We start from the raw sequence: 57,671 nt of genomic DNA, 5'->3' as shown, positions 1-57,671 counted from the left end.
CAGAATCGCTATTCTTTTCAATGGTTCTTCCAATCGTAAACCCTTCTTTTTGTAGCAAAGAAATGGCTTGTGATTCGGTTTTACCACTAACATCTGGCACTTCAAATTCTGTTGGGTTTTTTCCGAGCAACCAAAGCGTTAAAATGATTCCTGCAAATAGCAAAATGACGCCAAAAACAATCCAAAAAATTTTCTTTTTCTTGCTCATTTTTTTCTTCGGCTTTTTCCCATCCGCGTCGCCTTCTTTGATTGCCTCTTCTTCTGCAAGCGGCGTTTGTGTGACGGTATCATCTAAGTTGCGCATCGCGTTTTTCGTCGCAATAATGGGAATCGTTTTTGTATCCCCGTCGTCCGTGTTCGGAATAAATTTAGGCTCGTTCAGGCGGTCTTCATTTAAACAAGTTTCTAAATCTTCTTCCATTTCTTCAGCAGACTGGTAGCGGGCAGCAGGATCTTTTGCCGTTGCTTTAATAATAATATTTTCCAAGCTTTGCGGGATAGCAGGATTCGTCTCTCGAACAGACGGAATGCTTCCCTGTAAATGTTTAATCGCAATGGATACAGCGGATTCCCCGTCATAAGGAACTTGTCCGCTTAGAAGCTCATAAAGCACAATTCCGAGCGAATAAATATCTGATTTTTGAGTCGCCATGCCGCCGCGCGCTTGCTCGGGAGATAAATAGTGCACAGAGCCGACAAGCGAATTGGTTTGCGTAATTGAGGTTTCCGAAAGCGCCATCGCAATTCCGAAATCCGTAATTTTCACAACTCCATCATGGTCGATTAAAATATTTTGCGGTTTAATATCACGGTGAATGATATGATATTTATGCGCTGCCGAAATAGCTGAAACAATTTGCTTCATAATTTCAACGGCTTCATCAAATGGAATCGGGTGTTTTTCTTGAATGTATTGTTTTAAATCCATGCCTTCCACGTATTCCATAACAATGTAGTGCAAATCATTTTCTTCACCGACATCATAGATGCCAACAATATTGGGGTGCACTAAACTTGTTGCTGACTGCGCCTCACGCTGGAAGCGACGAATCAAATTGCTTTCATCAGCTAAATCAATTCGCAAGATTTTCACTGCCACATCGCGGTCTAAAATCATATCGTGTGCTAAAAATACATTAGCCATTCCGCCGCCGCCAATTGGGCTTAAAATTTTATATCGTCCGCTTAGTCGTTTTCCAATCATCATGATGAGTCGCCCCCTTTTCTTACGTTATCCCGTTTAAGTAGTAACACGGTAATATTATCTTCTCCGCCGTTTGCGTTTGCTTTCGTAATAAGCGAATCAGCTTTTTCAGCAAGTGTTCTTTTGCTGGTTAAAACTTGTCGCATTTCTGCCTCCGAAATCATGTTGCTTAGCCCATCTGAACAGAGTAGCAAAATATCTTCTGTTTGAAATGGTGTAATAAACGTATCCGTGTCAACAAAACCTTCCACGCCTAATGCGCGAAGTAAAATATTTTTGCGTGGATGATTTTCCGCGTCTTCTTTCGAAATTTCACCTTTGCGAAGAAGCTCGTTCACAAGTGAATGGTCTTCCGTAATTTGCACAAATTTCTCGCCTTGAAGCAAGTAACCGCGGCTGTCACCAACATTGGCAATGATGGCTTGACTTCGCGTGAAAATCGCAGCGACTAGCGTCGTGCCCATTCCTTTTAGCTCAGGTTCCTTTTCTGCTTCTGCGGTAATGACGCGATTGATTTTTTGAATCACAATGCGAAACCAGTCTTCCACATCATTCGCGTGTAAAAATTCTTCTGTTTCCTGCCAAGCTTCACTAAGAAGTTTAACGGCCATTTCTGAGGCAACATCACCGGCGCGATGACCGCCCATTCCATCTGCAACTATGACAATTGGATTCCCAGTTTTATTTTCAAAAACACCACCGTTATCTTCATTATGGTGTCTGATTCTTCCTCTGTCCGTTCTAAATTCAACTTGCATAGTTTCTCTCTCCAATCTTAAGGGCGCCGTTTGAAACTCGCAACATAAAATCCGTCGCTTCCAAAATCCGTCGGTAAAATTTGTAAGTCATTGCCCGTCTTTAAATGTTCTAACGATTTCGGGACAGTAACCGATTTCGCCTCAAACTCTGGATGCTTCTCCAGAAATTTCTGCACAACTTCGGCATTTTCTTCCCTGTCAATCGTACAAGTACTATACACTAATATACCATTTTCTTTAACAAGTTGGCTAACTTCATCTAAAATTGCGAGCTGAATTTCGCTAAGTCGCGCAATATCATCAGGCTTTTTACTGTATTTAATATCTGGTTTTCGTTTTAGCACGCCAAACCCAGAACAAGGTGCGTCCACTAAAACGCGGTCAAAACTTTTTGTTTCGAATTCGCTTGTTGCACTTCTCGCATCTAAAGCGAGCGTTCGCACGTTTAATAAATTCAACCGACTAGCCGCACTCGCTACGAGTTTCGTTTTATGAGCGTGGATATCAAGCGCCATCACACTGCCAGTCCCGTTCATCTTCTCCGCAATATGCGTGGTTTTTCCCCCAGGAGCCGAACACGCATCTAAAACGTCCAAGTCGTCCGTAAGCTCGAGCGCATAAGCCACAATCATCGAACTTTCGTCTTGAATGGTACATTTTCCGGTTTTAAAAGCGTTCGTATTTGCGATGCTTCCTTTTTCAATCTCCAGGGCCTCTGGTATAATATCCGACACTTTTGCAGAAATTCCTTGGTCCGCAAACTCTTTTACGAGTGACTTCGGATTGGTTTCAGTTACATTCACACGTACCGTTTGATTTGGCGGAACTAAAAAGGCCTCTCCAAGTTCAAGTGCGCGCTCGTACCCAAATTGTTTGATAAAACGTGCTGCAAGCCATTCTGGTAGGCTAACTTGAACGCTAAGTCGCGTCACGTCGTCTGAAATCGCATCAATGGCTGGTACGCCTCGGCGAATGATGTTGCGCAAAACGCCGTTCACAAATTTCGTTACGCCATCATGACCGCGCTTCCGCGCAATTTCACCAGCTTCGTGTAAAATCGCATGTTCGGGAATTTTATCCAAAAATTGCATTTGGTAAACTGACAGTCGTAACAAATTTTGCACCCAATCTTCTGGCGTCTTTTTCAAAAACGGCTCAAGGAAAAAATCAAGCGTAATTTTCCGTTGAATTGTCCCGTAAACTAGTTCTGTCAAAAGCCCTCTATCCGCTACATTTAAATCTTGTTTTTTTAAAGCATCATTAATAAGTAAATGGCTATAAGAACCTTGATTTTCTACTTTTTCAATTAGTTCAAGCGCAATTTCACGAACTTCTTTTTTCATTTAATCACCAAACCTAACTTCCTTTGAAATATTTCGGAGCGTTCCTTGAATAAACGCATTCGCGTCCATTTTCGGCTTCCCAAAAGGTTGAACAATTTCTGGCACGACAAGATTGCCATCACCGCACACAATGCCAAATGTTGATTTTGTGAGCAGCACAAAACTTCCCGGCGAAAGATCAGTTTGCTCGCTAGATAGATGCGCCCGCCAAATTTTAAACGGCTTCCCTTCAAACGTCGTGTACGCAACTGGAAACGGCGAAAGCCCGCGAATATGGTTCCACACAACCCGCGCTTCTTTAGAAAAATCGAGTTTTTCCTGTTCGCGTGACACATTGCGTGCAAACGTAACCTTTTCCGGATTTTGCGGCACCGCGTTTATCTTCCCTGCCAAAAAGTCTGGCAACGTATCCATTAAAAGTGCCGCGCCAAGCACTGCTAATTTTTCAAACATCGTGCCCGTATCATCTTCGTCCGTAATTGGCATACTGCGCTGCGCAATCATATCGCCGGCGTCTAGTTTTTCCACCATGTACATAATCGTCACGCCCGTTTCCGCCTTCCCGTCCATGACCGCATAATGAATCGGCGCGCCGCCGCGGTACTCTGGAAGCAGTGAAGCATGCACATTAATCGCGCCCTTTTTAGGTAGCGCAAGCAAATTGTTCGGCAAAATCTGCCCATAAGCCGCTGTCACGAGCAAATCCACATCAAGCGCGAGTAAGGCGTCTAATTCTTCTGATGCACGCAATTTTTCAGGCTGGTAAACAGGAATGCCGAGTTCGTTTGCCGCAACCTTAACCGGTGGTGCCGTTAAAACGCGTTTTCGTCCGAGCACTCGGTCTGGCTGAGTTACGACGGCAACCACGTCATATTCTTCAGCTAAATTTTTCAAAACGGGCACCGCAAAATCTGGCGTCCCCATAAAAATAATTTTTTCCATTTTTTCACTCCTTACATCAGAACATACGGCTCCACATCAATTGAAATCGCAAGTCCTTTCGCTTGTTCTTTTTGGTAGTGTTCAAGTAGCATCTTAAGCTCCTCTTTCAAAGCTGGTTCTTGTTTATATTTAATCATGCACTGGTAGCGATACTTATTTTTAATCCGACTGATGGTACTTGGAACTGGCCCTAAAATAATCGAATCCCGCCCAAGCTTAGAGCGCAAGTAGCTCGCCATGTCTTGAATCGTTTTTATCACTTTCCGCTCGTCTTCGTGACTCACGTTAATAAGCGTCAGGAAGTAGAACGGCGGGTATTCTCCGCGGCGGCGCATCAACATTTCGTGACCGTAAAAGCCGTGGTAGTCATGCGTTTTCGCGTACTGAATGCTGTAATGCTCAGGGCTATAACTTTGCACAACCACTTCTCCGGGTAAAACATGCCGCCCAGCGCGTCCACTCACTTGCGTGAGCAACTGAAATGTTCTTTCGGCTGATCTAAAATCGGGTAAGAACAGCATCGTGTCAGCATTTAAAACGCCGACAAGGGTAATGTTCGGAAAATCAAGCCCTTTGGCAATCATTTGCGTGCCAAGCAGAATATCAGCTTCGCCGTTTTGAAAGCGCGAGAGAAGCTTTTCGTGTGCCCCTTTTTTGCGCGTCGTATCCACGTCCATTCGAATGACGCGCGCCTCGGGAATTAATTTCGCAAGGCTTTCCTCCACTTTTTGCGTGCCCGTCCCGAAGTAACGAATGTGCTCGCTCTCGCATGATGGGCATTTCATTGGGACGCGCTCTTCGTGGCCGCAGTAGTGGCATTTCATTTTATGTGTCGCTTGATGGTAGGTAAGTGAAATATCACAATTGGGGCACTCCACCACATATCCACAGTCGCGACACATGACGAATGAGGCATATCCCCTTTTATTCAAAAGCAGGACGGTTTGCTCTTTTCGTTCGATTCGTTCTTTGATTTTTTCGAGCAGTGTGCGTGAAAATTCTGTGCGGTTTTCGCTACGTAGTTCTTCGCGCATGTCTACTACGTGCACTTCTGGCATTTCTTGTTTGTTGATTCGCGTTGGCAGCTCTAGCAAGCTGTAGACGTTTTTTGTTGTGCGCGCATAGGATTCGAGCGACGGCGTGGCGCTACCGAGTACAACTGGGCAGCCGTGACGTTTAGCCCGCCAAATGGCAACATCGCGCGCGTGATAACGCGGATTATCTTCCTGTTTATATGTTGCCTCGTGCTCCTCATCAATAATAATGAGCCCCAAATTTTCAAAGGGTGCAAACACGGCCGAACGCGCGCCAACAACGACTTTCGCTTCTTTCCGCTCAATTTTTCGCCATTCATCATATTTTTCACCGTGCGAAAGGGCGCTGTGCAAAACCGCCACCGCGTCGCCAAATCGACTTTTAAACCGCTCGACCATTTGCGGCGTCAAGGAAATTTCTGGAACGAGCACAATGGCTTCTTTTCCTTTTTGTAAAACTTCCGCAATGGATTGCAAATAAATTTCCGTCTTCCCGCTTCCTGTTACGCCGTGCAACAAAAAAGTTTCTGGGCGTGCTTCATTTGCCGAAAGCAGAATCCGGTCGCAAGCCGTCTGTTGTTCCTCAGAAAGCGAGAGCGGCGTTGTCCGTTCAAACTCGCGACTCTCATAAGGGTCCCGGCTCACAATTTTGTCTGCAAGACTAAGCGCGCCCTGTTCAACTAGCTTACTAATAGCCTGTTGGCTCACACCAAGCTCTTCCTTCAGCTGCTTGACGGGCACAAATTCCGCATCGCTAGTTTCAAAAAACGCGAGCAATTTGGCCTGCGCTTTCGCATTTTTCGGCAAATCAGAACGCGCATCATGCAACTGACTTAGCGACAATTCACATTTAACAACACGCATTTTTTTATTCGTCGCTTTATTTTTCACAGCATGCGCGAGTTCAATTTGGCCACTGCGCAAATATTTCTGTACGCTTTTTAAAATGCCACGCGCCTCTAGTTCTTTAAACGGCAGCGTTTCATATCCTTCAAAAAGCCGCTCTAATTCGTCGTCTTCCGTATCAAGTCGTACCACGTATTTCTCGTATTTAGCCCGAAGAGCAGCCGGCAACATCGCCTGATACACCGAAACGCGGAACGCGAGCGTTTCTTTCGCGAGCCAGTCGCCCAGTTCAAGCAGCTCCTCATTTAAAACTGGCAGCACGTCCATCACCGAGTCAATCGTTTTAAGTTTCGTAACATTTGCCGCCTCGCCTAGCTCAACAACAAAGCCTTGCACCTTCCGATTTCCAAATGGCACAGAAACCCGCGTCCCGACCATCACAAGGTCAACCAAATTTTCCGGCACCACATAATCAAACGGCCTGTCGACTTGCATCGCTGGAACATCTACAATCACTTTCGCAATTTGAATCATTCGTTCGGCTCCAATCGGTCCGCAATTCGCTTCACAATTTCTTTCGCCACTTCACTTTTGTCTAAAAGGGGGTAACTTTCTTCGCCGCCATTTGCCCCGTAAATCGTCACAATATTCGTATCGGTGCCAAACCCCGCACCCGCGTCTGTTATATCATTCGCCACAATAAAGTCAGCGTTTTTAGATTTTAATTTCTTAAGCGCATTTTCGCGCACATTTTCAGTCTCCGCCGCAAACCCAATAACCACTTGCGCGTCTGATTTCGTTTCACCAACGTCAGCCAAAATATCCTTCGTCCGCTTCATCTCAACCGTAAAGTCGCCCGGTTGCTTTTTAATTTTCTGCTCGCTCACCCGCTGCGGTGTATAGTCCGCAACTGCAGCCGTCATCACAAATGCATCTTGTTTCGCCTGATTTTCCTTCACCGCCGCATACATCTCCTCAGCCGATTCCACGTATAAAACGTTCACGCCAGGTGGGACTAAACGCTCACGTGCACTCGTTACAAGTGTTACATTCGCTCCGGCGCGTTTTGCCACCTCTGCGACAGCAAAGCCCATCTTCCCTGTTGAATGGTTCGTAAAGTAGCGGACGGGATCTAGTTTTTCGCGTGTCGCACCGGCTGTTACGAGCACGTTTTTCCCTAAAAGTATCGTTTCATCTTCTAAAAAAAACTCACGAATGCGCAGAACGATTTTTTCAGGCTCCTCAAGCCGCCCGCGGCCAACATAGCCACAAGCAAGGTACCCTTCTTCTGGCTCGATAAAGCGCACGCCGTCTGCATAAAGCTGGTTAATGTTTCGCACGACCGCCTTGTGCTGAATCATATGCACATTCATCGCTGGTGCCACCCAAACCGGAGCTTCTGTCGCAAGAAGCGTTGTCGTCACCATATCATCTGCTTGCCCGTTCGCCATTTTTGCAATAATATTCGCGGTTGCAGGTGCGACAATCACAAGGTCAGCCCAGTCCGCAAGATCAATATGCGCCACCACTTTCGAATTTTTTTCATCAAAAGTGTTTGTATAAACATCATTTCTGGATAAAACTTGAAAAGAAAGCGGAGGGACAAATTCCATCGCATGCTCCGTCATCATCACTTTCACATTCGCGCCTGCCTGCGTCAATTTACTTGTAAGGGCAACCGCCTTATAAACCGCAATGCCGCCTGATACCGCTAGTAAAATATTTTTTCCATTCACTTTGATTCACCTCAAGTCCACATAATCCTTTTTATTATAACATGTTTTGGCAAGGAAGATTACGCTTGCGTTTTTGAAAATAAAAGAGCGCCCCGCAATTACTTTTGGGCACTCTTTTGTCACGGGTGAATAGCTCATCTGGATACGATTATTTTTCATGTATGTAAAGATACACTTATATATTACACATAAAAAAGCCCAAGTTTCTAGTCTCTTTTAATAGTTTCTCGTACAAAAAAAGCGAATGACTTCTCATTCGCTTTTCGTTTTATTCAGCGTCTTTCGCAATTACTAGTTTGCCAGCGTGAACTTCTTCCAGTGCTTTTCCAACATATTTATGAGATTCGTAAGTGGGTAACGAGCCTGGGTCGTTTTCTGCTTGCATCGCTCTAGCACGAGCAGCCGCAACAGTTACTAAAGAGTATTTTGAATCAATTTTTAAAAGTAAATTATCAATCGATGGGTATAACATCATAATTAAATCTCCTCCAACATATTTTGATAGCGGTGAATCACACGCTCCGTTTTTAAATGTTCTGTTTCGACAATGCCTTTAATTTTGCGGACAGCGTCAAGGACGACGTCATTTACGACCGCATAATCATAGGAAGCCATCATTTCAATTTCTTCTTTAGCGGTTTTCATTCGCGCTTCGACGACTTCGAGTGTTTCTGTGCCGCGACCGATTAGGCGGTTTTTGAGTTCGCCGAGATCTGGCGGTGTTAGGAAAATGAAAACACCTTCTGGCATTCGTTTTTTCACTTGCATCGCGCCTTGAATCTCAATTTCTAAAAAAATATCGATGCCGTTAGCAAGCTTTTCCTCGACATAATCGAGCGGCGTTCCGTAGTAGTTGCCGACATATTCGGCGTATTCGAGCATTTTGCCGTCAGCGATAGCTTGCTCAAACTCCTCGCGGCTTCTGAAATAGTAGTCAACCGCCTCTTGTTCGCCTTCGCGCGGCTTTCTCGTTGTCATCGAAATCGAGTATTCGAATTTCGTTTCCGGGTCCCGAAAGACCGCTTCCCTTACCGTTCCTTTACCAACCCCACTCGGTCCTGAAAGAACAATTAAAAGGCCTCTTTCCGTCATTCCCTTACCTCATTTCTAAAGTCATTCCACATTTTGGACTTGTTCACGAATTTTTTCAAGCGTCGTTTTCATTTCCACGACATTCTCAGTAATCGTTATCGACATCGCTTTCGACCCAATCGTATTCACTTCCCGGTTCATCTCTTGAATTAGGAAATCCAGCTTTCGCCCCACTGCGCCTTCTTGCGTAAGTATACTATAAAACTGTTTCAAATGGCTATCCAGCCGTTCGGTTTCTTCGTTAATGTCGGCTTTTTCTAGGAATAAACCGAGTTCCGTGAGCATCATGCGCTCGTCAAATTCGGCTTCCGCGAGTTTTGCTAGCCGTTCCTGAAGACGCGCTTTATATGCGGCTTCCATCTCTGGAATCGCCTGACGCACCGCAAGCATGCACGACTCGAATACCTCTAAGTGCGATTTAAAATAGAGCGCTATTTCAGCGCCTTCTAAACTGCGCATCTCATCAAGCCTTTTTGTTGCCCCGTGAACTGTTTCTAAAACAAGGGCTTCAAGCGCCGAGTCAGCCTCGCTACTTTCACGAACTTCAAGAAAAACAGGATCCGCTAAAAAGTCACGCATCGTCAAGCTTTCCGAGAACTCATAACGCGCTTCCGCTTGTTTCAAGAACCGGTAATACTCGTCGGCCAGTTCAAAGTCCACCGCCAAGTGATGCTTCGCAATTTGTGCCCCTTCAAACGAAATAAAGCACTCCACTCGCCCGCGCTTTAAAACCCCCGAAAGCGTCTTTTTAAGCTTTGTTTCGAGATAAGCGAATTGCCTAGGCATGCGAAAAACTGCCTCAAAATATCGATGATTGACGGCCTTTAATTCAACCGTCACCTTACAATCATCATTTTCTTTCGTTTTTCGACCGAAACCTGTCATGCTTTTCACCATAAGATTCGCCACCTCTTATACTAGTTTCATCTAATTATTATAGCAAAGCTCGTGCTACTTGCATAGTTAAACTTAAAATTGTGATACAATAGTACGTAACAAACAAGTAAAGGAAGAATAAAAATGGCATTTGATGCAATGTTTTTAAAAGCTATGACCGAAGAAATTAAAGAAGGCGCGGAAAGTGGACGCATTATGAAGATTCATCAGCCGTTTCCGCACGAACTTTTGCTTTATATCCGAAAAAACCGCGAAAATAAACGCCTGCTCATTTCAGCGCACCCAAGTTATGCGCGTGTGCAGTGGACGACAGATGTGCCCGAAAATCCACCGAATCCGCCGATGTTTTGTATGCTTTTGCGCAAACATTTGGAAGGCGCCATCATCGAGGAAGTTAGGCAGGAGCCGAATGAGCGGATTCTCGTGCTGGGGTTCCGCGGAAAAGACGATATTGGAGAAAATCGTTTTTTAGATTTGTATATTGAAATTATGGGACGTCACAGCAATTTAACGCTTGTGGATCGTCAAAAAGGAACGATTATTGATTGCATAAAACATATTAGTCCTGCGCAAAATAGTTACCGGACACTACTTCCGGGCGCCGAGTATATTTTACCGCCTAAGGCAAACAAAATCGACCCGTTCACGATTTCTGCGGCTGATTTGGAGACATTCATTTCGCCAGAGGAAGATTCGGCCAAAGCTCTCGTGAAACATTTCGCGGGTTTCAGCCCACTTCTCGCTCTGGAAATTGTCCACCGGGCGGGTGACGCTAGCCCAAATTCGCTACAGTCTGCCTTCTTTTCTGTTTTGCAGGAAATTCCAACCTTTTTAGGCCAAAAAGCTGTGCCGCATACTTTCGTGCGTAACGAGAAGGAAGATTATTATTTTATGCCGCTAGCGCTTGAGGCTCATGCGAAGCGTTTTGATTCTTTGAGTGAATTGCTCGATGCGTTTTATAGCGGGAAAGCGCGGCGTGACCGCGTCCATCAAATGGGGCATGATTTGGAGCGTCTTTTGGCGAATGAACGGGCGCGCAACGTTTTAAAGATTGAAAAACTGGAAAATACGCTTGTTGAAACGGAAAAGGCTGATGAGTTCCGCATTCAAGGCGAACTGCTTACGGCGAGTTTATACAAAATGGAAAAAGGTATGGCAAACGTGACGGTGCAAAATTTTTATGATGAGGCCTTGCCAGACGTGACAATCCCGCTTGATACGCGCCTAACGCCTTCACAAAACGCCCAGCGCTATTTTACGCGCTACCAGAAACTGCGTAATGCTGTGGCGTACGTCGAGGAACAAATCGCACTGACGCAGGAAGAAATCGCCTACTTGGATAATGTTCTTGCACAACTGGAAACGGCCGGCCCGAGCGACGTAGAAGAAATCCGGCAAGAACTCGCCGAACAAGGCTACCTTCGTTACAAGAAACCAAAAAACAGCCGTCAAAAAAACGCTGCGCCCAAACTCGAAAAATACACCTCAACAAGTGGCCTACCGATTTTAGTCGGAAAAAACAACAAACAAAACGAATATTTGACGAATAAACTCGCAAAAAACAACGAACTGTGGTTCCACGTCAAGGATTTGCCTGGTTCGCATGTTGTGATCCAAGACCCGAATCCCGATGAAACAGCCATCGAAGAGGCCGCCATGATTGCCGCTTATTTCTCAAAAGCACGTCTATCAAGCACCGTCCCTGTTGACGCAACGCTCGTCAAGCACGTGAAAAAACCAAACGGCGCCAAACCCGGCTACGTCATTTACGATAATCAAACGACCTATTTCGTAACGCCTGACGAAGAAAAAGTCCAAGCATTAAAAAATAAATGAGCCATTGCCCCGGTATGATGTGTATCGGGGTTTTCTGTCGATGTTCGGTAACGTAAAATTGCTGGGGGAACGACAGAAAGTTGGGAATCATTGGGAGAGTAGGAGAACGAGGAGATAATGGAACAATCAATTCGTTTTTCCATCCCATTTTCCACCCAAAAATCTAGGGTCGACAGAAAACCACTTTTGAGCTATGATGAGAGTAGAGCTCGCGAGGGTACCAGTTTTAATCTATGTATTGTGAAATGTAAATACTGTGAAACATGAGATAAACGGTGAGTTTAGCTTTGTTTTAATCTATGTATTGTGAAATGTAAATGCTATTTTGTCTTTTGCCGAAAACCAAGAACTTTGGGTTTTAATCTATGTATTGTGAAATGTAAATATTTTCGAAGCTTGGAAGATATTAAATCGGAGTAGTTTTAATCTATGTATTGTGAAATGTAAATTGCAATCTTTTACTACTTCCTCAATAACGCTTAAAGGTTTTAATCTATGTATTGTGAAATGTAAATAAAGGACTGGTTTCTTGCAAAATCCCATAGACATAGTTTTAATCTATGTATTGTGAAATGTAAATCTGATGAAGCGGGTAATTGGCTTGACTGGTACGCCAGGTTTTAATCTATGCATTGTGAAATGTAAATCCATCTGTAATCTCTAGGATTTGCTTGTGCGAACTGTTTTAATCTACATATTATGAAATGTAGATTCTGTTGTGATCTTACTTTCAAACTCATTCGCCGCTGTTTCAATTTATGTATCATAAATTCTAATCCCATTAAAATCCCCCGCCAAAATAAAAACTCTGGTGGGGGATTTTTTATGTTTGGTTTAAACAAACGATCGGAGCTCCTTGTTTTTTGCGAATTTGTAGCTGGCAATGCTGAAAAATAGGAGTGTGTAGCCGAGTAAAATGATGATGTTTAAACTTAAATCGGCAAGTGTTCCGTTTTGTTGGAGTTTTGAGACGGCGTCCATCACCCAGTATTGCGGCATGAAAGCGGCGATTTTTTGCATGATTTCTGGCATGATAGCAATCGGGATTAGTGCGCCAGAAAGTAGCGTTGAAATCGTGAAAATCGTCGTTTGCATCGCTGAAATACTCCTTCTGCTTCCTGCGACAAAGCCGAATGCGAGTGACAGCACGACCGCCATCAGTGAGAACACCGCAAGGATTGCAAATAAATCGACGTATGCAACACCCGGATTAATCCGGAAGGCAAAACGCATTGCAAAGAGACAAATCAGCACCTCAACAAGCACAATCACATAGGCGAAAAGCGCATTGCCAAGCAAATACTTTTTGCTGGAGAGCGGCGTGGACATTAAGCGGTAAAACGTCCCTTCCTCCTTTTCTTTTAAAATGAGCTCCCCGAGACTGCCAGCTGCATAAAGCAGCATCATGCATAGAAAGCCAAGAATTTGGGCCGACATCATCTTTTCAATGCCCGATTGATCCTTTAGGTCGGTGTTTTCAATCGGTAATTTTGAAGCGTCATACGTTTTGACCGTCTGCTCAAAATTTGCTTGCCCGCCTAGTTTCTCCAACTTCAAAAGTTTATTAATCTCATTTGAAAGTAGCATTTTGGTCGTGTTTATCGTATTTCCGCCTTGAATCGACTCAATTTTAAAGTCGCTCGCCGTTTGGTTCGCTAAACTATCATTAGCACCTTTTTGAATTAAAATGAGCGCATCCAGCTGGCCGCCAATTAGTTCGGCTTTGCCTTTTTCATAGGAAACCTCTTTCATGCCGGCGTTATCTTCTTTTAAAAATGTCACCAATTGATTCGTATACATACCCGAGTCCTGATTCACTACACCCAGTTTTAAAACTGTCGTGTCATTCATCTGTGTGCCGTAGGAAAAAAAGTAAATTAAAATACTCAAAATTGGAAGACCTATAATCATAATCATACGGACTTTTGATTTCTTTAATACGTCCCAATTATGTTTGAAAATCCAACCCATTTGCGCCATCTTAATACACTTCCTTTCGCTTTTGCGTTATAGCAATGAGGCCAATAAAGAGAATGGCAAAGCCGACATTAATTACAATCGGCATGATAGCCGCGGAAAGTTGTCCGTTGTAAAGAATATCGCGAATACTAATGTTCGCCCAACCAATTGGGGAGAGCTTTTGAATTGTCGGACTTATCATAGGGAAGTAAGCCCCGCCTAGGAAAGCAAAAATTTGGACAATAATGCTCGAAACGGCAGCCCCTGCTGCATTACCGTTAGATAGAACGTCAATCGCCATTCCAAATGATACGGAGAACAAGGCGAGGCTGAAATAAACGGCCGCAATAATTAGGAACGCGTTTCCCCAGTTTACGTCAAAGAACAATTGGGAAACCGTCATAAGCAAAACTAAAGAAATCGCTTGAACGACCAGTTCACCAATGAAATTCCCCGTAATCGCCACTTCTTTTCTAAGCGGCGCAATGAGCAAGCGAATATCCGTATGTTTCAATTTCTCAATTCGAAACGCGTTCACACCAGACATCATGCCGAACATCATCGTCATGCCGATGAGCGCAATCGCATAGTACTGGAAAGACGACACATTATCGCTCGTTTTCAGTTTTTGGACCGAAATCGCGTCTTTAGGTACGTCGTTTAAAGCCATGACGCCATTCATTTGCGTAGGATTCACTTTTGCCGTCGTCACAGCGAGTTGATATTGCGACGCGAAAGCATTGATATAGCCGTCCAGTCGCGCTTTTTCAACCGTCCCGGGGCTGTTTGTCACAACGCGCAAATCATTTTCCTTCACCTGAATGAACGCTGTCGCATCACCGTTTTTCACCTTCGCCTCACCAGCTTTAACCCCATCGACTTGTTTAAAAGTAACGCTCTTCGTACTTGCTTCATTCGCAAAAGTTGCAAAGGCTGTATTCATGTTGGCGTCTGCCTGAAGGGCGTAGACGATGTTCATCTTGCCTAAATCGCTGTCGTCAGTAAACGCGTTTTGAAGGACGCTGCCGAGTACGAAAATAAGCGCGATTGGAAAAATGAGCATGAAAATGAAGAAGCTTTTATCGCGCAGTGAAAGTTTCACTTGCTTTTTGATGATGTGAAATAACATTTTGACAGCCCCCTTCTAATCACGCAATTTTCGCCCAGTTAAGTTTAAAAATACAGTTTCCAAGTTGAGCGTTTCTTGATTAATTTCCAAAATATCGATTTTATGTTGCAGTAAAATGGCCAAAATCGAGTTTAGCGTGTTCACTTCGCTACTTGATGTGATGTGAAGCGAATTTGTTCCGTTCCACGTCACCGCCTGAACGCCCGAAACCCCTTCGATGTCTTTTGTCGTAACACTTGCGTCTTGATCCACGATAATTTCCATTTCTTTGACGTCCGTCACCAAACTAATGAGCTGTTCTTCCGTGCCTTCTGCAATGACTTTCCCGTGGTCAATAATCGCAATATAGTCGCAGATTTCCTCGACCTCTTCCATATAATGACTCGTATAAATAATGGTTGCCCCATTTTCATTCAGCTTTTTAATCGAGCGTAAAATATAATTACGAGACTGCGGGTCAATACCAACTGTCGGTTCGTCCATAATGATAAGTTCCGGACGATGCGCAATAGCACAGGCAATGTTCAAACGACGTTTCATACCACCTGAGAATGCTTCTGGACGTCCTTTCGCTTTATCCGTTAAGCCAACAAAACTAAGCGCCTCATTTGCCGCTTTGTCAAGTTCCGCGCCGCGCAAACCGTATAGCCCAGCAAAAAATTTAACGTTTTCAAGCGCCGAAAGTTCATTATAAAGCGAAATTTCTTGCGGCACGAGGCCAATCTTACTTTTAATCCTCAAGCCGTCTTGCCCTTGCTGCTCTCCGAAAATCGTAACATTACCGCTCGTTTTTTTAATTAAGCCACATAAAATGCTAATCGCCGTACTTTTCCCAGCACCGTTAGGACCGAGCAAACCAAAAATTTGCCCCTTCTCAATCGAAAGCGTGAGCCGGTCAACCGCAATCGTTTTATCAAATTTTTTCGTTACTTCATTTATTTCAACGATTTTCATAATGTACCTCCTCGTTTTCTCTATTATAAAAAAGAAGCGAGGACTTTGCCTAGTGCAATTCCTCACTTCTTCGCATGAGATTTTCACGAAATTGGGATTAAAGTAATGATAGAGAAGCCGTCCTCACCTTGAAAAATCACGTTACCGCCTAGTTTCGCCGTTCTTTCTTCCATACCCAGTAAACCTAAATGTTTAGAAATAACTTCTGCGCCGACCCCGTTATCACGTATTTCAAAACGAGCAACTTTATTCAATACAACAAGATTCGCTTCAATGCGCGTCGCGTCGCTGTACTTTAACGAATTTGTTAATGCCTCCGTCAAGTTTTGTAAAAATACATACCACATCGGTTGGGTAATTTTAGCCAATGAACCTTTCGCATAAAAAAGCGTTTGACATTTATACTTACTTTCAAATTGGGATAGCTCATTTTTAAGCCGCGTAACCCCTAAACTTTCCTGCGCAGGCTTTGTTTCCTTCAAAGTCTTCCGAATTTCCTCGATGCCCGCTTGGCTAATTTGAATCGCATTGTTCAAAAGGAGCGCCGCCTGGTCAACATCTTTGTAAAGAATCGCCTTGCAAGCCTCAAGCTGAATGAGTCCGCCAGAAAGCGAATGCCCCAGCTCATCATGAATACGGTGCGAAAGCGCGTTTCGCTCCTCTAATTTGGCAAGGCTCGTCTCTTTCATAATTCGCGTTTCAAGTTGATCCATTTTCCCCCGCACATTTTCCAGTTGAATCCTAAGCGCTTCATTCGTCTCCTCTTTCCGTAGCAACATGTAGGACTGCTTATTTAAAATCATATAAAAAATGAATGCAAAAGCCGCAATCCATAAATAAAGCGCACTCATCTGGAAATCACGCAAAAAAAAGAGCGGCAACATCGCGATAACCGCGTATAATGCGTAGACCGAAAAACTCCATTTTTCCCCCTGTAAAAAAAGCGAAAAAACAGCAAACGGGAATAAATAGAGCAAATATGGCATGATGAGAAAGCCAAAAACCAAAATACTGCCGCAAAGCAGCACAATGAGAAAAATTCGCGCACGCCGCAGAGTAAAACTTAGTAAAGTCAGCGATAAATACAATAATATCGCCAGCAAATAACAAGCGTTTAAAAAAGCCGACAACTCTTGTATAAACACAAATAATAGCAAGAAAAGCGAAAAAACCACATCAATTTGGATTTTATAGGCATTCATTCCGCATCCCCATTTCCGCTACCCGTGAAATACAAAATCGCAATCTGCGTCCGGTGTGAAAGCCCCAGTTTCCCAAGCAAAGCCGAAATATTGTTCGCAACCGTCCCCTCTGAAATAAAAAGGAGTTTCGCAATTTCCCGATTCGACAGCCCTTTCGCTACCGCTTTCACAATATCCTTCTCACGTTCAGACAGCCCCATCGCATCAAGATCCGCATACGCCGTCTGCTTCGCCTGATTCACCGCGCGCAACTTATCCCAAATTTCCGCCTGAATAATACTCTGCTCCTGCATCACACTACAGATAGCATTCACAATTTTTTTCGGATCATTATTTTTAAGCAAATAGCCCTTCGCCCCGTTTTGAATCGCCTCCAAAATAAACGCGTCATCATCAAAAGTCGTTAAAATAATCACCTTCGTGTCCGTCTCCTGCGCAATTTTTTTCGTCGCAAGAACACCGTCCATAACGGGCATCCGAATATCCACAAGCGCCACATCAACCGCATGCTCCAAGCAAAATCGGTACGCCTCTTCCCCGTTCTGGACCGTGCCCACAACCTCCAAATTTTCCTCCGTATTCAAAATAATCTCTAAACCGCCCGTAATAAACGAATTATCGTCCGCTAAAAGGACACGAATCATATGCAAAACCCCTTATTTTTCAGATAAAAACTTCGTTAAAACAGAAATCGCAAACGGAATCGCATCTTCTTGTGGATTTAATTTAGCGTGGTGCAAACCGTACGGTGAGTCCACCCCGAGCCAAAACATACAACCCGGAATTTCCTCCAAGAAATACCCGAAGTCTTCGCCCGTCATTGCAGCCGGCGCCTCAATAAACGCCCCTTCAAACTCGCGATTTAAAAAGGCAATAAACTGTTCCGTTTCCTCCGCATGATTGTAAACTTGGCAGTAATCCGATCCCGGTGTAAACGTAATTTCGCACTGAAAAGCTTCTTCCATGCCGCGTGCAAGTTGTCTTAAACGCGTCCAAATCACGTCCATCGTTTCCTTCTTCGCCGTCCGAATCGTCCCGTCTAGGTGCGCCACCTCCGCAATAATGTTTTGCGCATCGCCGCCTGAAATTTTCCCAACCGTTATAACAGCCGCGTCCATCGGGTCGATATTCCGACTGACAATCGTCTGCATTTGCGTCACAAAATGACTCGCACAAACGACCATATCATTCGCAAGATGCGGGTACGCCGCATGCCCAGCGCGCCCTTTAAACGAAATAAAAAGTTCCGATGTGTTCGCAAAAAGAAGACCAACTTTTGTCGCAATTTGCCCCACTTTATACTCTGGCGCAATATGTAAGGCGTAAATTTCGTCAGGCCAAAATGCTTTAAATTCTTCGCTTTCTAAAATGGGCAAAGCCCCGCCAGGACCTTCCTCCGCAGGTTGAAAAATAAAAACAAGATTTTGTTCAGGCTGACTCGTCGCAAAGTGCGTCAAACACCCTAGCGCAATGCTCATATGAACATCGTGGCCGCATGCATGCATCGCTCCAGCGTGCGTAGACGCAAACGGCAGACCCGTTTTTTCAGCTAGCGGCAACGCATCCATGTCCGTCCGGTACCCAATTGTTTTCGCACCAACTCGCCCCGTGACGCGAACAAAAATCCCCGTGCGCCAAGTTTGTACCTCAAGGAACTCTTGATTCAGTCCCGCAATATAATCGAGCAAGTATTTCTGCGTTTTATGCTCCTCAAAACCAATTTCCGGAATCTGGTGTAAATCCCGTCTAATCTCAATAAAACGATTCACGAAAAACCCTCCTTTTCTAAAAGAAAGAGACGTGCCAAATGAACACGCCCCTCTTTTCATTTGATTTAAAGTTGTCGCAAGCCTTGCATAATTTCGGTTTTCGATGCCGTTTTCGCATCAAGTTCTTTTAAGACACGTGCTGGAATGCCGGCTACAACTGTTCCCGGTGCAACGTCCTTCGTCACAATCGCGCCAGCCGCAACGACTGCGCCTTTACCAATTCGTACGCCTTCAAGGACAACGACATTTGCCCCGATGACAACATCGTCCTCCACGATAACTGGTGTCGCAGAAGGTGGTTCAACAACACCCGCAAGTACTGATCCCGCCCCGATGTGACAGTTTTTGCCCACTGTTGCGCGTCCGCCAAGCACGACGTTCATATCAATCATCGTACCGTCTCCAATGACAGAGCCAATATTAATGCTAGCCCCCATCATGATAACCGCATTATCTCCAATTGTCACTTGGTCGCGAATGACTGCGCCTGGTTCAATACGCGCATTAATATTTTTTAAATCAAGCATTGGAATAGCTGAATTGCGGCGATCGTTTTCCACTACATAATCCGCAATATGCGCCTCGTTTTTAGCAAGAAGAGGCTCAATGTCAGCCCATTCACCAAAAATTGTTCCCGCATTACCCGTAATAAACGTTTTAACTTCATCGGGGAAAGCAATTTTGTCTAAATCACCTTTCAAATAAACTTTGACCGGTGTTGATTTTTTACTGTTTTGAATAAAAGAAATAATTTGATGTGCATCCATTTGTTCCATATTTAAACGCCCCTTTTTTATTTTTTAGTTTGCCATAGCTAGCGGCTTGTTTCAAGAAATTGATTTGTCACTTCTAGGAAAGCAGCAACTTGCGGTAATTCAAGCGACTGTTCATACGTCAGCAAATTGGTATCCCGCCCGAGTTCTGTCCCGTCCTTTTCAGTTAACGGAATACGATTTACGACCGCATCGATTTCTTGACTCATTGTCACCTCAGGTAAAATCGCAAAACCAATTCCGTTTATCGCCATTTGCCTCGATGTTTCAATTTGATCCATCAACATGACTTGTTTCGGCAACTTCGAAAAGTTTCGCTGCCAGTAATCCTGAATCACTTGATAATAGTTAGAATCGCTCCGGAATTGAATAAATGGCCGATTCGTTTCAAAAACATCTTCAATTCGTTCAATCTCCTGATCCACTAAAATAAGCCGGTCCGTAAATAAATGCCGCTTCACACTTTTCCACGGCGTACTGCCACGCACAATCCCTAAATGTACTGAACCAGAAGCAAGCAATTCATGGACATCGCTACTCCAACCCGTTTGCAGTGAAATCGTCACATCGGGATATTTCTCTGTGAACATTTTTAACACCCGCGGCAGCCACATCTGCGCCACAACACTTGCACAAGCAATTCGAAGCGTACCGCGCACGACACCTTCCATCGCCTCTAGCCGCTCCTGAATTTCATGCTCTCTAGCAATGACACTCGCCGCATGTTTGACAATCGCTTCCCCTTCTGGCGTTAAAAGCAAGCCTTTTTGTGTGCGGATAAAAATCTTCGTATTCCATCTGCTTTCAATCGTCTGTAAACGTTGCGATAAAGCCGGTTGACTCAAAAAAAGTTTTTCCGCACTACGACGCATATTCAGTTCATCAGCTAGACAAACAAGCAATTCATATTCTGTGACAATCATTTTTCGTCCTCCAACGGTGCATGAATAAAGCGATTCACCTGTTTTAAAATAATTCTTCGCGTAATAATCCCTTGAAACTCATTTTCCTCATTGACCACACATAAAAATGGATTATCTACAAGCAAACTTACGACACGTTCCGGATTAATTGCCCCTTTAATAACAGGAAATTCCGTTTGCATCGCATCTTCAACTTTTAACGTTTCAAGCTTTTCATATTCAATTCGCTCAAGGCCTAAAATCGAATCTGTAATACGTGCAGCACTAATCAGTCCGTGCAGTTTAAATTCGAAATCAAGCACTGGAATAGCTGAATAGCCACATTTCGTAAGCACTAAAAGCGCATGCTCCAAATTATTCCCTACCTGTACATGGGCAACCTTCTCAGCAGAAATCATACTTTCTTCGAGCTTATCTTTGAAAAAATAACCTAATCTATTTGAAATCACGTGGAACCCTCTTCTCAATTAAATTCACGTTTTATCTCTCTAAAGTAAGTGTCTCATCACTCTTATTCTAGCATAGAAAAACAAGAATTTCCTCTATTGTTGCGCAAAAAAAATAACTAGAACAGATTCCCCGTTCTAGCTACACCTTACAAATTAATTTTCTTGTAACGCTTCAAAAATCTCAATTGCTGTCATATCAATATCATCAAATTGATATTTACTGTTTAATTCATAAATTTCGACTTCAAACGAATTAGACGCTCGAAAGTATTTCACTTCACAGATTACCTTACCGTCTTTTTCAAAACGACGTGCTTGCGTTTCAGAAGCTTCATCCTCCTGCATCGCGTTTAAACGTTGAATAATTCCTAATAACTGAGACATCGCTTATTCTCCTCTCAAAAATCCACCTATACGAAACAAACTCGCAAGACCACTAAATTAATACTATCAAATTTTAGCGCATATAGCACCTATTAAGCAAGTCATCTGTAAAAATTCAGAAAAAGCAATTTTCTTTGAATAAAATTTGCCACAACGAGCTTTTTAGTTTTTATGCGCGCTACAGCGTTTTAATCAAAATAAAAACCTAGTGCGAAAAGCAACCAGGTTTATAAATCGTTGTTTTGATTTTCCGTAATATCCAGCTTCGTTTTAACAGCGCGCATGATTGTCTTGTGGCGATTAAAGCCCTTCACACAAATCGTTTCGCCATTTAAAGTCGCGTAAACTTCCCCCCACGAACCAGTCGGGTTAAAACCGTAAGCATGTATTTTCAAAAGGCCATCTTTTGTTGGAAAAAAGAACGCCTCGTATTTACCAGCTTTTGTCATGTGCGCTTCCCCTCTCAAACCACTTCCAATTGAAAATGATTATCATTATTAAAACTATTTTACGGTAAAAAAGCAAAATATGCAATAACAAAATGTAAATATTATCAGATTTTTTCAACTTTTGATTTGTGTTATCAAATTGTTTCGTTATAATTAAATTATTATACTCAATTGAAATTTTCTGATTACATGCAAAAAGGGGGTTTTCATTTGAACCAGACGAAACAAATTGCCGAAGCCATTTTTATCGTTAACCGTCATAGTAAAGTCGCCACCAACCCGGCTTACTTGTACAAGCTAAAACAAGCCGCCATCACCAAATTGCTCTCAGATGGCCATGCCGAAAAAGTCGGCTTGCAATATTCAAAAAATCCAAAAAACTGCCGCCAACACTCGCTTGTGCTGGTCAAATGTGGCGATTTCCTTTTCCATATCCCGCCCACAAAAAACGATTTAAAAGAGCTGCATCACCTCGGCGAGCAGGTTCGTTTACAATATAAGACCAAAACATCGTTGTCATTAAAGCGCGCCAAATATTGCCTCGAAGCCTATACAAATATAAAGCCAGACACAGCAACTCAACCTACTATTTTTGAAAACAGTAGCCCCTATTTCCGCTAAAATATGATATGATGAAGCAGAAAAAGAAAGAAAGGGTGAAGCTTATGCCTAAAAATATACGCCCCGAACTGGCTGCCATTCAAATTAGCGGAATTCGCCGTTTTAACAATGAAATTGCGAATATTGAAGGCATTATGAAATTAACACTTGGCGAACCAGATTTCGATACTCCAGAACATGTCAAACAAGCCGCAATAAACGCTATTCAAGATAACTTTACAAACTACACAAACAATGCCGGCATGCCTGAACTTGTTTCCGCCGCCGCTGATTATTTTAACAAAAAATACGCGCTAGGTTTCACAAAAGAAGAAATCATCGTCACAATTGGCGCAACCGAAGCCATTGCTGTGGCACTCGAAACGATTTTAGAACCAGGCGATGAAGTCATTTTGCCTGATCCCATCTACCCTGGCTATGAACCGCTCATCAAATTGATGGACGCCGTTCCGGTCAAAGTCGACACGACGGAGTCAGCGTTCAAATTAACCCCGTCGCAATTAAAACGAGTCCTTTCTGACAAAACAAAAGCACTTATCTTGCCCTACCCGTCGAATCCAACTGGCGTAACGCTAACGGAAAGCGAGCTGAGAGAGCTTGCAAACGTCCTAGAAGGCACGGGAATTTACGTCGTCGCCGATGAAATTTACAGCGAGCTAACTTACGAGAAACCGCATACGTCCATGCGCCCGATGCTACCAGAGCAAACGATTGTCATCAACGGACTATCGAAATCGCACGCGATGATTGGCTTTCGCATCGGCTTCCTCATGGCACCCAAACCACTGCTTACAGAAATGCTGAAAATCCACCAGTACACCGTAACTTGCGCTTCTTCGATTAGTCAAAAAGCTGCGCTTCAAGCGGTGACAAAAGGTGAAAACGATGCTTTGCTGATGCGCTCAGAATACAAAGTCCGCGCCAAGTTCGTGCAGGATCGCCTTGTGAAAATGGGCTTTCAGGTCATCCCCCCAGACGGCGCATTTTATTTTTTCGTCAAGCTACCCGATTTCGTCACTGAAAACGCGTATGATTTCGCTTTGAAACTAGCTAAAGAAGCCAAAGTAGCAGTCGTGCCCGGCAATGCCTTTTCCGAAAAAGGCGACCGCTACTTCCGTTTATCTTATGCCGCTTCACTTAATAAACTCGCGCTTGCAACGGAAAATATGGCTAAATTTATGGAAAAAAATTATTCTATTTAAAATCGAGATTGTTACATAAAAACAAGCATAAATTCAGTAAAAACCATGTCTCCAGATGATATTATTACTGAATTTATGCTTATATTTTGTTACCTAATAAAACGATTATTTAAAGGCGATGACAATCTTATTAATAAAAACGCAAACTAATAAAAATTTTGCATCAATAAGCAATATTTATTGAATTGTATTTTAAAAGTGGTTATAATTTGCTTGTATTCTTAATATTTGGAAAGAATACACATTTTTTGAGGGGGGAAGGCATATTACTTAGGTAAAATAGTCACAAAAATATACTATATAGACCCTTTCTTTAGTTATCCCCTTGGAAACAAGGAATCAAAAGGAGGAAGAAAGATGAAGAAAAAAGTACAATTTGTGACCGCATTAGCTACAGCAGGAGTGTTCGTTTTAGCACCCGTATCTACTAATTTTGAGAACGCTGTCCCAACAATTCAGACAGGGGACCAAAAAGCTAGTGCTGCAACTATTGATTTACTTAAAGATGCCCATTTACAACCAACTTATCAAAACGGGAAACTACAATTAACACTTACAGGACAACAGCTGGCGAATATTGGCTTAATTTCCGAGTACTACACATACTTTACTTTGCCTACCGAACTTACGTCATTACTAGATTCACCTGAAGTTCGCGCAAATACTACACTTTCATACTCTATACCAATTCTTTCTATAGGACCAATCGGATTGCCACCTCATCAAGGAACGGTCACCGGCGATCAATTAATCATTGATAAAGAACATCAGTCTATTGGGGCAAAAATCAATCATGGTCTAGCCTCAGTTGGAATTGCGGCAACAAATAACTTCACGCTAACTATCGATTTAGCAAGTTTAGGTATTTCTCAATTGCCTTCATCTCCAGATAGTCAATTGGAATTTGCTGCACTAAGTAGCGACACCCTTTTAAACTTGAACCTACTTGGAAATCAAAATGCGGCACAAGCCTCATTAGAAACTACACTTCCTGATCAAGTAAAACCGACTATTAGTGCCACAGATAAAACGATATCCGTCGGAGATAATTTTGATCCAAAAGCAGGTGTAACAGCTTCCGATGACCGAGATGGAGATATTACCAATAAAATCGAAGTCGTTTCAAACAATGTTGATACAACTAAAGCAGGTACGTATGACGTCACATATAGCGTAACAGATTCTTCAGGTAACACTGAAACCAAAACGATTATCGTTACCGTGCAGGACGATTGGGAAAATTTCCAAATTGGGAAAATAACATCAGTCAATCCTATTAATACAGCATCTACTAGCATTTCTGGTTATACCACTTATGATGACACTTCTCAAATTCCTAGTGGGACAAAAATTTATGCTAATGCCGTCTTCGATACTCAAAATGGCTATACAAACACAATTATTACTGAAATTGAATATAAAAATGGTTACTTCAAGATTCCCGTACCAGACAATGTTAAATGGCAAGAAGGAGACACTGTTCCCGTTTATCTTACAGCGGTGAATGCTAACCGCACTAAGAAAAGCGAACCATTTCTTGCTCCTGTTTTAGCAGAGCCATTTTAAAAACGTATACTGAATAAAAAGACATCCCGTAATGAACCTGAAATAGGTTTTACGGGATGTTTTTTAATTATAATATTTAATTAGCGCCTGCGTTCCCGCTTCGCTAAGACCACGTTCAGCGAGTGTTTGATACATTTGTTCAGCTAAAGTTAAACCAGGTAAGTCAATCCCCATTTTTTTTGCTTCATCAATTGCGATTCGCATATCTTTGATAAAATGTTTAATGAAAAAGCCCGGTGAGAAATCATCTTTTAGAACGCGTGGGATTAAATTGCTGAGCGACCAACTGCCTGCCGCCCCACCGGCGATGGATTTCAAGACGCGTTCAGGATCAAGTCCTGCCTTTTCTGCATAAAAAATCGCCTCTGTGACGCCTATCATATTCGAGGCAATCGCAATTTGATTCACCATTTTCGTATGCTGGCCAGAACCAGCACCGCCTTGTAAAATGATGCTTTCACCAAGCGCCTCAAAAATCGGTTTGGCGCGCTGGAACGCCGACTCGTCCCCGCCGACCATAATACTAAGCGTACCGTTTTTCGCGCCAATATCCCCACCTGAAACAGGGGCATCTAAAACTGCAATGCCTGCCTCTATACCTTCCGCAGCAATTTGTGCAGCTAGTTCTGGTGAGGAGGTCGTCATATCAATCGCGAGTGTGTCAGGTTGCATCGTTTCTAAAAAGCCACCCTCGGATAGGTACAACTCTTCGACGTCGCTCGGATAGCCAACCATAGTAATTAAAACGTCCACCGTAGCCGCTAATTCAGCTGGGTTGTCATGCCAAGTCGCCCCTTCATTTAGAAGCTCCTCTGCTTTGGATTTTGTTCGCGTATAAATATGTAAGTCAAAACCCGCTTTCAGCAAATTTCGAACCATGCTTTTTCCCATCACACCAATACCAATAAAACCAATTTTTTTCATCGAAACTCCTCCTCTATAAAAATGAAATAAGAAATAGCACTAGGAACATAAGCAAAATCAAGCCGACAATCATTAAATTTAATTTTTTATGCATCATCACAACCGCAATAAATTCGCGCATTAAAGCGCTTGGCATGTAATAGAAGGCCGTCTTTGAACCAATTCCTTGGCTCTTTAAACCCGCTTTCTTCGCATAAAGACCTGCTCGAAACAAGTGAAAATTGTTCGTCGTGAAAATGCTGTTATACTTCGGCAAAATCGCGTCCATTTTCGCCTTCGAAAAGCGCATATTTTGCAGCGTATTCACTGATTTGTCCTCCATCATGATGTAGTCCTCGGGAATCCCTTTTTCAAGCAAATAAAGCCGCATCGCGTTCGCCTCAGACGTCAGTTCGTCCTCACCTTGCCCACCAGATACGATCATCGTCGCTTGTTTCCCCTTTTTTTCAAGCTGTTTTTTGTAAAAAGAAATCGCTTTGTCTAGCCTGCTCGCAAGTAATGGTGGGACCTTATCACCAATTAAGCCGCTTCCGAGCACAATGATAAAATCTTGGTTGTAGCGCGGGAAATTGTATTGATAGACGAAACAAGAAATTAAAAACGTCACGAAGAAAAACGTGAAATACGTTAAAATCGTAATAATCGCTGCGTAAAGGACCGCAAGTTGCGGAATCGAAATTACTGACCCTTGTGCGATGCCCCAAATAAACAAAGCTAACAACCCTAGACCAGCGAACATCGGCAACAAGTTAGCAAGCCGCTTCCCTTCTTTTTTCATCATCGTACGCCCATTCATTATAAGCCCGAAAATAAGACCGAAGAAAAAGAACGGAATAAGCAAAAAGAGAATAATCGCAACCCCCGTCACTATAACCCGAACGAGATCAACTCGGTCTGAAACCGTCAAAACGACATAAAGAATTGACAACAACAAGAAAAACAAACCAATTGTCAAAAATATCCCGTTACTAATTCTACGCCTATCCCACACGTAAAGCACAGCAAAAACCATTAAAAAAACGGCCGCAAAGAAAGCAAAAAACATCGTTTCATCCCCTTTTTATTGTTCCCATTCATTATAACTTTTCATGCTTTATTTCGCTACACTCAGCTTCTTTTTTGTGAAGCCCAGCTAGCTTTTCCAAAAAACCTTCGTTATACTGAGGATAAACGCTATAAAAAGGAGGAACAACATGAATCTTGAGTCGGTTATGAACGAGCTCGCGGCGCTAGGGAGTGAGCAGACGAAGAAGACTTTGCTACGTCATGATGTGAACGAGCCATTGTTCGGTGTGAAAATTGGAGATATGAAAAAACAACTTGTGAAAAAAGTAAAAGCTGCGAATTTGGCACACGCCCTTTTCGAAACCGGAAATTATGATGCACAGTATTTAGCGGGCTTAACGTGTGACCCAAAGCAACTTACAAAAGAAGATTTGCTTCACTGGGCAGAAATTGCCAATTCGAAAAGCATTCGTGAAGCAATTGTCGCAAGCCTTGCAGCAGAAACTCCGTACGCTACTGCCCTCGCCAATTATTGGCTTCACGAGGCACCAAAAGAACTTGAAAGCACTGGCTGGAGCTGCTACGCAAATTACCTTTCCATCGCGAAAGACGAAGAAATCAATAAAACCGAAGTGCTTCATTTGTTAGAAAAAGTCGAAAAAACAATCCACGACGCAAGAAACAACGTCAAATACACCATGAACAATTTTGTTATCTGCACCGGAACCTATTACCCACCCCTTCTTTCGCAAGCGGAATCTGTTGCCAAGAACATCGGCACAGTCTATGTGGATATGGGCAACACCGCGTGTAAAGTCCCCGTGGCATCTACGTACATTCAAAAAGTCATCGAAATGGACCGCATTGGCAAAAAACGCAAACGCGCCATTTGCTGAGCATAAAAAAAAGAGTGCTTTTAGGCACTCAAGTAAGGTTAATTCCAACTAAAAACAAAAAGACCCTAGCCAAGATAAGATGGCTAGGTCAAAAGGTTGAACAGCTCGTTTTGTAATTAAAGGAATACTTATGATGAGGCATACAGTGTTTTCCTCATCACAAGTAATATCTTACCAGACTTCACCGCCATTTTCTGTAGACATTTTTTGAACAATCGCGCAAAAATAATCCCCTTTTTTGTTCATTTTGAAGAAAGCTAGTGCGGATTATTACAAAAACAGCGGGTTTTACCCATTTTATCCCCGCAAACAAATTGCATATGCAATCACTATACAAACACATATAAAAGCAAAAATCATTTCCGCAGATGCACTGCGCTTCTAATGATTTTTGCTTTTTTAGAATGTGTAGTTTTGTAGTTAAAAAAACTAGTTTCCCAATGCTAAATTGCAGCCATATTTCATAATATGTAGACTAGAATACCACAAAAATGCAGAAACTGTAGTTTTTATGCACGGATTAAAACTTTATGTATGGAACACCCTAAAAATACGCCTCCTGTATTTCCATCTCACAATGCATAGATTAAAACACTGCCGAATTGGGCCAGATACGTTCTGATGTGGATTTACATTTCATAATACATAGATTAAAACCTGTCTGGAGTTCAATTTGAAATCAAAGATACAGCATTTACATTTCATAATACATAGATTAAAACGCTGTTGATACTAGATGTGAAGTAAACACTTCAAAATTTACATTTCATAATACATAGATTAAAACAAATAGAAGCTTTAAAAGAAATTGTAGAAGAAGCGCATTTACATTTCATAATACATAGATTAAAACACAACAGGGACAAGCTTATGCCGACAAACAAATCAATTTACATTTCATAATACATAGATTAAAACTGAAACATGGCAAGTTATAAAATATTAAAAAGATTTAATTTACATTTCATAATACATAGATTAAAACAGGTACCCTCGCGAGCCCTACTCCCATCTTACCTCAAAAAGGCTTTTCTGTCGACCTCTGATTTTCGGGAGTTATTTTTCAAGTTTTCCTTAGTTTCACAAACAAAAAAACTTGTTATCCATTCTGCCAGAACGGATAACAAGTTTTTGTCGACCCCCAGGTGTTTTTACGCTATCTAGCATCGACAGATTAGAAAAAATTAGATGTCTTACTATCTTCAAGACCTAAAAACTCTTTTTCTAGCCACTTTTGATTGCGACTATTAAAAATAATGACAGAGTCCATCTCTTTTCGAATATGTTGATTAAGTTCAAGCTTTAGTTGCATGAGAAGTGCTGGTGTAACCTCCCCTTCAAAAACGGACTTTTGAATGTGTGTTAAATATTTTTTACAAGTTTTAAAAATCTTACGCGCAACTTTCGCACTGCCCTCGCCATTTGGAATATCATAGATTAAGATAATATACATAAAATCACCACCACATCTTAAAACCTTGATAAGGCTCATCTTCCATTAAAGTTTTAACAATTTTATAACATTCCAGACGAATTAAGCGACGGTAGGAAACATTTCGCTTTAAATCTCGATGACGAAGTGTTTCTTTTAGCCTTTCATCATACGCTTGTAGCACTTTCTTTTGACCACTCGGTTTCATATAATAGAAATTGGCTTTTTCCTCAAAGTCGCCCTCCGTAATCGTATTTTTATTCAACAAAGAAAAAATTAATCGATCACCTATTATATGTTCCAGAGTAAAACCGTAGTAATTAAAAATATGTACGGGAATCTTTTTCTCTGCTAAATAATTTAAACACTTCGTATTCGTCGTAACCTCACCAAACAAATAAATATCCCGTGTCAGCTCAATCTTCTAATTCGCATTATGCCACCTTAGAAAAACTGAGTTTCTTTCTCCCTTTCTTTTCGTGTCACGCCAATTTCTTTATCATACAAGCACTCCATAATATTAAGCCGTTTATATTCTGACAGTTTAAAGGTTTCACTCTCCGATTTATCATACCAATACGCTGGAACATCTACTTGCAAATCCTTTATTTCTTCCCATAATTTCTGCCTTTCAAGTTTGCCAAAAGCATTTTGATATTTTTCCATAAGCATATTATTTTCCTCAAAAATCTTTCTCGGAATAACCGACACCGATTGAATATTGCGGAATAACTCTCTTGCCTTTTGCTTATCTAGTTCATACGCGCACATATCCTTCAAGTATTTAATATTATTTTCAAGCTCTTCATTATACATCGTCCCAGCTAACTTCTCATACGAATAAACCTCATCAATCAGCCGCATCTTCTCGCACTCCAACAATTTCCCATCAAGCCCAGAAATCGCTTCTTTAGAAAACTTAAAAATGTCCTTATCAACAACATAACCAACACCACTACACCATTTCTCACCACCATCATACACAAAAATATTGTTTTCAGCCGGATTTTCGCGTTTTCTATAACAACGTCCCATTCTTTGAAACAAACCATTTATGTCAGAAAGCTCCGTAAACAACAAATCGAAGTCAATATCTAGCGAGGCTTCCACAACTTGTGTCGCGACCCAAACACCCGTAAAATCCGCTTCTAGATCTCCGTCACTTAAAATAGCTTCCTCTTTTTGACGGCGATCTCCGCGAATAAATTGGCTATGGAACAAATGGGTATTAATGCCAGCATTTCGTATGGCAGTAAATATTTCTTTCGCTTTTTGCACCGTATTGCAAATGACTAAAACTCGTTTTCCAAAAGAGTGCTCTAAAATATCTTGAATATCTATTTCGCGGTGCAACACACGTATTGAATGGCGAAATACGTCAGTAATAAACGGTTTTTCTGGCATAGTAAACTCAAGATTCTCCTGTTTCATGTAATGCGTAACAATTCCAGGCAAAGTCGCTGTTAAAATCGCAAATTTGCCGCCAAAATCTTGAATATACTTAAGCCCAATGACAACATAAGCAAGCAAATCAGGTGAATACATCTGAACTTCATCTAAAATCACTTTACTATAAGATAAAGTTGCAAGTTTATGCTCAAAACCCGGATAGCGATAAACAATATCAAATATCTGATCTAATGTGCAAATAGTAAGCGGTAGCGACAATTGTTTCGTCCGCGTCATATATTCATCAATATCATGTTCTTCTTCATCTAACAAATAGCGCGAAAAAATATCCGAATGCAATAAACCAACTTTTTCAGTCGTATTCTCGGTCGAAATTTCCGTTTTCACCCGTTCATAAATACCATTTATCGCCGTTTTTAGCGGTAAAGTGAAAAAGCCTTTCGCATCGCCTATCCATAAAAGCCCTGCTTCCGTCTTACCCATTCCAGTCTGCGCCACCACAACGACATTCTCATTTTGATGCGCATACATAAATTTTTGCAGCGGATTCCACTCTAAAATCCCTTTTTCATCTTTCCAAGCCGCCAAATCCCGCTCCAAAAACCTATTTTCCCACTCAACTGGCACGTCAGCACTAGCCGCATAATCAATCCGATTCAGCAAACCTTTTAAGAGGACGTATTTTTTAAAGTTATCATAATCATTTTCAAAGGTTAGTTCCCCCACAGCGAAAAATTCTGTTTCAAGTTCATCTGCGGGTTCAATTGGTTGCTCCCATTTCGTATAATCAAAATTTGCCGCAGCTTCTTTCAGCATTTTAAACCCTGCTTCAATATCTTTTGTTTTCCCGTGAAATTTTCGTTCATGATGATAAGCAATCGCTTGAAAGACAACTTTAATATCATTTTTGCTATACCCAAGCTCTTCCAGACGCTCTAAGTCAATAAAAGCTAAACTTAAATAACCGTGAGGAATCTCATTTTCTAATTTCTTTTTACCTGAAAATAATTTAGCTTGAAATAAGTCATTCATCTTACCAAAATCATGCAATAAACAAACGTATCGTAACAAATACCAATCAATTTTGATATCTGGATAATTAGCTTTTAAGATATCATAATTGCGTAGTAATTCATCTGTATGCTCTTGAATCGTTTCTTTTGGATTTGATTTCGCATAAAACGTCCTCATATTTTCCCTCCAAATTTTAAAAGCGGAGAATCTCAAAATCCCCCGCTCCTCTTTTTTATACAAAAAACACTAAATATCCGTCCGAATCCACCCAGAAATCACGTTTTCGCATACCACGAAATTCCGACATATAAAATACATCTTTTTTATTCCACCTGCGAAATATTTTAGGCCTTTTAGCTGTACCAAAATTTTCTAACACATAGTCTTTTGTTAAACGATAACGCGTTCCGACCTGTTCCAAACCGTACCATTCTGTCCGCTTCACATCGGTTTCACTTTCAACCGGAACGTACGCTCCATAATTTTTTGGCAACCCGACCTGTTTCGAAAGTGTTTTCACATCAACCTCAACTTCTTTCACCTCCAAAATCGTCGCAATATCCTCGCGTCGACCAAGTGACGGATACTCTTTCGGCCGGTTAAACGCATCTAAAATCACTTCAAAATCTTCTTCATTTTTAGGTAAAATATGAAGTAATAGTTCGACATCAACTAATAGCTCCGCTGTCGCAATTCCCCGACCAACGCCTAGTCCATTAACATCAATTTGATGCCGCCCTTTCTCAAAGTTCATCCCTGATTTAAATTCATAACGCGTATATAAATCGTTTACCTTCGAAAAATATTTTCCTTGCACACTAATGTCCATCTCATGATATGATTCAAAACCAGCCAGCGAGTGTACCATCCCAATTACTGTTGAAAAAGGCGGTAACGGGTAAGTTTCCTTCAACTGAAAACTCGTTGGCTTTTTATAATTCACAAAATCCTGCCAAAGCTTCACCCTAATTGCTTTCATAATACGCACTTACTTTCGATTTTAAAGCTTCAAAAAAGTGTGGTATCGCTGATGCTTGCCAGTTTTCGCGAATTTCCGTTTCGTTATCAAAAATCCCCTTTGCAACACCCGAAAGCGTTTCTTGACGCATTTCACCCGGTAAAAAATCATCCGAAACCGCAATCTTATTTTCCTTCACAACGACTTCATTTTGGAAAATTGGGTTTTTAATATCATAAACGCCGCCAATAATAAATAGCGGTTTCAAGTCCTCACGACGGCCTCGAATATCGCGATATAAAAATTGAATCGTATCAAGCAATTTATTTACCCTACGCGCCTTTTCCACATTATCAATTTGAATATTCCCGTCAATCCCAATTTGATCCAAATCCATCGTAATTGTGTACCGATAAAATGAGCGATGAATTTCCGATTGCGCAATATTCATATGCGTTCCAATTTTATCCGCTTGACCTTTATTTGTTAAAAAGTCTAAATCACCTTTGTACGTTTCCATTGAAATTGCGTTAGAAAGTCTTACTTTCGCGTTACGCTTCTGTCCGCCTGTTCCCTTTTCCGTTTTCATATATCCAAAAAAGTCGATTTCTGGATATTTATCAATTTGTGCATTAGCATCGAACTGAATTACTTTTTTGTCCCCGCTACCTTCTGCCTGAACTGGTGCCGTTTTCTCGCCTAGCTGCTCAATCATATTATAGCGTAACGCTTGACGCGAAATATATGTATATAAGTCAGCATTATCACGCGAGATTTTCTTAAGTGCCGATACGTTCCCAATTGATTCCCCATAATTTGCGCTTTCTGCTTGAAAAATGACCGTTGCTGTTAATCCTTTAATTTTCATTTTCTTCCTCCTTATTATTCTCTTTATTATCACCAACCAGTCCTATCAAATACGCGTAACCTATTATCTTAAAGTTTTCATCACTTTCAAAAATTCGTAAGAAAATTTTCGGAATTTGCTTATCCAACTCAGAATAACCTCTAAGCATGATATCCATAAACAAGCCTCGATCCACTGTTTTAACAGCATTAAGTAATTGATGTGCCATACCTGGTAATTTCTGCTCTCTTTTTCTACTTTTTAATTCTTCCTTAAAATAATAAGCACCAGCCCGAACTTTTTCTAATTCTTCTGGCATTATTTTTTGAGACATTTTCCCCACTCCTTCCGTAAAATAGCTGTTAATTTTAAGCATATTCATAATGTGTTGGGGGTAGTAATGTAACTGCCCATAATTCGCAACTTTATAATAAACAAGCTTATGGATAAGTAAAAACAAGTTTTGATTATCTTGTAAGTTTTTAACAACTTCCTTAAACAGATATACCCTCACATTCCCTTCTTTAAAATGCATTCCAATTAAACTATGCAATTCTTTCTCAAAGCGATTCATCAATTCAAGAGCTCGCTTAGATAACAAATTAAAGCGATAAACTCCATCTTCATAATACACAACTTGAATATTGACTAGCTCATAACGGTGTTTTTCATATTTCTTCTCTTGTGCCAGCGAAACTAGAGCACGATAAACAGATTTATTTCTAGCTTCTAGCCGCATATTTAAGTCATTTTTCATCACTTTATTAGTCCTTACCATCTCTTTAATGTCCTTACCAATATTAATAAAAATACCCTCACGTTGAATAAACGTAAAACCAGCAGGCATACACGTATAAACAAGTCTACAAACTGGACACATAGCTAAATCATTATTTTCATTCCAAATATGCGATGGTTTTCTATAAACATCAAAGCCGGTATTTGTTAAAAAAGAGTAGTCTAACTTCAAATCTTTTATTTTTGAATTACAAATGGCGCAGTGATACTTATATTTCGATTTATCTGCCTTCAAATAAGCTTTTGCTGGTTCTACAAAATGATTTTCAAAGTCGATGTAGAAATCCTTTTCTTTCGTATTCCGATTTAAAAAAGAAACGCCTTCCCAATTATTTTTAATCACCGAAAAAACTACATTTTTCCCTGCCAAATATTTCCGACCTTTTTCTGAAGCCCCATAATCAATGAGCTTTCTCAGAATTACGAAGTTTTCTCTTACTTGTGGCAGAATATCTGCCTTAACCTCACTAAAAATGTCTTCCTTTTTCAAATTAATCGGTTTTAAAGCTTTTAGTTCTACTTCTGGGTCAAAGTCTGCGTCAATTAGAGAAAAAACTGCTTTATAGCTGGCACTTGAAAAATAGTGTTTTACTACATTCCTCATATAAAGATTTAAATTTTCTAAATCCTTTTCTGAAAAATTATCAAATTGATTTTCTTCAAACTCAACTATTTTTCTTTTATATGACACAATCCTATACCAAGGTAAAACTTTTTCATATGTATCAATCAAATAATCAAAATATTTTCCGGTGAAATCTTTCAGTGCATCCTCATTAAGTGAGACCCGGTTACTATCAGTGTAAGCCACACTTTCTACACCTACAATATTAATAAATCCAGAAAGTGCTGAATTAAAAGCCCAATCTGATGTTTCAAATTCCAACATTCGTCCCCATCTCCATTTTTTTGAGCCGAGATAAACTCGGCTCATTGATAATCCTCATTTTTTATGATACTATAGGTGTGAGTTATTGACTAAAGTAAGCAACATTCCTAAACAAATTATGTCTGTTGGAATTACTTGTTTAAGAGGGGAAAGTATTGCCGTACTCTCCCCTTTTTTTGTGTCTAATACTTTATAGACACAGTACAGAAAGAAAATAACAATTATCACCTTCATAAAATCACATCCTTACTAAGTATTTTATCCATATGTAAAAACGTTTGCGATTTTGCAATCAATTTATATATGTTGCATAAATAATACCACATAAATCTCTTCTTTTCAAGAAAGACTGTATACTTTTTGTCAAAATAACAAAAAGCATACAGTATCTTCATTTTGATTAGATTAACTATCTATATAGGTATAAATACATAGTAGTTTACATTACAGATTGCTTACATTAACAATTTAAATTATCTCATAAAAAACATTTTTAGTCACGTGTTTTCTATCATTCCAAACCCCATTCCTTTTAACGATCCAATTCCAGATTTCTGTAATTCTTGTAGTAAATATGCTCTCCCTGAAACTCGGAATATTCCTAAAGTCGCTTCAATATTCATATTATAATTTTTCACTACAGTTTTTTTTATATTTATGGGCTCAAACACTAACATATCAACGTCTCTATCAATATTTTCGCCATACTTTTCTTTTAATTGAAATTTCAAATTACGCTTTAAAACTGGGATAAATTCATTACTTTCCCAAGAATAAAACCAATCCTTTTTTGTATTTTGATCATGATCGCGACATATAATTGGTGATAAAGTCTTAAAGATAACTACATTTCCTAAAATTTGTGGAGTCTCTAATACCTTTACGCTATCTATTTTAATTTTATTTTTTCCAAAAGGTAAAAACCTGCTCATATTTGCCATAAAAGCATTGTAATAGTTTATTGCCAAGTCAGCATTACCGGTAGAGAAATTAATGATTATTCTTGAATTCTCCAGTTCTATCTCTTCTTTTCTAAAAATCGCTTTTGGCAAGAAAACTGAAAACGTAAAATCTTTATATTTATTTGTTTGATACATTTCTGCAAACTTTTCTTTATTTACTCTCTCTAACCCCCGTTTCATCATGCTTACTATTTTCCGCCTATAATCAATTGGAATTATATTTGATTCTAAACTGCAAGTTACTTTCAGTCTCAATTTAATCACTCTCCCTTTTTATGTATTCACTCTAAATATAGCATAAAAAGAAACTAGAAGCATCATCGCTCCTAGTTTCTCCATTCAGCTTATTCAGCTGTATATTTTTCAACAAGCTCAACAACTTCTTCCGCTGTTGCTTTGTTTAGTGCTTCGTCAGCAAGTTTAACCATTTCAGTTTGGTCAAGACGTTTGATAAGGGAACGAGATTTCAAGATGCTTGAAGCACTCATTGAGAACTCATCAAGGCCTAACCCAAGTAGTAATGGAATCGCTGTTTGATCCCCGGCCATTTCCCCGCACATACCAGTCCATTTGCCTTCTTTGTGAGAAGCATCAATGACGTTTTTAATTAAACGTAAAATGGATGGGTTATACGGTTGGTATAAGTAGGAAACGCGTTCGTTCATACGGTCTGCCGCCATTGTGTACTGGATTAAATCATTCGTACCAATGGAGAAGAAATCAACTTCTTTAGCAAATTGGTCCGCAATTACTGCAGCTGCTGGGATTTCAATCATAATACCTAATTCGATATTTTCATTTACATCAGTTCCAGCCGCAACTAATTTTTGTTTTTCATCAAGTAAAATTGCTTTCGCTTGACGGAACTCGCCAACTGTTGCAATCATTGGGAACATGATTTTCAGTTTACCGTGTACACTAGCACGAAGTAATGCGCGAAGTTGCGTACGGAACAAGTCTTCATTTGCAAAGCAAAGACGAATTGCACGGAAACCTAAGAATGGGTTCATCTCTTCAGGTAATTCTAAATACGGAAGTGTTTTGTCTCCGCCGATGTCGAGTGTACGAACAACAACAGATTTCCCTTCCATACCTTCAAGAACCGCTTTATACGCTTCGTATTGTTCTTCCTCAGTTGGGAAGTTGTCACGCCCCATATAAAGAAATTCAGTACGGTATAAGCCTATCGCTTCGCCGCCGTTCGCTACAACACCTTCTAAATCGTTAGGTGTTCCGATATTAGCAGCTAGTTCAACGTGTTTACCATCTTTAGAAACAGTTTCCTCATTTTTAAGTTTTTCCCACTCTGCTTTTTGAGCCGCAAAGTCAGATTGAACTTTTTTATAATGAGCCACTTGTTCTTCAGTTGGATTGACAATCACATTTCCTTCTAAACCATCAATGATGATTAATTCACCTTCTGCTGTATCAGCGGTTACCTCTTTCGTTCCAACAACAGCTGGAATTTCAAGAGAACGCGCCATAATCGCAGAGTGAGAAGTACGACCACCAATGTCAGTGACAAAGCCTTTAACAAAGTTACGGTCTAATTGAGCCGTATCAGAAGGTGTTAAATCACTTGCCACAACAACCACTTCTTCATCGATTAAAGCTGGGTTCGGAATCGTCACGCCAAGTAAGTGTGACAGGACGCGTTTTCTAACGTCACGAATATCTGCCGCACGTTCACGCATATATTCATTATCCATGGATTCAAACATCGAAATGAACATGTCCGTAGTTTCCTGAAGAGCAGCCTCAGCATTTGTCTTTGTTGATTTAATACTTTCTTCAATTGGCCCAACAAGTTCTGGGTCATTAAGAACAAGTAGATGTGCATCAAAAATTTGTGCTTTATCTTCACCTAAGCTTTTCGCCGCTTGCTCACGAATTTTAGTCAGTTCAGATTTAGAAACATCTACCGCGCTTTGAAAACGTTTTACTTCGCTTTCTGCGTCAGCCACTTCAGATTTTCCAAAAGAAAGATCCGGTTCAACGAGCAGATAAGCTTTCGCAATGGCAATCCCATCAGATGCTGCGATCCCTTTCAACTCTTTTACCATTATTCAGCCAAGCCTTCTTTCTTAAGTACCTCAGTTAAACCTTCAATAGCTTCTTTTTCGTCGCTACCTTCAGCATGAATCGTAATGTCAGCACCTTTACCGATACCTAAAGACATAACACCCATGATAGATTTAAGGTTTACTTTTTTGCCTGTATATTCAATTTGAATATCAGAGCTGTATTTGCTTGCAGCTTGCACCAACAAAGTCGCTGGACGTGCGTGAATTCCTGTTTCATCGATTACTACAAAACTTGCTTGTTCCATAATTACATTCTCCTTTGTAAAGAAATTTATTGTGACCTTTTTCACCAAAATGATTTCTCAGCAAAAAAGGCTATCCCTCAATTAAAAAGAGTACCATGTTTTTGCATCGGTTACAACCATTTCTTGATATTTTTGGCGTAAAAAAATCGCTACCCTTTTATTTTAGCTGAATTCCTTTCGAAACGCAATTTTCCAGTAGTTCCACCGGGCAATTACAGTTTAATAAAACACATTTTATAGCTAATATCGATATTTTTTTAACAATCATTTTCTTGAGAATCCCCAGTGAAACCGTATTATTTGCAATTATTGTGAATTTAGTGCAAACTAGGAGTTAATTTAATAAGTGAAAGAACTTGTTTCCACCTCAAATGTATGGGAGTGATAATAAATGGCTAAAGCAAATGTTGGCGATATTATTGAATTTAAAGATGGACTCACAGGAATTGTAGAGAAAATTAATGAAAACTCGGTTATTGTTGATTTAACCTATATGGAAAATTTTAACGATCTCGGCATCGAAGAAAAAACCGTTGTCAATCATAAAAATTACAAAATTATTCACTCGTCTAAAGAAGATTAAAAAATGGCGCATTAAAACCGCATTATCGGTTGGCGCTTTTTTAATGCCAAAAATAAAATGGGAGCTGAACAAATTGTGAAAAAAGAAAAAATTGCCATCATAGGTGCTGGACCAGGTGGGTTAGCTGCTGGCATGCGCCTTTCTTCAGCTGGCTACGAAGTCGATATTTATGAAAAAAACGCTTTTATTGGTGGGCGTACCAGTCGGCTTACGCTAGGCGATTATAAATTTGACATTGGCCCTTCTTCCATTACAATGCCACACACCTTAACTGCTCTTTTCATGGAATCAAACCGCAATTTAGAAGATTACGTCACACTTGTCCCCGTAGAACCTATGTACAAGCTTTTCTTCAATAATGGGCAAACATTTTCACCCTATCACGACCAACTTCAAACCATCAGAGAACTGAACGAACACTTCCCTAATAATGAGAAAAACTATTTACGCTACATGAATGAAAATGCGAAGAAGTCACTCTACCTCGCACCGCTAATGATGTCGAGCCTTTCTTCACTTTGGGACTATTTCAAACCTACCATGCTGCGCGCACTTCCAAGCCTTTCCTTAGGTCGCAATTTGGCAGATGAAACTTCGCGTTTTTTCACCGATGAAAATTTGCGACTAGCCTTCTCCTTCCAAGTTCGCAACATGGGCATGAGCCCGTCTACAACACCAGGCATGTATAGCATCATTCCATTTTCCGAATTTTATTACGGCCTGTATCACCCAATTGGTGGGCATAGCCAGCTTTTCAAAGCCATTTCAGACGTCATTCTCGAAAATGGTGGGCGCATTCATTTAAATGCGGAAGTCGAACATTTTTCATTCCACAACAAACAAATTGATGGCTTTACACTTAAAAGCGGTGAGCACATTCAGGCGGATAAATATATCATTAATACCGACTATGCCTATACGATGACCGAACTCATGCATGACACGCCGCCACCTAAAAACTTGACGAAAAAGAAATTTTCTACAAGCGCATTTATGATCTACTTGGGACTTAATAAAACTTTCCCTTTGGAACATCAGTCCGTTATTTTCCCTGAAAACTACAAGCAATATGAAGATGAATTAATTCATTTGAAAACTTTACCAGAGGATTTTACCGTCTACGTCGTGAACCCTTCCGTTTCCGATACAACAATGGCACCAATTGGTCATACGGCACTCCGGATTATGGTTCTCGTTCCAAATAATGAAAGCCAAATCAATTGGGACAAAGAACGCCAAGCTTTCGAACAAAAAGTGCTCTCAGTTGTTAAAGAACGGCTTCATATTCCCGATTTAGAAGAACATATTGTCGAAAAAAAGGTGCTTACGCCGAAAGAATGGGAAAACGATTTTCATCTTTACCAAGGGGCCATTCACGGCTTAGTTCGGAGCATCAAACAAACTGGTACGGGGCACCCTGTGCATCGCTTGCAGAAAAAATTTCCTAATTTATTTGTCGTTGGCACAAGCGCCCATCCGGGAACAACCTTACCCTATATTATTGAAAGCGCCAATTTTGTTGCCGAACAAATCAAAAAAACGAAAACATGATGTTATCACGTTTTCGTTTTTTTTGATGTGAAATCTGGTTTTGTTTCCAAGCTTAAGTAATAACAAATTGTAAAAATCACATTTGCAATTAGCCCTACTACTATTGTTGCCCAAAGATCTGCATATAGTGATAAAAAAATGAAGAAAGCTAAAATAATCCAATAGACCACAACAATTTCAGATTTTAAATTGGGATATTTCAAATTCTCCCAACGATTTGTCAAACTTAAAATAAAGTAAATCATCAAATGGAGAATTAATCCTAGCAAAAACCAATCCGTGATATCCGAAAATTGTAAAATCGTTAAACCATTTCCGAGAAAAGGCAATTGTTTAACTTGTGTGGAAATCGGCTCAACAAGCACTTCAAAAACCATCACCATCGTCGCCGCAATAACAGCGTACATCCCGCCGCGAAGCCAATCAATATTTACTTTCAGCGTAATTTCGCGTGCGATAACGTGCGTCCCCGCGATTAAACCTATCCAAATAAAGCCAAATGTAACTGGAATTCCTTTTATCATAAAACCATAATTAAACGTATACATATCATCCGCAAAACTCAATTGCATCCATTCAATACAAGTTGTAACCGCAAAAATTAAAATGGTAATAGCTGTCCCAAGTCCTTTCCCGTACTGAACGATGAAAAACACCATCGCAAAAATCCCAGTAAATATAAGAAAGATGGAATGCACACCCGTTATTTTTGATGGTAGGACACCGATTGAAATTAATAAAATGCTTCCTAGAAACCAGAAAATATATAGCCACAATAGAAATTTATAGTTTTTTTCTAACACATCAACACTCCTCTATTGCTAAAAAACAAAATCTTTGTTTCATTATAACAAAATTCGCCGACAAAAGCCGTTTAAAATATGTTTTGTTGCGAAATTAACCATTTTCGATTAAAGTATGGTATAAAGAAGAATTTTTAAGAGGTGTTTTTGTATTGAGGAGCAACAGAATAGATTTCAAGCTAATTACCGGGCTTCTACTAGCAGCCATCCTGATTTTCATCACGTATCAATTTTCAAAAAGTTTCTGGTATATGTACGGAGCAAGCATGTTATTTTTACTCAGTTTTTGTATTTTCAATGTTGATTTAAGAAAGAAATTTTCCATATTCAAAGGTATTTTACCAGCTATTTTTTCAGCTATCATTTTATATATTATTTTTTATATAGGCGCATTTATTTTTAAATTCTTACCCTTTGGTTTAAATTCAGCCGTACATAGCGCGTTTAATAAATACGCAACAGATAACTGGTTAGTGTGGATCTTACTTGTCATCGCCATTGTCCCTGGTGAAGAAATTTTTTGGCGCGGTTTCGTTTTAAAAAGATTGCTGGATTCATATGCGAATTGGTTCGCCTTACTCGTTTCATCGATTTTATCAGCCTTGTTCGTCGTCGCAAGTGGTAATATTGCCATGGTCATTGCCATTTTCGTGGCTTCCCTCTTCTGGGGTGCCTTGTACATTTGGCGACCCAGCTTACTTATGTTATATATGTCACATCTCCTATTTGCATTTTTATTACTTTCTGCGTTGCCAATCTATTAAGCATCCTTTTGGGGTGCTTTTTATTTTTGACTAAACGCTAAATTTTTGTTTGTTAGTTACAAAAAATACGAGCAAAATGCTTGAAAGTCAGAAATGGTCAGTGTATACTAAGAACATAAGGTCAAATATAGTCAAAGTCAGTTGACCTGAAATTGATTCTTATTGTTAAAAGGAGGAAATCAATTTATGTTATGTCAAAACTGTAATCAAAATGATGCACGAATTCAACTTTATATGAATGTAAATGGAAAGCGCGTGGAGATGCCACTATGCGAATCTTGTTACGCGTCACTTAAAAATAATCAAGCAAACTTCATGCAAAACGGAGCTTCTCCGCTTGATGATTTTTTCCGTCAAATTAGCGGGAATATGAATCAAAACGGGGCGACAGCCCAAAGAGGAAGCCAAGTTCAAACGGAAACCAGGCAGGGCGGATCAGGCTTGCTTGATGAATTTGGAACGAATCTTTCACAAATGGCGAAAGATGGCAAATTAGATCCGGTGATTGGTCGCGATGACGAAATCAAACGGACAATTGAAATTTTAAATCGCCGCAATAAAAATAATCCCGTTTTAATTGGGGAACCTGGGGTCGGTAAAACGGCTGTTGTTGAAGGACTGGCAAGAGCGATAGCGGCAGGTGCTGTTCCTAACAAACTTTTAGACAAAGAAGTGATTTTACTTGATGTGGCTTCGCTCGTTTCTGGTACGGGGATTCGCGGGCAGTTTGAAGAGCGCATGAAGCAGCTTATCGCGGAACTTTCTGCACGCACGAACACCATTTTATTTATTGACGAGGTGCACACGATTGTTGGCGCGGGCTCTGCGGAAGGCTCGATGGACGCTGGAAACATTTTAAAACCAGCCCTTGCTCGCGGTGAGCTTCAAATGATTGGCGCGACAACGCTAAACGAATATCGCAAAATCGAAAAAGATGCGGCGCTTGAACGTAGATTCCAACCTGTGATAGTAGATGAGCCGAGTACAAGCGCAACGCTCACGATTTTGGAAGGCTTGAAGGAAAACTACGAGAACTTTCATGAGGTCGTTTATTCGAAGGAAAGCTTAGAAGCGGCAGTAACGCTTAGCGCGCGCTATATTCAGGACCGGCATTTGCCGGATAAAGCCATCGACTTAATGGATGAAGTCGGTTCAAAATACAATTTAACAATTGAAAAATTGGACGAAAAAACGGCAACAGAGCGACTTAATCGACTTGAAGCCAAAAAAGATGTGGCACTGCAAAAAGAAGATTATGAAGAAGCAGCTCAAATTCGCGATGAAATTTCGCGGTTGTCGGAAAATAAAATGCGAGTGGGTATTTCGGAACGTCCTGTAATTCAGGCGTCGGATATTCAGGCGCTCATCGAAGAAAAAACAGGCATTCCAGTTGGCCGTCTCGAACAAGACGAGCAATCGAAGTTGAAAGACTTGGAAGCTCATTTAAACAAAAAAGTAATCGGTCAAAAAGATGCGGTGAAAAAAATTACGAAAGCAATCCGGCGTGGTCGGGTTGGGTTGAAGCAAAAAAATCGCCCAATCGGCTCCTTCCTCTTTGTCGGCCCAACTGGGGTCGGTAAAACAGAACTTGGTCGCACACTCGCGAATGAACTTTTCGGTTCAGAAGATGCGATGATTCGCCTTGATATGTCTGAGTTCATGGAAAAACACAGCGTTTCAAAACTTATCGGCTCGCCTCCAGGCTATGTTGGTCACGAGGAAGCTGGTCAGCTTACTGAGAAAATTCGCCGCAATCCGTATAGCATTTTACTTCTTGATGAAATGGAAAAAGCGCACCCTGATGTTCAGCATATGTTCCTCCAAATTTTGGAAGATGGCCGTTTGACGGACTCTCAAGGAAGAACAGTTAGCTTTAAAGACACAGTCATCATCATGACGAGTAATGCGGGAAGCGGCACAAAAGAAGCCGCAGTTGGTTTTAACCATACCAATGATAAACTCGAAAAAGGTAGCGACCTCCTAGATCGTCTTGGCTATTACTTCAAACCTGAATTCCTAAACCGTCTAGATAGCGTTATCGAATTTAATAGCCTTGAAAAAGAGGACTTAATGCAAATTGTCAGCCTTATGCTACAAGATTTAAATGACATGCTGCAAACACAAAACATGGAAATTAGCGTACCTGACGATGTGAAAGCAAAATTAATCGACCTCGGTTATGATGCAAAATTTGGCGCTCGTCCGCTAAGAAGAACCATTCAAGAACACTTGGAAGATGCTATTGCCGATGTGCTCATTGAACAACCTGATGTGACTGAACTTATTGCCCAACTTGATGAAAATGGAGCCATCACAATCGGCACAAAAGTAACAGCTTAATTTAAAAAGGAAATCCTTTTTTGGAGGATTTCCTTTTTTTATGACCAAAAATCAGTTTTATGGTTCATTTCAAATTCTAACAACCAAATTTTCTTCGCATAATCCGCACCATTATAGCCACCAAGTTGCCCGCCTTCTTGCACGACACGGTGGCACGGAATGATAATCGGCAGCGGATTTTTTCGGTTTGCTTGTCCAACTGCTCGCACTGAAGAGGCATTTTGAATATGACTCGCCACCTGTTTGTATGACCAAAAGTCACCATACGGAATTTCAGTGAGCACCTCGTAAACAGCCTGTTCAAACGCCGTGCCACTCAATTTAAAGTTAACTTGAAATCGTTGTAACTTTCCTGAAAAATAGTCCGTAAGCTCTGTTACGAGCTCATTCATAACGCGATTTTCTTCTGCCGTTCCACTTTCATTTTGGACTTTATCGTCGTAAGAAATCTTGATAACATGGCTATTTTCAACGGTTAAGTACAGTAATCCAATTGGCGACTCAAAAATTCTCTTTTCCATAAATTAGCCCTCCTTTGTAATAGCAAAACAATAATTTGTTAGTATTTTGTCAGTTTATTGTTACAGCGGTATGGGAAAATAACTATAGACTTTTTATGTAGAAAGGACCGTGTGGTGAAATTTATGGATACGATAAAACAAAGTAAACCACGGGATCACTATTTCGACAACGCAAAATTTATTTTAATTTTTCTTGTTGTTTTTGGTCACCTCTTACAAACTTTTGTTGCTGAATATGCGAGTGTACGTGTATTATACATCTTTATTTACACTTTTCATATGCCAGCATTTATTTTAATATCGGGGTATTTTGCAAAAGGCTTTAAAAAGCCTGGATATTTCATGAAAACGATGAAAAAGTTAATTTTACCCTATGTCTTCTTTCAACTTATTTATTCGATTTTCTATTATTACTTACTCGGTCAAGACAGTATTTCACTTACCTTACTTGACCCTGAATGGTCACTTTGGTTCCTACTTAGTTTATTTTTTTGGAATATATTCTTATATGGCTTCACAAAATTAAAACCGAGCGTAAGCATCTCACTCGCCATTTTAATTGGTCTTATCGCTGGTTATTCTGACATGATTGATGGCTATTTAAGCTTATCTCGCACATTTGTATTCTTTCCGTTCTTTTTAATCGGCTTCTTCATGCAAAAAGAACATTTTAAGAAATTACAAACGCGTTCAGCGCGCATTGCCGGCAGTTTTATTATGCTTGCCATTATTACGTTCATTATTTTTAACCCAGATTTAAATGAAAACTGGTTTTTAGGCTCCAAACCTTACGCCAGTTTCGTTGACGTCAAAACGTTTGGGCTCCTCATCAGATGCGTGATTTATGGCATTAGTTTCCTTTCCATTGCTGCATTCCTTACTTTTGTTCCGAAAAAGCGATTATTCTTTACAAAATGGGGTAAAAATACTTTATACGTGTACCTTCTGCACGGCTTCTTTATTAAAATGTTTCGGGAAGGAAGCTTGTCAGACTTTAATTACACGTCAAAAACATTTGTCCTCTTGTTGGCCATCTCATTCGGCTTAACTGTTATTCTATCGAGCAACATTGTCACCACGTTCGTTCAACCAATTATTGAACTTCGAATGAGTCGACTCAAAACCGCTTTTTTTAGATTAAAAGAAAAAATATTGCCTAGTGAGGGGTATTAACAATTGGAACGTCTAAGGAGGAATAGACATGGCAAATCGCAAACCTGAAGTTATTCTTGGTCTTATTGGATCAATTATCGGATTAGGGGTCGGCATTTGGATTATCAATTATGGGGAAGAAATTACAGCTTATATTCAAACATTTACGTATTTATCTGGCAGACTTGGGGATAGCGTCACACAACTTGGCTGGATTACTTTAATTGCTTCCGCTATCGCACTTATTGGAACATTATTTATCGGTAAAGCTCCTAGAAGCTGGGGCGTTATTATTTTCCTAATTGGGTTAGCTTTATTTTTCGTCATCGGAACATCTTGGGTAGTATCTGGTATTTTACTCATGTTAACGGGACTCATGGGTATGTTCAGACGCCCTGTGCCAAAATCTTGGAACGCCAAATAACAACTAATATTCAGGCGGATGATAAACGACGAATTGCCGTTTGTCATCCGTCTGTTTTAACATTTCTTAAAGGGGAACCAACATGACCTATTTATTTCCAGTTAAAATCGCACTTATACTCTTTCCATTTTTAAGCATTCTATTAACCATACCGTTTGCCATTTATTCTTATCGCAAATTCGGCAGCATCACTTTCATGCGTGTCTTTGTCTTATTTACGCTCATTTTCTATTTAATGGCGGCTTTTTTTATGACCATCTTGCCACTGCCCGACATGGCTGATGTAGCAAATTCAAACGCGCCTGCACCACAGCTCATTCCTTTTCACTTCATTGCTGATTTCATCAACCAAACGGTGCTCGTCATCACCGACCCGTCCACCTATTTGCCGGCGCTCACTCAGGATGTGTTTATTCAGCCATTATTTAACATTTTCCTACTTCTACCACTTGGTGTATATTTACGCTATTATTTTCGGCTTTCAATTGGTAAAACGACACTCATCTCGTTTCTGCTCTCCTTCTTTTTTGAGCTCACTCAATTGACCGGACTCTTTTTCCTTTACCCCCACGCTTACCGCTTGTTTGACGTGGACGATCTTATCTTAAATACAGTCGGCGGACTCATCGGCTATGCGCTCGCCCCGCTGTTTACGTTCTTTTTACCTTCGCGGGAAAAAATGGACCAAACGAGTAGTGCGCGTAGCACGCGCGTCAGTTTCGTTAGACGGTTTTTGGCTACCTTTATTGACTGGTTCCTTTTGAATGTCATGACAGGACTCTTAACCTGGCTACACCTGTTACCTTTTTCTGAAATCAGCTCATCTGGCTCCGACTACTACAAAAAAATCATTTGGCAAATCCTTCTTATTTTCCTTTATTTCATTGTCCTGCCAAGTTTGACAAACGGCTTGACCATTGGAAAATGGATTGTGCATATTCGCATTGTACGCATTGGCGAAAGTCGCGTTAAATTGAAGCATCTTCTCGTTAGATACGGTCTGCTCTATTATTTAGTCGGTGGTCTTATTATCATTCCACTTAACGAGCAAATTCCGAAAATCACCACACCACAACTCACGCTCGTTTTATTCGCCATTTCCGCCGCAACCGCCCTTCTATTTGCCATTCATATTAGCGCTAACTTTTTTGCGCGAGACAAGCGATTGTTTTACGAAAAAATGAGCCGCACAACCGAAGTAAGCACGTACCGACCAAAACCAACCTAAAAAAGCCGTTTTGCAGTGAGCAAAACGGCTTTTTAAAATTAACCTGTAATAATTTTCTCTTTCGGCAAGCGAATCGCATTTTTCGGTTCGCTTTTTTTCCGCAAGCTAAGCATGGAATACATAATCCCAACGCGGCCAATGAACATGAGAATAATAATAATGATTTTCCCAGCGACACTTAAATTCGGCGTTAAACCTAGCGAAAGTCCGCACGTTCCAAATGCCGAAAAAACTTCAAAAATAATTTCAATAAGCGTGGCTCTTTCCGTCTGCGCCAGCACAATGACGGCCGTTAAACATAAAATCGTCGCAAAAATAATGACAGCAAGCGATTTTCTAACATCTTCCTGATGCAATTCGCGTCCAAAAATATAAATGTGATTGCGTCCACGAATGACCGAATAAAGGAACAAAATCGTCACCGCAAACGTTGTCGTTCGAATACCGCCACCAACAGAACTCGGCGATGCCCCGATGAACATTAAGAACGAAACAAATAGCAATGTTGGAGCCGTAAATGCGCCGCTATCAATCGTTTGTAGTCCAGCACTTCGAGAGGTTGCCGACAAGAACATTGAATTAAAGAAGCCCTCACTCAGGCTGGCATTTTTAAATAAATGCCCCGCTTCCATGCCCCAAATAAGTAGCCCACCACCAATTAAAAGCACCAAATACGTGAGCGTCGTAACCTTCACAAACAGCGAGAAGCGAAACGGATAGAGCGTATTTTTTTCGAATAAAAAGCGTCGCGTTTCAAGCAGAACAGGGAAACCAATTCCTCCTGCGACAATAAGCAAAATGGCGATAAACTGCACGAAATAATCATTCACAAACGGAATTAAAGAAGACCCCGTTATATCGACACCTGCGTTTGTCACGAGCGACACCGAATTGTAAATCCCTTGGAACAGCGCCTCCCCAATTGTTGGGAAAAACGGGATGAAATAGAGCCCTAAAATGACGGCACCGATAATTTCAATCCCAAAGATGAGAAATAAAATTTCACGCAACATCCGAACCATACCACTCATCGTATATTGGTTCGTATCCGTCATAATGAGTTGCCGCTGCTTAAGCCCGATTTTCCGCCGCAAAATCAAGTAGAAAAAAGTGCTGAGCATCATCACGCCGAGCCCGCCGAGTTGGAAGATTCCCATGAGCACCCAAATCCCTGCCGTGCTGTAAGAAGCGCCGACATCGACTGTCGCGAGCCCCGTCACACTAACCGAGCTGGCCGCAAGAAAAAGCGTGTCGAGAAAAGACACATGCACACCCGGTTTTTGAGTAAAAGGGAGACTGAGAAGAATCGTTGAAATCGTCACCGCGAAAAAATAGTACGTGATAATAATTTGAACGGGCGTCATGCGCGATAAGATAATTCTTATTTTATTTTTGATTGTTCGGTTTTCAAGATAGAGTTTTCTTTTGTTGTTTTTCTTTTTTTCTAGCAATGATATAACCACCTATACCAATTATTAGCATAACCGACCAAAATGTCAGCTTCCATGCAGTTGAATCTGGGAAATCCTCTGGTAAAATACCAACTGAAGGGTGCGCGAGTGTATACACACCTAGTTTAACACCCACCCAACCTACGATTAGAAAAGCAGCCGTTTCAAGCGTTGGATAGCGTTCTAGTAATTTGACAACTTGTGTTGCCGCAAAACGAATGACGATTAAGCCAGCGAGTCCGCCGAGGAACATCACGATGAATTGCCCGCCGTTCATACCACCAATAGTGAAATCGCCTAAATCAGGCAATGTCATCGCAAGCGCGGCCGCAGCAAGCATCGAATCGAGCGCAAAAGCGATGTCGGTTAATTCAACGCGCATCACGATACCCCAAAATGACACAGGCTTATCCTTGTCTTCCTCTTTTGTTTTCTTTTTGCCATCTTTACCGCGTTTTAAGTCTATCATATGTTTAATTGCTAAGTATAATAAATAAATGGCGCCAATAGCTTGTATTTCCCATATTTTAACCAAGAAAGAAATTAAGAAAAGCGCAATAAAACGGAAAACAAAGGCACCGACTAAGCCGTAAAACAGGGCTTTCCGCTGTTTTTCGTGCGGTAATTTTTGAACGATAACCGCCATAACAACAGCATTATCTGCGGAAAGTATTCCTTCCAGTGCGACGAGTACGAAGAAGACCCATACGTACTCTGCTAATATTGAAACATCCATTCCTTCACCCCATTTTTTTCTATGTACAGATAAGAAGGCTGCACATGAAACGTACATACCTTCTCATTTTATACCCTTATTCAAAAATTGTTAAGCGTTTTATTGTTCTGATTGCGTTTTTTTCTTTTGTTTAATTGAAATGAGCCAACCCCAGATAATAATTAAAATCATCACGCCCCAGAAAATTAGTTTCCAAGTAGTCGATTCAGGGAACTCATGTGGGATAATGCCTAGGCTTGGATGCGCTAATGTATAAACGACTAATTTTACGCCTACCCAGCCCACAATTAGGAAGGCAGCTGTTTCAAGAGATGGATAATTTTTGAGTAGCTTCACAAATTGTGTTGCGGCAAAACGAATGATGATAAGGCCGACTAAACCGCCGAGGAACATCACGGCAAACTGCCCTGTGTCAATACCCCCAATTTGTCCCCAACCCGTTTTAGGAAGTGTGATTGCAAGCGCTACAGCAGCAAGCATGGAGTCAATCGCAAACGCAATATCTGCAACCTCGACTTTAAGCACCGTCATCCAGAAACCTGAACCTGACTTTTTCGCTTCTTTTTCATTATGATCGCTTCCTCTTAGATGCTTCACAATGTGGCTAATTGCAATGTACAAGAGATATGCGGCTCCAAGCGCCTGCACCTGCCAAACATTTGCGAGGAAGGAAATTAAGAAAAGCGCAGCAAAACGAAAGACGAATGCGCCCATTAGACCGTAAAAAAGCGCCCTTTTCTGTTGTTTTTCTGGTAAATGTTTGACCATAACTGCCATCACGACAGCATTGTCTGCGGCTAAAATCCCTTCAAGTCCGATTAGGACGAGTAGTACCCAGCCGTATTCTAAAAGCATTGCAGTGTCCACTAAAATTCCTCCTTTGATTTTGTTCTTTTGACAAGGCCGAGTAAATAAAAAACGAGACCTCACCCGTTACGGGCAAAGGTCTCGCTGACATGTGACATGTTAATAAAACCGATGGACGCTTGTCCATGTAATGACGATTTTATCCCGGTCCGAAAACCAGTGCTACTCCCCTTTGACTATTGTCAAAAAGATATATAATTGAACTCTACTAATTGACTATACCATGTTTGTAAAAATAAAGTCAATCTATTTTTTTAAAGTAATGATGTGAGTTCGATATCTGGATTTTTATCCTTAAACCAATTGATCGCAAATTCATTTTCGAAAAGGAACAGCGGCGCATCAAAACGGTCTTTCACGAGCATACTACGCGCAGTTGAAAGTTTCTCATCCACATCTTCCTCGCGAATCCAACGGGCGATTTTCTTCCCAATTGGCTCCATAATAATTTCCGAGTTATATTCATTACGCATCCGATGTTCGAACACTTCAAATTGAAGTTGACCAACGGCGCCAATAATATAATCTTCCATACGCCACGTTTTAAACAATTGAATGGCGCCTTCTTGAACAAGCTGTTCGACACCTTTATGGAAATGTTTTTGTTTCATAACATTTTTCGCGGAAACACGCATAAATAACTCCGGCGTAAATTGCGGTAACTTTGGAAACTCAATAGTTTTGCTGCCGCTTGAAATCGTATCGCCAATTTGATAATTTCCTGTATCATATAAACCGATAATATCGCCAGCTACAGCGCGCGACACATTTTCCCGGTCATCGGCCATAAATTGCGTGGAGTTTGCAAGTTTCATTTGCTTGCCAGTTCGCGTTAAGGTAACACCAATGCCACGCTCGAATTCGCCTGAACAAATTCGCACAAACGCAATGCGGTCGCGGTGAGCGGGATTCATATTCGCTTGAATTTTAAAGATAAAGCCTGTGAAACTCTTATCTTCGGCAGCAATTTCCCCTTCATTCGTCTCGTGAGCGCTTGGCGACGGAGCAAATTCAACAAACGTTTTTAAGAACGTTTCCACCCCAAAGTTCGTTAAAGCACTTCCGAAGAAAACTGGCGTCAGTTCACCTTTTGCAATTTTTTCGCGACTAAATTCATTTCCTGCCTCATCTAAAAGCATAATTTCTTCCAAAGCTTGGGTGTAGTAACTTGAGTTTTGAATCTCGTGCGCCTCTTTCAAATCGCCTTCATCGTTTAGTGGCAAGAAAGTTTCGTCTTCCCCCGCCCGGTAACGCTCAACAACGTGATGATAGCGATCATAGAGCCCCATGAGCTCTTTCCCCATACCAATCGGCCAGTTCATCGGGTAAGATTCAATGCCAAGCACTTCTTCTAATTCCGACAAAAGTTCAAGTGGCATTTTCCCTTCACGGTCCATCTTATTCATAAACGTAAAAATTGGAATACCGCGCATCCGACAAACTTTAAATAGTTTAATTGTTTGAGCTTCAATCCCTTTTGCGGAATCGACAACCATGACAGCCGCGTCAACTGCCATAAGCGTCCGATACGTATCTTCACTAAAATCAGAGTGCCCAGGTGTATCCAAGATGTTAATACGGCAATCCTGATAATCAAACTGCATGACCGAACTCGTGACGGAAATCCCACGTTGCTTTTCAATTTCCATCCAGTCACTCGTCGCATATTTCCCTGTTTTTTTCCCTTTTACAGTACCCGCTGAACGAATCGCGCCACCGAAAAGAAGTAACTGCTCGGTAATCGTTGTTTTCCCCGCATCTGGATGGGAAATAATCGCAAATGTTTTACGCGTTTCGACTTCTTTTTGTAAACCCTGACTCATGATTCCATTTCCTCCTCGACTTCTTCACATTTTTATAGTATATCATAGGAGGCAAAAAAAAAATACGACTAAAATCAATTAGCCGTATTCCTCTTTAAATCCTTATTTCAAAAGGGCCGCTTTAATATTTTCTTCGATGTTTTCAGGTTTTGTTTTAGAAGAAAAGCGTTCGATAATATTGCCATCGCCATCGATGAGGAACTTTGCGAAATTCCATTCGATTTTCTTTCCGCCTGTTTCAGCAACGAGATACTTGTAAAGCGGATTGGCATCGCGACCTTTGACTTTAATTTTCTCAAACATTTGAAATGTCACGCCGTAATTTAACTGGCAAAATTCCATGATTTCCTCATTCGTACCCGGATCCTGCCGCAAAAATTGATTGCATGGAAAGCCTAAAATTTCCAAGCCGTCCTTTTGATACGTTTTGTATAGCGATTCCAGCCCCTCTAATTGCGGTGTCAAGCCACATTTGCTGGCTGTATTCACAATTAACAGTGTTTTTCCTTCATAAACAGATAGTGGAATTTTGTGACCGTCCATCGCGACTTCTGTAAAATCGTGTACGTTCATCGTTTTACACCTCCAAATTTACTTGACCATCTCACTTAAAAGATAGTGGTAAAGCAGCTTTTCCGTGTGATAGAGCGAATCGCGGTGCGTCCGCTCGTATGCGTGGCTAGAGTCAATCCCCGCCCCAATTAAGCCGTGCACGATGTCGTTCCCCGCGTGAATCGCCGCACTGGCATCCGACGCATAATACGGATAAATATCCACTTTATATGAAATATCATGCTGTTTCGCAAGCTCCACCAAGTTTTTTCGAAAACCGTAGTGATACGGGCCGCTACCGTCTTTCGCACAAATCGACACCGTGTACTCATCAGTTGCCTGCCCGTCACCAATCGCCCCCATGTCGACCGCCAAATATTCTACAACCTCAGCCGGAATGTTCGAATTACCGCCATACCCGATTTCTTCATTATTTGAAATTAAAATATGGGTCATATACGGCAGTTTAACCCCCGTTTTTTGAATATGTTCAATGAGGCGCAGCAGCATGCCAACACTTGCTTTATCGTCCAAATGGCGCGACTTAATAAATTCATCGTTTACAATTTCGGTTCGCGAATCAAACGAAACAAAGTCACCCACTTCAATGCCTAGTTCGCGAACCTCTTCCTTAGACGTGACGCGCGCATCAATTCGTACTTCCATGTTGCGTTCATTTCGCTCCGCCGTGCCAGCATCTTTATAGACATGTACCGAAGTTTGATGCATCAAAATTGTTCCGCTAAATTTTTTCCCATCCGAGGTTTCAATCGTACAATATTCCCCTTCAATCGCATTGAAACGAAAACCGCCAATTAAAGAGAGCGACAAGCGGCCATCTGCCTTTATTTCTTTCACCATCGCACCAAGTGTATCTACATGTGCCGTCAACATTCGATGCTTTTCCGTATTTTCACCAGGCAGTGTCACAATTAAACCACCTTTATGATTTAAGCGGGTGCTCACATCTAATTCCGCTAAGTCTGCAGCAATTTTCGCAATAATTTCGCGTGTATTCCCAGTTGGACTTGCAATTTCAGTTAGTTCTTTAATTTTCAACATCGTTTCAGTCGTATTCGGTTCGTAAGTCAATTCCATTCCTCCTTTTATTCTCCTTCATTATAATCCTTTCCAAAGAAAAAGGCACAAATGATGAATTCTTTGACAAAAAGCCGTTTAATTATGCTATAATTCAGCTTGACACGAAAGGGAGGTAAATCTTGTGGAAGAAACAAAAGTGAAAGCCGTCACAGTCGCCGTTTTTGTGGCAACTTTTATGGCAGCCATTGAAGGAACGATTGTCAGCACAGCCATTCCAACAATCGTCAGCCAACTTGACGGCATCGAACTTATGAATTGGATTTTTTCAATTTATTTACTAACTTCCGCCGTTACAGTTCCCATTTACGGGAAATTATCGGACTTATATGGAAGAAAAATGATCTTTATTATCGCAACGCTCATTTTTTTAGTGGGCTCCACACTTTGCGGATTTGCCACAAATATGGAGCAACTTATTATTTTCCGTGCTATCCAAGGAATCGGCGCAGGCGGAATTTTACCGCTAACAATGACAATTATCGCCGACATTTATCCTTTTGAAAAGCGCGCCAGAATACTCGGATTCATGGGTTCCGCATGGGGAATCGCTGGCGTTTTCGGTCCACTTCTGGGTGGTTTTTTAGTGGATCAATTATCATGGCACTGGATTTTCTTTATCAATGTTCCTGTTGGAATTTTGACGATTTTCTTAGTCTGGCTTTATTTAAAAGAAAATGTTGCAAACGAAAACCTCCCCATCGATTTCCTTGGTATATCGCTATTTACGGTAGCACTGCTTGCACTTTTATTCGCCTTACAGCGCGCCGGAGAAACGCTAAACTGGGGCGAGCCACTCGTTTTAATTTTACTTGGGCTAGCAGTTGTGCTCTTTATCTGCTTTTACTACGCCGAGAAACGGGCGAAAGACCCTATCATGCCTTTTGTTCTGTTTAAAAATCCGGTCGTGCTTATCGGAAATTTAATTGGCTTCTTCATTAGCGCCTTTTTGATTGGTATAAACGTTTACATTCCCATGTGGGCGCAAGGTATGCTTGGCCACGGCGCGACAATTGCGGGGCTCATGATTGCCCCACTTTCGATTACTTGGATCATCGGTTCATTTGTAGGCGGAAAACTGCTAATGAAAATCGGCAATCGCCATACAGTTGGCCTTGGCATTTTCATCACGGTTTTGAGCGGACTAATCCTAGCGATTTTCCCAGCGAGCACGTTAGATATCTACTTTTATTTAAATAGCGCCTTAATGGGCTTAGGTTTTGGTATTATCTTCACTACGACCATGGTCACCGTCCAAGACGCAGTGCCTCGCTATCAGACGGGTATCGCCACAGCTTCTAACACTTTATTCCGAACAGTGGGTCAAACGATTGGTGTTGCGATTTTTGGTACAATTTTCAACTCGATTCTTGCCTCACAGTTTGCGGCAAATGCGACGGCAGGTGTGGACAGAAAACATTTAAATCTGTTGATTAGTCCAAAAACAGCTGGTCAAGTGGACGAGAGTCTAATCAATCCCCTTCGCTCGATTTTGTATGAAGGTCTTCATATCGTCTTTTGGACTATGTTTTTACTGGCTGTTATCAGCTTTTTCCTCCATTTTATTTTGCCAAAAAAACATATTTCTGGGGAAAATTAAAGTTATACATTCAGATTGAAAAGAGCAGCTCAAGTTGAGCTGCTCTTTTTGTTGTTCAAATAGAAAAAACAGCAAAGAACTCTTTGAAAAGTTCTTTGCTGTTTAGTTTGCTTAGAAACATTCAGTAATTTATCGAACCGTTACTGGTGTTTCAACAAGAATATTGTTCGCTCCGCCATAACCTATCATCGAAACTTGCATACCTGGTGTTTTCAGTAAGGCTTTCGCATAATACGTAAACGAACCATCTGCATTTACTGGAATTTTAGATTTAACGACACCTTCAACTTTAAGCGCAATATATTTCACACCATTTGTTGATGTTCCTGTGACATTACTTGAAGTTCCAATCGTAAAGACATCTGTTGTTAACGTTGCTGGAGCAGTTGGTGGGATCGTCACTCTATTAGAAGCCACCACATCTCCACCTGCAGTATAACCTTTCATTACGATAGTATCCTGGTCACTTGTGACATAACGGCGAATATAGTAATCATATGTGCCTGAACCGTCTACTGGGATTCTAGATAGTTCTGTGTCATTCACGGTTGCGGAAATATATTTCACATTTCCAGAATACGTGCCGACTACTGAACTATCACCAAGGTTGTAAGTCTGTGCAGTAATCGCTGATGGACCAGTTTGACCGATGTTTACTGGAGTAGTTTTCGCAATTTCATTTCTTGAATTATAGGCATTCATTACAATTCGATCTGTATCACTTGTGACATAACGGCGAATATAATAATCATATGTGCCTGAACCGTCTACTGGGATTTTAGAAAGTTCTGTGTCATTCACTGTCGCAGAAATGTATTTCACATCTCCAGAGTACGTACCAACTACTGAACTCTCTCCAAGATTGTAAGTCTGTGCAGTAATCGCTGATGGACCACTTGGATTGATTCTTACTGTAGTAGTTTTCGCAATTTCATTTCTTGAATTGTAGGCGTTCATTACAATAGTATCTGTATCGCTTGTGATATAACGGCGAATATAATAGTTATATGTGCCTGAGCCGTCTACTGGGATTTTAGAAAGTTCTGTACCATTCACTGTCGCAGAAATGTATTTCACATCTCCAGAATATGTTCCAATTACTGAACTATCACCAATACTATAATTATTCGCTGTGATAGCACTTGTCGTTTCAGAATCACTCACTCGGACAGGTGCTTCCGCTACTTGGACACTTGCGCTATTATACGCAATAATGGATACTACATCTTCTTCAGATGTGATATTTGGTCGTGCATAGTATGAGTAAGTGCCACCTGAAACTGGGATTTTACTTAATACTGTGCCATTGACTTTCAGCGCAATGTATTTCACGCTTCCTGTATACGTTCCTGTAACATATTTATCTTGGTACAAGACAAAATTATTTGCTGTAATAGTACTATCGCCTGGTGGGTTAAGAATTACATTGACTTGTTTTTCATCCACTACAACGCCTGCGACATTGTACCCTTTCACAGAAACCGTATCACCCATCGCAATCTTGCCTCTAGAGTAATAGCTCCACGTGTTCGCATCTTTTACAGGGGTTTTCACGTATTCTGTGCCATTCACAACAAGGGAAACATATTTCACACTTCCTGTGAACGTTCCTTGTACGTAAGAATCTGTTGAAACGGCGAAATAGT

General features: G+C 40.9%; 53 protein-coding genes, 2 CRISPR repeat arrays and 1 riboswitch (1 of these 56 running past the window's edge). Of the genes, 13 read left to right on the top strand and 40 right to left on the bottom strand.

Annotation, left to right across the window (positions count from 1 at the left end; genetic code table 11):
- The 9 genes from pknB to CFT42_RS12435 all read right to left on the bottom strand — a co-directional run.
- Positions 1-1,207 carry the 5' portion of a Stk1 family PASTA domain-containing Ser/Thr kinase gene (gene pknB / locus CFT42_RS12475; RefSeq protein ID WP_088809508.1) on the bottom strand. Its footprint begins 776 nt before the window's first position, so only the first 1,207 of its 1,983 coding nucleotides appear in the window; it begins with the start codon at positions 1,205-1,207; its stop codon lies off the left edge, out of view.
- Positions 1,204-1,962, bottom strand: coding sequence for a Stp1/IreP family PP2C-type Ser/Thr phosphatase (locus tag CFT42_RS12470; protein WP_088809507.1), 759 nt, complete (start codon positions 1,960-1,962; stop codon positions 1,204-1,206). The genes pknB and CFT42_RS12470 overlap by 4 nt, the downstream gene beginning before the upstream one ends.
- Positions 1,963-1,979: 17 nt before the next feature.
- Positions 1,980-3,305, bottom strand: a complete 1,326-nt coding sequence (gene rsmB, locus CFT42_RS12465; protein ID WP_088816260.1) for a 16S rRNA (cytosine(967)-C(5))-methyltransferase RsmB — start codon at positions 3,303-3,305, stop codon at positions 1,980-1,982.
- Positions 3,306-4,247: a methionyl-tRNA formyltransferase gene (gene fmt / locus CFT42_RS12460; protein WP_088816259.1), complete on the bottom strand. Its 942-nt coding sequence runs from the start codon at positions 4,245-4,247 to the stop codon at positions 3,306-3,308. It abuts the gene before it with no gap.
- A gap of 11 nt (positions 4,248-4,258) precedes the next feature.
- Positions 4,259-6,661: a primosomal protein N' gene (gene priA, locus CFT42_RS12455; RefSeq protein WP_088816258.1), complete on the bottom strand. Its 2,403-nt coding sequence runs from the start codon at positions 6,659-6,661 to the stop codon at positions 4,259-4,261.
- Complete coding sequence (coaBC, locus tag CFT42_RS12450; protein WP_088816257.1) at positions 6,658-7,863, bottom strand: bifunctional phosphopantothenoylcysteine decarboxylase/phosphopantothenate--cysteine ligase CoaBC; 1,206 nt, start codon at positions 7,861-7,863, stop codon at positions 6,658-6,660. Before coaBC ends, priA begins: the two co-directional genes overlap by 4 nt.
- Positions 7,864-8,131: 268 nt before the next feature.
- Positions 8,132-8,335, bottom strand: coding sequence for a DNA-directed RNA polymerase subunit omega (gene rpoZ / locus CFT42_RS12445; protein WP_088809649.1), 204 nt, complete (start codon positions 8,333-8,335; stop codon positions 8,132-8,134).
- Between the two features lie 5 nt (positions 8,336-8,340).
- On the bottom strand, positions 8,341-8,955 hold the full coding sequence (gene gmk / locus CFT42_RS12440) for a guanylate kinase (RefSeq protein ID WP_088809502.1): 615 nt from the start codon (positions 8,953-8,955) through the stop codon (positions 8,341-8,343).
- Positions 8,956-8,976: 21 nt separating this feature from the next.
- Entirely contained in the window at positions 8,977-9,852 is an 876-nt protein-coding gene (locus CFT42_RS12435; protein ID WP_088816256.1) for a YicC/YloC family endoribonuclease, read from the bottom strand.
- A gap of 123 nt (positions 9,853-9,975) precedes the next feature.
- Here CFT42_RS12435 and CFT42_RS12430 point away from each other — a divergent pair, with 123 nt between their 5' ends.
- A complete protein-coding gene (locus CFT42_RS12430) occupies positions 9,976-11,688 on the top strand; it encodes an Rqc2 family fibronectin-binding protein (protein WP_088816255.1) in 1,713 nt (570 codons plus the stop codon).
- Between the two features lie 223 nt (positions 11,689-11,911).
- Positions 11,912-12,400: direct repeats of the CRISPR family, unit length 30 nt; unit sequence GTTTTAATCTATGTATTGTGAAATGTAAAT.
- 122 nt (positions 12,401-12,522) lie between these two features.
- Here CFT42_RS12430 and CFT42_RS12425 read toward each other — a convergent pair.
- The 11 genes from CFT42_RS12425 to CFT42_RS12375 all read right to left on the bottom strand — a co-directional run bounded on the left by CFT42_RS12425 (position 12,523) and on the right by CFT42_RS12375 (position 21,679).
- The gene (locus CFT42_RS12425; protein ID WP_244169972.1) at positions 12,523-13,668 is read right to left on the bottom strand and encodes an ABC transporter permease; all 1,146 of its coding nucleotides are present in this window, start codon (positions 13,666-13,668) and stop codon (positions 12,523-12,525) included.
- 1 nt (position 13,669) lies between these two features.
- On the bottom strand, positions 13,670-14,776 hold the full coding sequence (locus CFT42_RS12420) for an ABC transporter permease (protein ID WP_088816254.1): 1,107 nt from the start codon (positions 14,774-14,776) through the stop codon (positions 13,670-13,672).
- A gap of 15 nt (positions 14,777-14,791) precedes the next feature.
- Entirely contained in the window at positions 14,792-15,730 is a 939-nt protein-coding gene (locus CFT42_RS12415; protein ID WP_088816253.1) for an ABC transporter ATP-binding protein, read from the bottom strand.
- 83 nt (positions 15,731-15,813) lie between these two features.
- Positions 15,814-16,932 (bottom strand): sensor histidine kinase, encoded by a 1,119-nt coding sequence (locus CFT42_RS12410; RefSeq protein WP_088816252.1) that lies wholly within the window; start codon positions 16,930-16,932, stop codon positions 15,814-15,816.
- The gene (locus CFT42_RS12405; RefSeq protein ID WP_088816251.1) at positions 16,929-17,576 is read right to left on the bottom strand and encodes a response regulator transcription factor; all 648 of its coding nucleotides are present in this window, start codon (positions 17,574-17,576) and stop codon (positions 16,929-16,931) included. Before CFT42_RS12405 ends, CFT42_RS12410 begins: the two co-directional genes overlap by 4 nt.
- A 12-nt stretch (positions 17,577-17,588) precedes the next feature.
- Positions 17,589-18,761, bottom strand: a complete 1,173-nt coding sequence (locus tag CFT42_RS12400; RefSeq protein ID WP_179946379.1) for an N-acetyldiaminopimelate deacetylase — start codon at positions 18,759-18,761, stop codon at positions 17,589-17,591.
- Positions 18,762-18,766: 5 nt separating this feature from the next.
- Positions 18,767-19,477: a 2,3,4,5-tetrahydropyridine-2,6-dicarboxylate N-acetyltransferase gene (gene dapD, locus CFT42_RS12395; RefSeq protein ID WP_088809493.1), complete on the bottom strand. Its 711-nt coding sequence runs from the start codon at positions 19,475-19,477 to the stop codon at positions 18,767-18,769.
- Positions 19,478-19,515: 38 nt separating this feature from the next.
- On the bottom strand, positions 19,516-20,397 hold the full coding sequence (locus CFT42_RS12390; protein ID WP_088809492.1) for a LysR family transcriptional regulator: 882 nt from the start codon (positions 20,395-20,397) through the stop codon (positions 19,516-19,518).
- Positions 20,394-20,846 carry a cyclic-di-AMP-binding protein CbpB gene (gene cbpB / locus CFT42_RS12385; RefSeq protein ID WP_088809491.1) on the bottom strand — a complete coding sequence of 151 codons (453 nt, stop codon included), beginning with the start codon at positions 20,844-20,846 and terminating at the stop codon, positions 20,394-20,396. Before cbpB ends, CFT42_RS12390 begins: the two co-directional genes overlap by 4 nt.
- 153 nt (positions 20,847-20,999) lie before the next feature.
- Positions 21,000-21,230, bottom strand: coding sequence for a YkuJ family protein (locus tag CFT42_RS12380; RefSeq protein WP_088809490.1), 231 nt, complete (start codon positions 21,228-21,230; stop codon positions 21,000-21,002).
- Between the two features lie 227 nt (positions 21,231-21,457).
- Complete coding sequence (locus tag CFT42_RS12375) at positions 21,458-21,679, bottom strand: hypothetical protein (protein WP_088809489.1); 222 nt, start codon at positions 21,677-21,679, stop codon at positions 21,458-21,460.
- Positions 21,680-21,889: 210 nt separating this feature from the next.
- On the opposite strand from CFT42_RS12375, the gene CFT42_RS12370 reads away from it, so the two are divergent.
- From CFT42_RS12370 to CFT42_RS15025, 3 genes are all read left to right on the top strand, one after another.
- On the top strand, positions 21,890-22,300 hold the full coding sequence (locus tag CFT42_RS12370) for a YkyB family protein (protein WP_088809488.1): 411 nt from the start codon (positions 21,890-21,892) through the stop codon (positions 22,298-22,300).
- 44 nt (positions 22,301-22,344) lie between these two features.
- Positions 22,345-23,502, top strand: coding sequence for an aminotransferase class I/II-fold pyridoxal phosphate-dependent enzyme (locus tag CFT42_RS12365; RefSeq protein WP_088816250.1), 1,158 nt, complete (start codon positions 22,345-22,347; stop codon positions 23,500-23,502).
- Between the two features lie 357 nt (positions 23,503-23,859).
- A complete protein-coding gene (locus CFT42_RS15025) occupies positions 23,860-25,068 on the top strand; it encodes an immunoglobulin-like domain-containing protein (RefSeq protein ID WP_244169971.1) in 1,209 nt (402 codons plus the stop codon).
- 63 nt (positions 25,069-25,131) lie between these two features.
- Here the strand turns inward: CFT42_RS15025 and CFT42_RS12355 are convergent, their stop codons facing one another.
- Positions 25,132-25,992 (bottom strand): NAD(P)-dependent oxidoreductase, encoded by an 861-nt coding sequence (locus CFT42_RS12355; protein WP_088816249.1) that lies wholly within the window; start codon positions 25,990-25,992, stop codon positions 25,132-25,134.
- Between the two features lie 13 nt (positions 25,993-26,005).
- Positions 26,006-27,037, bottom strand: coding sequence for a YdcF family protein (locus tag CFT42_RS12350; RefSeq protein WP_088809485.1), 1,032 nt, complete (start codon positions 27,035-27,037; stop codon positions 26,006-26,008).
- 148 nt (positions 27,038-27,185) lie between these two features.
- On the opposite strand from CFT42_RS12350, the gene CFT42_RS12345 reads away from it, so the two are divergent.
- Complete coding sequence (locus CFT42_RS12345) at positions 27,186-27,893, top strand: DNA alkylation repair protein (protein WP_088809484.1); 708 nt, start codon at positions 27,186-27,188, stop codon at positions 27,891-27,893.
- A gap of 563 nt (positions 27,894-28,456) precedes the next feature.
- Positions 28,457-28,878: direct repeats of the CRISPR family, unit length 30 nt; unit sequence ATTTACATTTCATAATACATAGATTAAAAC.
- A 189-nt stretch (positions 28,879-29,067) separates the two neighbouring features.
- Here CFT42_RS12345 and cas2 read toward each other — a convergent pair.
- The 9 genes from cas2 to CFT42_RS12300 all read right to left on the bottom strand — a co-directional run bounded on the left by cas2 (position 29,068) and on the right by CFT42_RS12300 (position 38,532).
- The gene (gene cas2 / locus CFT42_RS12340) at positions 29,068-29,346 is read right to left on the bottom strand and encodes a CRISPR-associated endonuclease Cas2 (protein WP_088816248.1); all 279 of its coding nucleotides are present in this window, start codon (positions 29,344-29,346) and stop codon (positions 29,068-29,070) included.
- 4 nt (positions 29,347-29,350) lie between these two features.
- Positions 29,351-29,740, bottom strand: coding sequence for a CRISPR-associated endonuclease Cas1 (locus CFT42_RS12335; protein WP_304441195.1), 390 nt, complete (start codon positions 29,738-29,740; stop codon positions 29,351-29,353).
- A gap of 29 nt (positions 29,741-29,769) precedes the next feature.
- Complete coding sequence (locus CFT42_RS12330; RefSeq protein WP_088816246.1) at positions 29,770-31,926, bottom strand: CRISPR-associated helicase/endonuclease Cas3; 2,157 nt, start codon at positions 31,924-31,926, stop codon at positions 29,770-29,772.
- Positions 31,927-31,981: 55 nt separating this feature from the next.
- Positions 31,982-32,737 (bottom strand): CRISPR-associated protein Cas5, encoded by a 756-nt coding sequence (gene cas5 / locus CFT42_RS12325; RefSeq protein WP_369821461.1) that lies wholly within the window; start codon positions 32,735-32,737, stop codon positions 31,982-31,984.
- The gene (cas7i, locus tag CFT42_RS12320; protein WP_088816244.1) at positions 32,715-33,575 is read right to left on the bottom strand and encodes a type I-B CRISPR-associated protein Cas7/Cst2/DevR; all 861 of its coding nucleotides are present in this window, start codon (positions 33,573-33,575) and stop codon (positions 32,715-32,717) included. Before cas7i ends, cas5 begins: the two co-directional genes overlap by 23 nt.
- Positions 33,565-35,286, bottom strand: a complete 1,722-nt coding sequence (gene cas8a1 / locus CFT42_RS12315) for a type I-B CRISPR-associated protein Cas8b1/Cst1 (RefSeq protein ID WP_088816243.1) — start codon at positions 35,284-35,286, stop codon at positions 33,565-33,567. The genes cas7i and cas8a1 overlap by 11 nt, the downstream gene beginning before the upstream one ends.
- A 452-nt stretch (positions 35,287-35,738) precedes the next feature.
- Positions 35,739-36,458: a CRISPR-associated endoribonuclease Cas6 gene (cas6, locus tag CFT42_RS12310; RefSeq protein ID WP_088816242.1), complete on the bottom strand. Its 720-nt coding sequence runs from the start codon at positions 36,456-36,458 to the stop codon at positions 35,739-35,741.
- A gap of 89 nt (positions 36,459-36,547) precedes the next feature.
- Positions 36,548-38,266 (bottom strand): phosphoenolpyruvate--protein phosphotransferase, encoded by a 1,719-nt coding sequence (ptsP, locus tag CFT42_RS12305; protein WP_088809476.1) that lies wholly within the window; start codon positions 38,264-38,266, stop codon positions 36,548-36,550.
- The gene (locus CFT42_RS12300) at positions 38,266-38,532 is read right to left on the bottom strand and encodes a phosphocarrier protein HPr (RefSeq protein WP_007472257.1); all 267 of its coding nucleotides are present in this window, start codon (positions 38,530-38,532) and stop codon (positions 38,266-38,268) included. Before CFT42_RS12300 ends, ptsP begins: the two co-directional genes overlap by 1 nt.
- Positions 38,533-38,923: 391 nt before the next feature.
- Between CFT42_RS12300 and CFT42_RS12295 the strand changes: the two genes are divergently transcribed.
- Both CFT42_RS12295 and CFT42_RS12290 read left to right on the top strand, forming a co-directional pair.
- Positions 38,924-39,115: a YkvS family protein gene (locus CFT42_RS12295; RefSeq protein WP_088809475.1), complete on the top strand. Its 192-nt coding sequence runs from the start codon at positions 38,924-38,926 to the stop codon at positions 39,113-39,115.
- A 57-nt stretch (positions 39,116-39,172) separates the two neighbouring features.
- Positions 39,173-40,666 (top strand): phytoene desaturase family protein, encoded by a 1,494-nt coding sequence (locus CFT42_RS12290; protein WP_167373842.1) that lies wholly within the window; start codon positions 39,173-39,175, stop codon positions 40,664-40,666.
- A 5-nt stretch (positions 40,667-40,671) separates the two neighbouring features.
- On the opposite strand, the gene CFT42_RS12285 is transcribed toward CFT42_RS12290, so the two are convergent.
- The gene (locus CFT42_RS12285) at positions 40,672-41,469 is read right to left on the bottom strand and encodes a DUF422 domain-containing protein (protein ID WP_088816240.1); all 798 of its coding nucleotides are present in this window, start codon (positions 41,467-41,469) and stop codon (positions 40,672-40,674) included.
- A 152-nt stretch (positions 41,470-41,621) separates the two neighbouring features.
- Here CFT42_RS12285 and CFT42_RS12280 point away from each other — a divergent pair, with 152 nt between their 5' ends.
- Together CFT42_RS12280 and CFT42_RS12275 are read left to right on the top strand one after the other, a co-directional pair.
- Positions 41,622-42,233: a CPBP family glutamic-type intramembrane protease gene (locus CFT42_RS12280; protein ID WP_088809472.1), complete on the top strand. Its 612-nt coding sequence runs from the start codon at positions 41,622-41,624 to the stop codon at positions 42,231-42,233.
- A gap of 186 nt (positions 42,234-42,419) precedes the next feature.
- Complete coding sequence (locus CFT42_RS12275; RefSeq protein WP_088816239.1) at positions 42,420-44,573, top strand: ATP-dependent Clp protease ATP-binding subunit; 2,154 nt, start codon at positions 42,420-42,422, stop codon at positions 44,571-44,573.
- A 38-nt stretch (positions 44,574-44,611) separates the two neighbouring features.
- Here CFT42_RS12275 and CFT42_RS12270 read toward each other — a convergent pair whose 3' ends face one another.
- Positions 44,612-45,094, bottom strand: coding sequence for a methylated-DNA--[protein]-cysteine S-methyltransferase (locus CFT42_RS12270; RefSeq protein WP_088809470.1), 483 nt, complete (start codon positions 45,092-45,094; stop codon positions 44,612-44,614).
- Between the two features lie 123 nt (positions 45,095-45,217).
- Here CFT42_RS12270 and CFT42_RS12265 point away from each other — a divergent pair, with 123 nt between their 5' ends.
- The 3 genes from CFT42_RS12265 (at position 45,218) to CFT42_RS12255 (ending at position 47,898) form a co-directional block, all read left to right on the top strand.
- On the top strand, positions 45,218-46,267 hold the full coding sequence (locus CFT42_RS12265; protein ID WP_088809469.1) for an acyltransferase family protein: 1,050 nt from the start codon (positions 45,218-45,220) through the stop codon (positions 46,265-46,267).
- Between the two features lie 28 nt (positions 46,268-46,295).
- The gene (locus CFT42_RS12260; protein ID WP_088809468.1) at positions 46,296-46,670 is read left to right on the top strand and encodes a DUF4064 domain-containing protein; all 375 of its coding nucleotides are present in this window, start codon (positions 46,296-46,298) and stop codon (positions 46,668-46,670) included.
- 82 nt (positions 46,671-46,752) lie between these two features.
- Positions 46,753-47,898 carry a VanZ family protein gene (locus CFT42_RS12255; protein WP_088809467.1) on the top strand — a complete coding sequence of 382 codons (1,146 nt, stop codon included), beginning with the start codon at positions 46,753-46,755 and terminating at the stop codon, positions 47,896-47,898.
- A gap of 38 nt (positions 47,899-47,936) precedes the next feature.
- Here CFT42_RS12255 and CFT42_RS12250 read toward each other — a convergent pair whose 3' ends face one another.
- The 6 genes from CFT42_RS12250 to CFT42_RS12225 form a co-directional block, all read right to left on the bottom strand.
- Complete coding sequence (locus tag CFT42_RS12250; protein WP_088809646.1) at positions 47,937-49,262, bottom strand: TrkH family potassium uptake protein; 1,326 nt, start codon at positions 49,260-49,262, stop codon at positions 47,937-47,939.
- Positions 49,263-49,305: 43 nt separating this feature from the next.
- Positions 49,306-50,085: a TerC family protein gene (locus CFT42_RS12245; protein WP_088809466.1), complete on the bottom strand. Its 780-nt coding sequence runs from the start codon at positions 50,083-50,085 to the stop codon at positions 49,306-49,308.
- 99 nt (positions 50,086-50,184) lie between these two features.
- Positions 50,185-50,952: a TerC family protein gene (locus CFT42_RS12240; RefSeq protein WP_088809465.1), complete on the bottom strand. Its 768-nt coding sequence runs from the start codon at positions 50,950-50,952 to the stop codon at positions 50,185-50,187.
- A 29-nt stretch (positions 50,953-50,981) separates the two neighbouring features.
- A riboswitch (yybP-ykoY riboswitch) is annotated at positions 50,982-51,135 on the bottom strand.
- 71 nt (positions 51,136-51,206) lie between these two features.
- Positions 51,207-52,775, bottom strand: a complete 1,569-nt coding sequence (locus CFT42_RS12235; protein WP_088809464.1) for a peptide chain release factor 3 — start codon at positions 52,773-52,775, stop codon at positions 51,207-51,209.
- 102 nt (positions 52,776-52,877) lie between these two features.
- The gene (locus CFT42_RS12230) at positions 52,878-53,348 is read right to left on the bottom strand and encodes a glutathione peroxidase (RefSeq protein ID WP_088809463.1); all 471 of its coding nucleotides are present in this window, start codon (positions 53,346-53,348) and stop codon (positions 52,878-52,880) included.
- Between the two features lie 18 nt (positions 53,349-53,366).
- Complete coding sequence (locus CFT42_RS12225) at positions 53,367-54,419, bottom strand: M42 family metallopeptidase (protein ID WP_088809462.1); 1,053 nt, start codon at positions 54,417-54,419, stop codon at positions 53,367-53,369.
- A 130-nt stretch (positions 54,420-54,549) separates the two neighbouring features.
- On the opposite strand from CFT42_RS12225, the gene CFT42_RS12220 reads away from it, so the two are divergent.
- Entirely contained in the window at positions 54,550-56,025 is a 1,476-nt protein-coding gene (locus tag CFT42_RS12220) for an LM6179_1298 family efflux MFS transporter (RefSeq protein ID WP_088809461.1), read from the top strand.
- A gap of 129 nt (positions 56,026-56,154) precedes the next feature.
- Here the strand turns inward: CFT42_RS12220 and CFT42_RS12215 are convergent.
- On the bottom strand, positions 56,155-57,671 hold a 1,517-nt coding region (locus CFT42_RS12215), incomplete at its 5' end, for an immunoglobulin-like domain-containing protein (protein WP_341864837.1).

The sequence above is a fragment of the Listeria goaensis genome, assembly GCF_900186125.1.
GTDB lineage: Bacteria > Bacillota > Bacilli > Lactobacillales > Listeriaceae > Listeria > Listeria goaensis.
The sequence above is the reverse complement of the archived record's forward strand: the minus strand, read 5'-3'. Positions and strand labels throughout refer to the sequence as shown.

Excerpts from the sequence above, each read along its gene's own strand:
- CFT42_RS12470 (WP_088809507.1), bottom strand. The coding sequence starts at position 1,962 with ATGCAAGTTGAATTTAGAACGGACAGAGGAAGAATCAGACACCATAAT.
- CFT42_RS12400 (WP_179946379.1), bottom strand. The coding sequence starts at position 18,761 with ATGAAAAGAGGGGCGTGTTCATTTGGCACGTCTCTTTCTTTTAGAAAA.
- CFT42_RS12270 (WP_088809470.1), bottom strand. The coding sequence starts at position 45,094 with ATGGAAAAGAGAATTTTTGAGTCGCCAATTGGATTACTGTACTTAACC.
- CFT42_RS12425 (WP_244169972.1), bottom strand. The coding sequence starts at position 13,668 with ATGGCGCAAATGGGTTGGATTTTCAAACATAATTGGGACGTATTAAAG.
- CFT42_RS12390 (WP_088809492.1), bottom strand. The coding sequence starts at position 20,397 with ATGATTGTCACAGAATATGAATTGCTTGTTTGTCTAGCTGATGAACTG.
- CFT42_RS12355 (WP_088816249.1), bottom strand. The coding sequence starts at position 25,992 with ATGAAAAAAATTGGTTTTATTGGTATTGGTGTGATGGGAAAAAGCATG.
- CFT42_RS12375 (WP_088809489.1), bottom strand. The coding sequence starts at position 21,679 with ATGACAAAAGCTGGTAAATACGAGGCGTTCTTTTTTCCAACAAAAGAT.
- CFT42_RS12255 (WP_088809467.1), top strand. The coding sequence starts at position 46,753 with ATGACCTATTTATTTCCAGTTAAAATCGCACTTATACTCTTTCCATTT.
- ptsP (WP_088809476.1), bottom strand. The coding sequence starts at position 38,266 with ATGGTAAAAGAGTTGAAAGGGATCGCAGCATCTGATGGGATTGCCATT.
- CFT42_RS12230 (WP_088809463.1), bottom strand. The coding sequence starts at position 53,348 with ATGAACGTACACGATTTTACAGAAGTCGCGATGGACGGTCACAAAATT.
- CFT42_RS12275 (WP_088816239.1), top strand. The coding sequence starts at position 42,420 with ATGTTATGTCAAAACTGTAATCAAAATGATGCACGAATTCAACTTTAT.
- priA (WP_088816258.1), bottom strand. The coding sequence starts at position 6,661 with ATGATTCAAATTGCGAAAGTGATTGTAGATGTTCCAGCGATGCAAGTC.
- rpoZ (WP_088809649.1), bottom strand. The coding sequence starts at position 8,335 with ATGTTATACCCATCGATTGATAATTTACTTTTAAAAATTGATTCAAAA.
- CFT42_RS12290 (WP_167373842.1), top strand. The coding sequence starts at position 39,173 with ATGGGAGCTGAACAAATTGTGAAAAAAGAAAAAATTGCCATCATAGGT.
- CFT42_RS12410 (WP_088816252.1), bottom strand. The coding sequence starts at position 16,932 with ATGAATGCCTATAAAATCCAAATTGATGTGGTTTTTTCGCTTTTCTTG.
- CFT42_RS12345 (WP_088809484.1), top strand. The coding sequence starts at position 27,186 with ATGAATCTTGAGTCGGTTATGAACGAGCTCGCGGCGCTAGGGAGTGAG.
- cas8a1 (WP_088816243.1), bottom strand. The coding sequence starts at position 35,286 with ATGAGCCGAGTTTATCTCGGCTCAAAAAAATGGAGATGGGGACGAATG.
- CFT42_RS12235 (WP_088809464.1), bottom strand. The coding sequence starts at position 52,775 with ATGAGTCAGGGTTTACAAAAAGAAGTCGAAACGCGTAAAACATTTGCG.
- fmt (WP_088816259.1), bottom strand. The coding sequence starts at position 4,247 with ATGGAAAAAATTATTTTTATGGGGACGCCAGATTTTGCGGTGCCCGTT.
- CFT42_RS12405 (WP_088816251.1), bottom strand. The coding sequence starts at position 17,576 with ATGATTCGTGTCCTTTTAGCGGACGATAATTCGTTTATTACGGGCGGT.
- CFT42_RS12435 (WP_088816256.1), bottom strand. The coding sequence starts at position 9,852 with ATGGTGAAAAGCATGACAGGTTTCGGTCGAAAAACGAAAGAAAATGAT.
- CFT42_RS12265 (WP_088809469.1), top strand. The coding sequence starts at position 45,218 with ATGGATACGATAAAACAAAGTAAACCACGGGATCACTATTTCGACAAC.
- cas7i (WP_088816244.1), bottom strand. The coding sequence starts at position 33,575 with ATGAAAATTAAAGGATTAACAGCAACGGTCATTTTTCAAGCAGAAAGC.
- CFT42_RS15025 (WP_244169971.1), top strand. The coding sequence starts at position 23,860 with ATGAAGAAAAAAGTACAATTTGTGACCGCATTAGCTACAGCAGGAGTG.
- CFT42_RS12415 (WP_088816253.1), bottom strand. The coding sequence starts at position 15,730 with ATGAAAATCGTTGAAATAAATGAAGTAACGAAAAAATTTGATAAAACG.
- CFT42_RS12365 (WP_088816250.1), top strand. The coding sequence starts at position 22,345 with ATGCCTAAAAATATACGCCCCGAACTGGCTGCCATTCAAATTAGCGGA.
- CFT42_RS12300 (WP_007472257.1), bottom strand. The coding sequence starts at position 38,532 with ATGGAACAAGCAAGTTTTGTAGTAATCGATGAAACAGGAATTCACGCA.
- CFT42_RS12295 (WP_088809475.1), top strand. The coding sequence starts at position 38,924 with ATGGCTAAAGCAAATGTTGGCGATATTATTGAATTTAAAGATGGACTC.
- CFT42_RS12250 (WP_088809646.1), bottom strand. The coding sequence starts at position 49,262 with ATGACGCCCGTTCAAATTATTATCACGTACTATTTTTTCGCGGTGACG.
- CFT42_RS12350 (WP_088809485.1), bottom strand. The coding sequence starts at position 27,037 with ATGTTTTTTGCTTTCTTTGCGGCCGTTTTTTTAATGGTTTTTGCTGTG.
- CFT42_RS12430 (WP_088816255.1), top strand. The coding sequence starts at position 9,976 with ATGGCATTTGATGCAATGTTTTTAAAAGCTATGACCGAAGAAATTAAA.
- CFT42_RS12260 (WP_088809468.1), top strand. The coding sequence starts at position 46,296 with ATGGCAAATCGCAAACCTGAAGTTATTCTTGGTCTTATTGGATCAATT.
- CFT42_RS12380 (WP_088809490.1), bottom strand. The coding sequence starts at position 21,230 with ATGTCTCAGTTATTAGGAATTATTCAACGTTTAAACGCGATGCAGGAG.
- cas2 (WP_088816248.1), bottom strand. The coding sequence starts at position 29,346 with ATGTATATTATCTTAATCTATGATATTCCAAATGGCGAGGGCAGTGCG.
- CFT42_RS12330 (WP_088816246.1), bottom strand. The coding sequence starts at position 31,926 with ATGAGGACGTTTTATGCGAAATCAAATCCAAAAGAAACGATTCAAGAG.
- CFT42_RS12420 (WP_088816254.1), bottom strand. The coding sequence starts at position 14,776 with ATGTTATTTCACATCATCAAAAAGCAAGTGAAACTTTCACTGCGCGAT.
- dapD (WP_088809493.1), bottom strand. The coding sequence starts at position 19,477 with ATGGAACAAATGGATGCACATCAAATTATTTCTTTTATTCAAAACAGT.
- rsmB (WP_088816260.1), bottom strand. The coding sequence starts at position 3,305 with ATGAAAAAAGAAGTTCGTGAAATTGCGCTTGAACTAATTGAAAAAGTA.
- CFT42_RS12245 (WP_088809466.1), bottom strand. The coding sequence starts at position 50,085 with ATGGATGTTTCAATATTAGCAGAGTACGTATGGGTCTTCTTCGTACTC.
- gmk (WP_088809502.1), bottom strand. The coding sequence starts at position 8,955 with ATGACGGAAAGAGGCCTTTTAATTGTTCTTTCAGGACCGAGTGGGGTT.